Consider the following 41,414-nt stretch of genomic DNA (forward strand, 5'->3'; position numbering starts at 1 on the left):
CGGTGCCAGCGCCTGTCGACGTCTCGACCAGCATGGTCGCGATGCCTTCGGTCATGTATGGCTGGGACAATCTCGACATTCGCGCGGCGCTGGGGCGCAGGATCGGGCTGCCGGTCCGTGTCGACAACGACGTGAACCTGCTTTGTCTGGCCGAGCATCGCTCGAACTGGCCGGACTGCCGGAATTTCGCCTTCATCAAGATCGGCACCGGGATCGGCTGCGGGATCATGGTCGAAGGCAGGCTTGTGCGCGGCGGATCGGGAACCGCGGGTGATTTGGGGCATGTGCAACATGGGATCCAGCCGGCGCCCCTGTGTCGCTGTGGCAAGGAGGGCTGCACCGAGGCCCATGCCGCCGGCTGGGCGCTTGCGCGCGACCTGCGCGCCTCGGGTTTCGACTGCCAGGATGCCCGCGATGTCATGGAGCTGTGGCTGCGGGGCGAGCCAGAGGCGTTGAACCTGCTGAACCGCGGCAGCCGCGTCCTGGGCAAGGTCAGCGCCGATCTGGTCGCCATCCTGAACCCCGAAGTCTTGGTCATCGGCGGCCAACTGGCCCGCGCCGGCGAAGCGATGCTGGCCGGGGTGAGAGAGTTGATCTACAAGCGCTGCCTGCCGCTTGCGACGCGGCAACTGGTCATCGCGCTGGCCCCGGAGCCAGAGGATCTGGGCGTGCGCGGGGCGGCGCTTCTGGCCATGGAAGAGATTGCGGCATGAACTGCCGCGCAGGGGGGGGCATCGGATGGTGGTGCGCGGATGACCGGGCAACTTGAAACCAGCATGGAAGATCTCCTGCCGCGGCTTGTCGCGCTGGCCGGTCAAGGGAGACGGCTCGTCGCCATCGCGGGACCGCCGGGCAGCGGAAAATCGACGCTGGGCGAGGCGCTTTGCCTTGCGCTGAATGCGGATCAACCCGGCCTTGCCGCCGTCGTGCCGATGGACGGGTTCCATTTTGATGATGCAGTCCTGCAGGCGCGGGGCACGCTGTCCCGCAAGGGTGCGCCCTTTACCTTTGACGTGGGTGGCCTGCACGCCCTGCTGGCACGGCTGCGCGCAAATGCCGAACCCGAGATCGCCGTCCCCGTCTTCGACCGCGAGCTTGAACTGGCCCGTGCCGGGGCAAGACTGATCCCCGCAACGACTCCTCTGCTGCTGGTCGAGGGGAACTACCTGCTTCTGGACGACCCACCCTGGGCGGGGCTAAGGCCGATGTTCGACCTGACCATCCGGCTTGAGGTTCCGCGTCCCGAACTGATCCGACGGTTGCTGTCCCGCTGGCTTGACCTTGGCATGAGCCGGGACGACGCAGAGGCGAAGGTCTTTGGCAACGACGCCCTGAATGCCGATCTGGTCCGGGAGCGTAGCGCCACTGCCGATATCACGCTGGACCAGTCCACCCGCTGATGAGCGGGCCGACGAAAGTCTGCACTGCCAAGCCGCTGTCCATGTGCTAGCCTCGCCCGCGGGGAGGACGGCCGGCATGACGGATCGTCAGCACGTCGAGGAAATCGAACAGGTGCTGGAGGGCACCCAGACGGGGCGCGACAGCTTCGTCTCGGCGTCATGGCGGCGCTGCGTCGAGGTTTACGGCATGGATCCGACGCGCAGGGATCCCGCCCATATCGTGACCGAGTCCGAGTTGCGCGACCATCGCAAGCAGGCGGAATGGATGATCGGCGCGGCCCGGTCCAGCCTGCTGAGCCTGTTCCGGCAGGTTGCGGGACAGAACTATGTCCTGCTTCTGACCGACGCAAAGGGGGTCTGCGTCGACTTCTTCGGCGACGACCTGTTCATGGACGGATTGCGCGGCGCCGGGCTTTACCTGGGGTCGAACTGGTCCGAGGATCTGGCCGGAACCTGCGGCGTCGGCGCCTGCATCGTCACGCAGGAACCGGTGACGGTCCATCAGGACGATCACTTCGGCAATGCGCATACGACGCTCAGTTGCACGGCCGCGCCCATATTCGACACGCTGGGCGGGCTGGCCGCTGTCCTCGACATCTCGCTTCTGCGCTCTCCGATGCCGAAACGCAGCCAGAACCTGGCCATGAGTCTGGTCACCAACGCGGCGCGCCGGGTCGAGATGGCGAACCTGATGGCCGAAAGCCGCCGCGACTGGGTTCTGCGCCTGTCCTCCAGCCCGGAATTCCTGGATGTCGATCCGGAAGCCGCGGTGCGGCTGGACGGCTCGGGGAGGGTGCTGGGCTATACGCGCGCGGCGCGGCGGCTGTTCCCGGATGGCGGCGCGATCATCGGGCAAAGAATAGACGAGGTGCTGGGATTGACGGTGGACGATCTTCCCGACCTGATGCGCGACCGCCCGACCGAGGATCGCATCATCGAAATGCGCGATGGCGGCGCGCTTTTCGGCCATGCCATCGCCCCACAGGCCCCCCGGAACATCACGCGCATGCCGCGCGGCGCTGGCCCGATGGGCGGGCTTGCAGGCGACGACCCGGCAATGTCGCTGGTTCTGGAGCAGGCGGCAAAGCTTGCGCGTATCCCTGTGCCCCTGCTCATCACTGGCGAGACGGGAACGGGCAAGGCCAAGCTGGCCCGCGCGATCCACATGGCCGGAGTTCCCCGCAGCTTTCTGGCGCTGGATTGCGCGGGCCTGTCGCCCGAGGCAATGCAGCGGGCCTGCCAGGGTGTCACTGGCCCCTCAACCCTGCTGCTGCGCCGTGTCGAGGATCTGCCCGCAACGACGGCCGTGGCCCTGTCGGCGCTTCTGGACCGGAACGACAGCCTCCGGCCCCTTGCGACCACATGCCTTGCGCCCGCCCAACTGGAGCTCCCGCGCCCGCTGTTCCACCGGCTGGCCGGCGCGACGCTGCGACTGCCCCCGCTGCGGCAAAGACAGGATCTGGGCTGGCTGGTGGACCGGCTGCTTGGCCGCCGCGCCCCCGATGACATGCGCCTGTCGCCCTCGGCGCGCGCGGTGCTGCTGGGGCGGCAATGGCCGGGGAACATCCGCGAACTGGAGCAGGTTCTGGATGTTGCGATCGCGCTTGCCGAAGGGCGGGTCATCGACCAGACCGATCTGCCCGCGCCGATTGACGCCACCGCATCCGCGCCCGCAGCCGAGGAGCCGCTGGAGGAGGTGATGGAGGCCTGCGGCTGGAACATGTCCCGTGCCGCGCGCCGGCTTGGGGTCAACCGCTCGACCATCCTGCGCCGCTTGCGCCGGGCGGGGTTGCAGCCCTCGGCCTGACATGTTGCGCGCCGTTGCGCCTGCAACATGCCGCAATGCAGCGGTCGATTTTGACCACCAGGATCGCATGTCCCGATGGATCGCGCGGCCCCACGCCAGCGATACTGCACCCAGCACAACGTTGAGGAGGAGGAGACGCGATGCTCGATTCAACCGTGACGGCCCGCGCGCAGGCCGTGCTCGATACGCTGAATGCCTCGCTTGAGGCGGGGGATGTCGAGGGCGCCAAGGCGCTTTTCGCCACCGACAGCTATTGGCGCGACCTGGTGGCCGTGACCTGGAACCTGAAGACCGTCGAGGGGGTCCAGGGCGTCGGCGACATGCTGGCGCAGCAGCTTGCGCAGACCCGCCCACATGATTTCCGCATCCAGGATGGCGAGATCCCGACCGGGGACGGGGGCGTGATCACGGCATGGATCACCTTCGAGACCAAGGTCGGCCGCGGCTGGGGCCTGATGCGGCTGAAGGACGACCGCATCTGGACCTTGCTGACGGCCCTGCAGGAGCTGAAGGGCTTCGAGGAAAGCCGTGGCAAGCGCCGCCCCATGGGGGCCGAGCATGGCTCGCAAAAGAACCGGTCCAGCTGGAAAGAGAGACGTGAGGCCGACGAGGCGTCGTTGGGTCATGATACCCAACCCTATACGGTGATCGTCGGCGGCGGTCAGGGCGGCATCGCGCTTGGTGCCCGGCTGCGACAGCTTGGCGTGCCGACGATCGTTCTGGACAAGCATGACCGGCCGGGCGACCAGTGGCGCGGCCGGTACAAGTCGCTCTGCCTGCATGATCCGATCTGGTACGACCACCTGCCTTATATCAAGTTTCCCGACAACTGGCCGGTCTTCACGCCCAAGGACAAGGTGGGCGACTGGCTGGAAATGTATACCAGGGTGATGGAGATCAATTACTGGACCCGTTCGCAGGTGGAAAAGGCCAGCTTCGACGAAGGCTCCGGCACCTGGACGGTCGAGGTCAACCGCGACGGACAAAAGATCACCCTGCACCCCACCCAGCTTGTGCTGGCGACCGGCATGTCCGGCAAACGCAACATGCCGTCCTTTCCGGGCATGGACAGCTTCAAGGGCAAGATCCAGCATTCGTCGCAACATGACGGCCCGGATGCCTGGGCGGGCAAGAAGGTGGTGGTCATCGGGTCGAACAACTCGGCGCATGACATCTGCGCCGCCCTGTGGGAGGCCGATGCGGATGTCACGATGGTCCAGCGGTCCTCGACCCATATCGTGCGCTCTGACACCCTGATGGATATCGGGCTGGGCGCGCTTTATTCGGAAGAGGCTGTGGCAAACGGGGTCACGACGGAAAAGGCGGACATGATCTTTGCCTCTCTGCCCTATCGCATCATGCACGAGTTCCAGATCCCGCTTTACGACCAGATGCGCGAGCGTGATGCCGAATTCTATGCCGGGCTGGAAAAGGCAGGGTTCGATCTCGACTGGGGCGACGACGGCTCGGGGTTGTTCATGAAATATCTGCGGCGCGGGTCAGGCTATTACATCGATGTCGGCGCCAGCCAGCTGATCATCGACGGAGAAATCAAGCTGGTGAAGGGCCAGGTCGATCATTTCGAGGAGGATGCGGTGGTCCTGTCCGACGGCACCCGGCTTCCGGCGGATCTGGTCGTGCTGGCGACCGGCTTCGGCTCGATGAACGGCTGGGCCGCCGACCTGATCAGCCAAGAGGTGGCCGACAAGGTCGGAAAGGTCTGGGGGCTTGGCTCTGCCACCACCAAGGATCCCGGTCCGTGGGAGGGTGAACAGCGCAACATGTGGAAGCCGACCCAGCAGGAAAACCTGTGGTTCCACGGCGGCAACCTGCACCAGTCGCGGCATTACTCGCTGTATCTCGCCCTGCAATTGAAAGCCCGGATGGAGGGGTTGGAGACACCCGTCTATGGCCTGCAGGAGGTGCATCACCGCGCGTGACACAACCCCGCGCCCGTCATCCCTGTGTCGGGCGCGGCTTTCGCCGGAACCGGAGCGTCGACCCGAGTGGTGGGGTCCGGTGATGTGCAAGTCCGAACAAGGCGCGCCGCCTTTGCCACATTGGAATCCTGCCGGCCACCCGTAGTGCTGGGACTGCAACCGGGCAGAGAAAAAGGGCGACGCTGCACAGGAAAGTTTTGCAGGTCAATGTCTTGACAGACAGTCACGGAATCTGGTGCATTTTGTCTAAACAACAGGCTCCGCTTTCTGGGACCGAGCACAGGGAAGAAAGTTTCTGTCATGACCTCTGCAATTGCCGCCGATCTCGTGCTTCGGCACGGGAAAATCTGGCCCGGTTACGGGTTGCCGCTGGCCGAATCCCTGGCGATCGCGGGCAACCGGATCCTGGCACTGGGAAGCGATGCAGAGATCCAGCCGCTGATCGGAGCGAACACGAAGGTGGTCGATCTGGACGGGCGCTTTGCGATGCCGGGGCTGAATGACGCGCATCTTCACCTGATTTCGACCGGGTTGCTGCGTGGGCAGGTCGACGCCACCGCCGATGCCGCGCCGACACGCGAAGATCTGTTCCGCGCCCTGCAGGCCCGTGCCGCCGAAACCCCAAAGGGGGACTGGATCCGGGCACGGGGCTTCGACCAGACGCGCTATGACGACGGGCTGATGCCGACCGTGCAGGAACTGGATGCGGCCCTCCCCGACCATCCGGTTTCGGTGACGCGCGCCTGCGGCCACGTCACGGTGGTGAACTCGCTGGCGCTGGCCCGGGCGGGCATCACGGCCCACACCCCCGACCCCGATGGCGGCGTCATCGGGCGCGAGGATGGCCAGCTGACCGGGATGCTGGCCGAGAACGCTCAGAACCTGGTCTACAACGTGCAGCCGACGCCTTCGCTTGACGAGATCGTCGATGCGATCGAGGCTGGGGGCCAGCATCTCGCACAATTCGGCATCACCTCGTGCATGGATGCCGCGACGGGGCAGATCGACGGCATGACCGAGATCCGGGCCTATCATCTTGCCCTGCGTGACGGGCGCCTGCCGGTCCGGGTCTGGGCGACGTTGCTGGGCGATCCCGGATCGTCCATTGTCGAGCCCTGCCACGAGGTCGGGCTTGTCACCGGCGTCGGCAACGACATGTTCCGCATCGGCGGCGTCAAGATCTTCACCGACGGCTCGGCGGGCGGGCGCACGGCGTGGATGCGCCAGCCCTATCACGGCCAGACCAACAATTACGGCGTGCAGATGCTGCCCGACGAACAGCTTTTCGAGCTGGTCGACCGCTATACCTCGATGGGCTACACGATGGTCTGCCACGGCATCGGCGACGCGGCCATCGACCAGCTTATCCGTGCCTATGAACGCGTGCGGGCGGCCGATCCCGATCACGGGCAGCGCCACCGGATCGAACATTGCGGCTATGCCGATGCCGAGATGAACCAGCGCATGCTGAAGGCCGGCATCCTGCCCGCGCCGCAGCAGGCCTTCATTTATGATTTCGGCGACGCCTATGTTTCGGTGTTGGGGCCGGAACGGGGCCTGCGCTCCTATCCGATCGCGACCTGGGACCGGCTGGGGCTGAAGCCCTCGACCGGCAGCGACTCGCCAGTCTGTTCGCCCAATCCCTTCCCTGACATCTATGCGATGCTGACGCGCAAGACCCACAAGGGGACGGTGATGGACGCGTCCGAGATCCTGACGCCCGAGGAAGCCCTGCGCGCCTATACCGAGAATGGCGCCTATTCGCAGGGTGCCGAACAGGTCAAGGGCCGGTTGCAGCCGGGAATGCTGGCGGATGTCGCGGTCTTCAACCAGGACCTGCTGACCGCCGATCCCGAAACGATCCTGCACCATACGCGCTGCGAGATGACGATTCTGGATGGACGCATCGTCCACGACAGAAGCTGAGGCCGGGCGCGGGGGGCGCCTGACGACGGAGACGGCCAACAAACGGGGGCGAAATTCGTCCCCACAGGGAGAGAGAACATGCTGACCAGACTTAGCCTGATGGCGGCACTTGCGCTTGGGACCGCGACAACCGCCCTTGCGCAGGATGCGACCCCGAAAGACGGCGGGACTTTCGTGTTCACCGCGCCTTATGGCAACTCGATCACCTCGCTCGACATCACGGCGACGCCCCATACCCAGGACGAAATCGTGGGCAAGGCGCTGAACCGCTCGCTTTACAAATGGAACCCGGACAGCGGCAAGCCAGAGCTTGATCTGGCGGAATCGGTCGAAAAATCGGCGGACGGCAAGACCTATACCTACAAGCTGCGGGACGCGACCTTCCACAATGGCGACAAGCTGGATGCCGATGACGTGGTCTGGTCCTACAACCGCCTCGCCGACCCGAAAAAGGCACTGCCCGGCGCCGAACAAATGCTGCAGATCGAAGGCGTGGCCGAATTCCAGGACGGCAAGGCGGACCACATCTCGGGCGTGAAGAAGATCGACGACAAGACGGTCGCGATCACGGTCATCAACCTGGCCGATCCCGGCTGGAACCTGATGTCGAACTATGCCCCGATCTATTCCAAGGACTATCCCGAGGATCAGCTTGCCTCGAAGCCGAACGGCCTTGGCCCGTTCAAGCTGGCGAATTACGTTCCGGGTTCCAAGGTCGAGCTGGTCAAGTTCGACGACTACTATGAGCAGGGCAAGCCGCACCTGGCAAAGCTCGACATCATGCTGATGGGCGAAGCCGCGGCCCGTGACGTCGCTTTCCGGAACGGAGAGATCGACGCGAACGTGCTGGGTCCGGTTCAGTATGAGGCCTATACGCAGGATGCCGCGCTCAAGGACCATATCCTCGAGGTGGCCGAGGTCTATACCCGCAATATCGGCTTCAACCCGAAGATCGAGGCGTTCAAGGACAAGCGCGTCCGGCAGGCCATCAACTATGCGATCAACAGTGACCTCATCATTCAGAAGCTTCTGAAGAACAAGGCCTATCCGGCGGTGTCATGGCTGCCGACCTCCTCCCCCGCCTTCGACAAGGACGCCAAGCCCTATGCCTATGACCCGGACAAGGCCAAGGCGCTGCTGAAGGAAGCGGGCTATGAGACCGGGCTGAAATTCTCGGTCACGGCGACCGACAACGAAAGCTGGGGCCTGCCCATCGTCGAGGCGATCATCCCGATGCTGGCCAAGGTGGGGGTCGAGGTGACGACCGATCCGGTCGATGGCTCGGTCCTGTCCGACAAGATCCTGTCGGACAATTTCGACAGCTATATCTGGTCGAACTCCTCGGGGCCGGATCCGCTTAAATATCTGAACTGCTTCCACTCGGGCACGTCGCAGACAGCCTGCAACTACGTCAAGTTCGCGAATGCGGATTTCGACAAACTGTTGGATGCCGCCGGGAACGAAACCGACCCTGCCAAGCAGAACGACCTGCTCCGCCAGGCCAACAACCTGCTGCAGGAAGAAGCGCCCGTCTGGTTCTTCAACTACAACAAGGCCGTCATGGCCTATCAGCCCTGGGTTCACGGGCTGAAGCCGAACGCGATGGAGCTGGCGATCCAGGATTACGAAGACATCTGGATCGACGACACCGCCCCTGCGGGCCGCAAGTAACGCCAAAGGCATCGGAGCGAGGGGCCCGGATTTCCGGGCCCTTCCAGCCTTCCGCGCAATTCCAACGAAAGGCAGAACGCGCAGATGATGCGATTCATCCTTCGCCGGACGTTGCAGATGATCCCCACCATGCTGGCGGTCATCCTGATCATTTTCGTGATCTTCAGCGTCGTGCCCGGCAGTTTCATCACCTCGCTGATGGCCGAGGGCCGCAACGCCACCAATGCCCAGGTGCTGTCGCACCTGAACGAGCAGTTCGGGCTGGATCAGCCCCTGCTGGTCCGGCTGTGGAACTATCTTTGGGGACTCGCGCATTTCGACCTGGGCATTTCCTATCGCACGCGCGAACCGGTCTGGAACGTGATCGAGCCGCGGCTGTGGCCCTCGATCAAGCTGGCGCTGTCGGCGATGGGCTTTGCCGCCGTCGTCGGGATACCGCTTGGCTTTCTGGCCGCGCTGAAACCCGGCAGCATCTTTGACAGCGGCACCATGGTCGTCGCCGTTTCGGGGCTTTCGCTGCCGGAGTTCTGGTTCGGCCTGCTGCTGATGTATGTCTTTGCGCTGACGCTGGGGTGGCTTCCAAGCTTCGGCTACCAGCCGGGCAGCATCCGGCACATCATCCTGCCCGCCATTGCGCTGGGGGTGTCGCCGATGGCGCTTCTGGCACGAACGACGCGGGCTGGCGTGCTGGACGTGATGAACGCCGATTTCGTCCGCACCGCCCGCGCCAAGGGCCTGGCCGAGCCGCGTCTGGTGCGCAGCCATGTCGCGCGCAACGTGCTGGTACTGATCCTGACGACGATGGGGCTGCAGATCGGCGCCCTGATGGGGCAGGCCATCGTGGTCGAGAAGCTGTTCTCATGGCCCGGCATCGGGTCGCTTCTGGTGGACAGCGTTTCGGTCCGCGACATCCCCGTGGTGCAGGGGGCGGTCCTGGTGATCGTGCTGTGGTTCCTGGTCATCAACATGCTGGTCGATGTCGCCTATGCGCTGATCGACCCGCGCATCAAGGTGGGCTGAACCATGGGGCTGCGTTTCAACTTCGTGCTGGGCCTGGTGCTGGTGGTTCTGGTCCTGCTTGGTGCACTGCTGGCGGGGCATCTTGCCCCCTTTGATCCGATCATGGACGCCGACCTGATGAGTTCCGAACTGCCCCCGGACTGGGAGCACTGGATGGGCACGGACGGACAGGGTCGGGACGTGTTCTCGCGCGTGCTCTACGGGGCCAGGGTCTCGCTGACGGTGGGGCTGGTCTCGCAGCTCATCAACTCGGTGATCGGGACGGCGCTTGGCGTCTCGGCCGGGTATTTCGGGGGCTGGTGGGATGATTTGGTCAACGGCCTGACCAATGTCATGCTGGCCATTCCTTCGCTGGTCTTCGCATTGGCCATCATGGCGGTTCTGGGACCGGGGCTGCCCAGCCTGCTGATCGCGCTTGGCCTGACCAACTGGTCCTGGACCTGCCGCATCGCACGATCGTCGACCCTGTCGCTGAAGAGCCAGGGTTTCGTTCAGGCGGCCAAGACCGCTGGCTTTGGTGATCTGAACATCATGCGCACCCAGATCCTGCCGAACATCCTTGGGCCGGTGCTGGTCATCGCGACACTGGGCATCGGCGGCGCCGTCCTGTCCGAGGCGGCGCTGTCCTTCCTGGGCGTCGGCATCCGCCCGCCGCAACCAAGCTGGGGCAACATGCTGTCCGACGCGCGCGAATTGATCCGCACCGCGCCCTGGGCCGCGATCTTCCCGGGACTTGCGATCTTCGCGACGGTGCTGGGCTTCAACCTGCTGGGCGACGGTCTGCGCGACATGCTCGACCCTCACATGAGGACGCAACGGGCATGAGCGATCTTCTTCCAGACCCGATCCTGTCCGTCCGCAACCTGCGCCTTGGGATCGGGAAGCGGCACGAGATCCTGCATGGCGTCTCGTTCGACATCCTGCCGGGCGAAACCTACGGGTTGGTCGGCGAATCCGGCTCGGGCAAAAGCGTGACCGGGCTGGCGATCATGGGGCTGCTGAAGCGTCCGCTGGAAGTGACGGGCGGTACGGTCCACTATCTGGGGCGCGATCTGCTGGGGATGCGCGCGCGGGAACGTCGCAAGCTGCGCGGCGACCGCATCGCGATGGTGTTCCAGGAGCCGATGACTGCGCTGAACCCGCTGGTCACGATCGGTCGCCAGATCGCCGAGATGTATGTGATCCATCGTGGGATGCCCTGGCCCGAGGCGCGGCGGAAGGCTGTCGAGGCGCTGGACAGCGTCCGCGTTCCCGCACCCGAAGAACGCGCCCGCGCCTATCCCCATCAATTGTCGGGGGGCATGCGGCAGCGCGTGATGATCGCGATTGCCCTGGCCTGCCGCCCGGACCTGCTGATCGCCGACGAACCGACGACGGCGCTGGACGTGACGGTCCAGGCCGGCGTGCTGGAGCTGATGGCCGACCTGTGCCGCGCCGAGGGCACCGCGGTCCTTCTGGTCAGCCACGATCTGGGCGTCATCGCCAACATGTGCCAGCGCGTCGGCGTCATGGATCAAGGCCGGCTGGTCGAGGAACAGGACACCCGCAACATCTTCACCAACCCGCTGCACCCCTATACGCGCGGCCTGCTGGCGGCTCGGCCGCGGCTTGGATCGCGCGAGCCGGGCCAGCGCGGTCGCCTGACCGAGCTGGAGGAAGTCGTCAGGCCCAAGGACCGTGGTCGCGATATGCCGACGCTGATCACCCCGCGTGGGCTGCGCACGGCGGAGGCCAGTGCATGACCGCGCCCCTGCTGGAAATCCGTGACCTCAAGGTCCATTTCACCCTGCCCCGCCAGACGCCGCTTGGTCCCCGCCGCACCCTGCGCGCGGTCGAAGGCGTGAACCTGACCCTGAATGAGGGCGAATGCCTGTCGATCGTGGGCGAATCCGGCTGCGGCAAGTCCACGACCGCGCTGACCGTCATGGGCTTGCAGGACCCGACCGAGGGGCAAGTTCTTTATCAGGGCAAGCCGCTGAACGGTCCCGGCGCGCCGGGACGAAAGCAGCGCGCCCGGATCGCGCAGATGGTCTTCCAGGATCCCTATGCCTCGCTCAACCCGCGCCAGACCATCGGCTCGACCCTGATGTCGCAGTTGAAGCTGCACGGTCTCGCTTCGGGTTCCGAGGCGCAGGACCGCGTCGCGGCCATGCTGGCACGCGTCGGATTGCAGCCCGACCATGCCGGGCGTTACCCGCACGAATTCTCGGGGGGCCAGCGCCAGCGGATCGGCATCGCCCGCGCGCTGATGCTGGATCCGAAGATCCTTGTGCTGGACGAGCCGGTCTCGGCCCTTGATGTCTCGATCCAGGCGCAGATCATCAACCTTCTGATGGACCTGCAGGAATCCCTGAAGCTCAGCTATATCATGATCTCGCATGACCTGTCGGTGGTCGAACATGTCAGTGACCGGGTCGCGGTGATGTATTTCGGCCGTGTGGTCGAGGAAGGCGACTGGCATTCGGTCTTCACCCGGCCGACCCATCCCTATACCCGCCGCCTGATCGGATCGGTCCCCGATGCCGAGGCGATCATGACCGGCGCGCGCGGTGTCCCCGATGGCGTGGCGATTCCCACGGGGCGGCGTTTCGCGCCCGATATATCCACCCGCCCTGATCCCGGCCTACCCCCCGATCCCAGCAGCCTTGTGTCGATCGGGCCGGATCACCGCGTTCGCCTTGCCGACTGAGCACTAGACCAGAGACCCAGATGACCTTCACCGTCCTCACCGCGGAATTCCAGCACGAGAGCAATACCTTCTCGCGCTATCGCACCGACCTGCCGCAATTCGCCGCGGATGCCCTGCATTACGGCGACGACGCGATCGCCGCGCGGGGGAACGCCAATACCGAACTGGCCGGTTTCCTTGACGTGGCACGACCCGCAGGCTGGAAGGTCATCCACGCGATCACCGCCCACGCCGTCCCGGGCGGGCAGGTCACGAAAGCGGCCTTCGATCATATCGCGGGCGTCATCCTGAAAACCGCGCGCGACAACCGGGATCGGCTCGACGGTGTCCTGTTGTCGCTGCACGGCTCGATGGTTCCCGATTTCTGCGAGGATGGCGAGGGGCTTTTGCTGCGCCTGCTGCGCGCGGAACTGGGCGATGAAATCCCGATCGCGGTGACGCTGGACCTGCATGCGATGGTGTCGGCCGAGATGGTCGAGCGGGCGCAGATCTTCGTCTCGTACAAGACCTATCCCCATGTCGACATGCGGGTGACCGGCGCCCATGCCGCCCGGATCCTGGACCGCGCAATGAAGGGCGAGATCGCGCCCCGGACCATCCGCGCCCATGTCCCGATGCTGGACGAGGCGAATTCGGGCCGCACCGACATCCCCGAGACGCTGGCCCTGTATCAGCGCGCCACCGTGGCAGAGCAGGCCGGGCTGGAAGCGGTGTCCGTCAATGCCGCCTTTACGGGCGCAGATGTCTTCTGCGTCGGGCCCACGGTCCTTGCCACCTATGACAGCCGCGATCCCGCGGCCGAGGCAGCGGCCAGGGCCGTGACCGAGGAACTGGCGGCGAAAATCTGGGACGGACGCACGAAAAAGCGCAATGTCTTCATCGAGGTCGAGGAAGCCGCCGCCGAGGCGCTGGCCTGGCAGGGCGACAGGCCGCTGGTGATCTCGGATTACGCCGACAATCCGGGCGCGGGATCCTATGGTGACTCGACCGCACTTCTGGCGGGGCTGATGCAGGCCGGGGTGACGGGTGCCGTCTTCACCCCGATGATCGATCCCGAGGCGGCGGCCGAACTTCATCGCCATGCCGAGGGCGCGACCGTCACCGTGACGCTGGGCGGCAAGGGCGACCCCAGCTTCGGGGGCGGACCACTGACCGTAACCGGCATCATCCGCAAGCTGTCCGACGGGGCCTATATCGGCGACGGCCCGATCCAGGGCGGGCTGTCCCACAGCTTTGGCCCGACGGCGGTCATCGACCTGGGCGGAATCGAGGTGCTGGTCGTGACCGAGGCGCAGCAGATGGTGGACCTGCAGCAACTGCGCGCCTTCGGGATCGAGCCGACCCGGCGGCGGGTGCTGGCGCTGAAGTCGATGCAGCATTTCCGCGCCGCCTTCGAACCCATCGCGGGCAAAGTCATCGTCTGCGATGCAGGCGCGCTTGCAACCCCCCGCGCCGAGCGACGACCCTATATCCGCGCGCCCCGCCCGCTTTGGCCACTGGACCGCGACTTCCAGCGCTGACCTGAGATCCCGACCGGCCGATGGCCGGTCAGGGTGCCCGCCTTACCTGCAAGCGGTAAGTTGCAACTGGTAAAGCTCGGACCGTCTCTCGACCCGAGAGGCGGTACTTTTCAGCCAGGATTTACTGCGATAGCTGCCACGCGAATAGCCGCCCCGGCCCTCGTGATAGGCGAGGTACTGGTTATAGGCGTCATCGGGCGATACTCCCAGCGAACGCGAGGTGCCCGCCATGTACCAGCCGATGAAGTCGGCGGCATCGTGGATATTGTCGCGACGCGCCACGCCGCGGCCCGGTCCCGCGCGATACTCGTCCCACGTCCCGTCCAGCGCCTGCGAATAGCCATAGGCCGAACTGATCCGTCCCCGCGGGATGATGAACAGGAAGGGTTTCTTCCGCGGAGGCTTTGCATTCCCGCGAAAGCTCGACTCGTGATAGATCGTCGCCAGCTGAACACCGGCCGGGATGCCCCATTTCTGCTCGGAGGCCATGACCGCCCGCCCAAAGTCGCGCCGCTCGGCGAACAGGCGGCACGCATTTTCGGTATTGTCCGGCTGCCTGACGTTGCTCGCACAGGCCCCAAGAGACAGGAGCACGGCAGCGGCAAGAATAGCCCTCTTCATTTTATCCCTCGTTTTTCCAATCAGATGGCACGATCACGTGCCCAAAGCAAAGGCGGCGCGGCGACTCTGCTGGTCCTGCCGTTTTTCCGCCCATGCGACCGGAGGTGCGTGCAAATCGTTGCCCAATCCTCGTTGGACCGGGGTGGTCGGGGGCGAATTGCACGCGCACCACGCCTGACAAATGCACAACGACCTGATGCCGTTTTCCTACGGCATCGCTTTCCGCTCCGACTGGGGCGCAAAGGCAACAGCCGGATGCATCCGCCCGCGTGTCAGGGGGGCGGGTGCACAGGCGGGCTACGGGTCCAGGGCTTGTGCGAATGGCCGAGCCGTGCGCGGGAAAGTGACCGGCACCGGAAAACCTGCATGCCCAGTTACCGATCCCATTTATCAAGGCAGTTTAACCGCTTGTTGGCCGTGATCTGCATCCGCGGTAGACCTGTCCGACTCTCGGACCCAGCCCGCGCGCTCTGCACGTTTCCGGCGAAAGCGCACGCGATTTTTCCCATGAAACGGTTGTCCCGGCCACGAACAGCCAAAAACCTGCCCATTAATATAACTGCCCCGGACTCACCGGCGGTTTACCGCCGACAACTTGGTTTGCTAGGCTTTTCATATGGAGGGGTCGCATCGCTGACGAGTCGAGCATTGCGGCCAGAACATTTCGAACAATGTGCCGAAATTCGGCCCATCGGTGACCTTGGTTGCTGATGGAAGGTATGGCCGTGTCTCGGCACCCGAAAGGCAATGCGGGTGGAACGTCTGAGTCGGTTCTGGGGTCTTTTGTTCGCGTATTGGCTGTCCAATCGCTGGCGAGAGGCTTGGCTGCTGACCATCATCATCTTTGCCATGACCACCCTGCTCAGCAAGGCCGGTGTCTGGGTTGCGCTGGCCAGTGCCGACTTCCTGTCCTCGCTGGCAAGCTTTCATTCTCCGGACGAAGGGACGGACCCGGGACAGGCGATCCTTTTGGCGGGCGCGGCCTATCTGGCGATCTTTCTTGGCCGCACTGCGGGGCTGGCGGCACGGCATTTCACCTCGGCCACTCTGCATCGGCGGGCGCGAGGATGGCTGGTTGCCCAGTTCAACGATGCGATCCTGTCCGACGGGCGCATCGCGCTTGACCTGATGAGCGACCGATCCCTGTCCGAAGGGACGCCGCGGATGCCCGACGCCATCGACCAGCGGGTCGATGAATGCTCGGCCAACCTTTATGGTGGCGTCATCGGACTGGCGATGGGGCTTTGGGGGGCGGTCGCGGCGATCTGGTTCGTGTCCTCGGCCCTGATCGAACGCAGCAGGGCGGTTCCTTTCCTGGACCGTTGGGGAGAGATGGCGAACGGCCTGCTGGCGGATCGGTTCGGTCCGGGCGTGGCAGCGCATGTCAATTTCGTGCCGGGGGATTATGGCTCGGCCCTGCTGTGCCTGCTGCTGGTCGCCATCTATGTTCCCGCCATCACCTTCATCGCCTGGAAACTTGGGCATGTTCTGGAACGGCTCAGCATCCAGCGCCAGCGCCGCGATGGAGCCTGGCGCGGAGAGCTGGGCGTGATGTTGAGCCGCGTGGACCAGATGGCCGCCGGTCGTGGCGAGCGTCTGCAAAACCGGATCAACGGCCAGCTTTACACTGATCTGGACCGGACCTGGGGCAAGCAGAACTGGCTGGAAGCAGCGATGCTGCTGTTCAACACGCTCTACAGCTTCCTGTCGTCCCGCCTGCTGGCCTATCTGCCGGCGCTGCCCTCGTTCATGGCGGGTCGGCTGGGCTTTCGCGATTTCGTCGCCAGCAGCGAGTTGACGGCCGAACTGATCGGCGACCTGTCCTGGTTCATCAACGTGATGCCGGCCATTGCCACGCTCAAGGCCAATGCGACGCGACTGAACGAGCTGGCCGCGGCGATCGAACGCGTGCGGAACCGTCAGGACTTCTATGCCGAAACCGGCGTCAGCCGCTTTGAGCATACCCGCATCCAGAACGGCGCCGTGCTTGGACTGCGGAACCTGCATCTGCACCATCGCGGCCATGACACCGCGCCATTCCTGGCGGTTCCGGGGCTTCACCTTTATCCTGGCGACCGGGTCTATCTGACGGGTCGGAACGGCTGCGGGAAAAGCAGCCTGCTGAAGGCGGTGGCGGGAATCTGGCCCTATGGCGAGGGGCGGGTGGCACGGCGGGATGGCGCGCGCCTGTTCTTTGCCGGTCAGGACGCCGACCTCCCCGACCGCCTGTCGCTGAAGGCGCTGGTGACCTATCCCGAGGGGCCTGAGCGGCAGTCCGACATCGCCGTCGCCGCGACGCTGTCACGGGTCGGGCTTGGCGATTTCGTGCACTGCCTTGGCGACAGCCTGCACCGGGGCAGGAACTGGCGCAACGTTCTGTCCGGCGGGCAGAAACAGCGGCTGGTCCTGGCGCGGATCCTGCTGGCGCGGCCCGACATCCTGCTTCTGGACGAGGCGACCGCGGCCCTTGATGTCGATGGGGTCGTCGATTTCCACCTGACGCTGTGTGAATGCCTGCCCGATACCGCTGTGCTTGCGGTGCTGCATGGCGAAACCGCCCCGCACGCGCCTGATGGCGAACCCTTCTATACCGCCATGCTCGAGATCCGCGACGGCATCGGAACGCTTCGCCCGGCCCTGGCCGACACCTATCACGCCGCCCGTCATGCGGCGGAATAAGGACGCCGTCGCATGAGAGACGAAATGATGCCCCGCACTGCCGTCGAGGACCTGATCGCGGGGATGAGCCTTGACGAAAAGATCGGACAGTTGAATCTGCTGCCGGCGGGCGAGGGGCTTGTGACCGGTGCAAGCCAGCCGACCTCGCTGTCGAAACGCCTTGACGCGGGACAGGTCGGCGCCATCTTCGGCACCAAGTCCCTGGCTTCGGCCCGCGCCATGCAGGAACGCGCGCTGGCCGGGTCACGGCTGGGCATTCCCCTGTTCTTTGCCGAGGATGTGATCCACGGCCACCGGACCGTCTTTCCGCTGAACATCGCGCTGGCCTGCAGCTGGGACATGCGCCTGATCGAACGGACCGCGGCCTTTGCCGCAGCCGAGGCCGCGGCCGAAGGCCTGCATCAGGTCTATGGTCCGATGATCGACATCAGCCGCGACCCCCGCTGGGGCCGCGTGGCCGAGGGACCGGGCGAGGATGCCTTGCTTGCCTCTCGCATCGCGGCGGCGGCGACGCGGGGATTTCAGGGGGCGGGGCATGGCGCGGCGGGCCGCGTGGCCGCCTGCCTCAAGCATTTCGTGGCCTATGGCGCGCCACAAAGCGGACGGGATTACGACAATGTCAGCATGTCCGCGGAAGACCTGCTGGAGACCTATCTTCCCCCCTTTGCCGCCGGGATCGCCGCCGGGGCGGCAAGCGTCATGGTGGCCTTCAATGCGGTGAACAAGCTGCCCATGCACGCGAATGGCCCCTTGATCGAAGGCTGGCTGCGCGGACAGCAGGGCTTCGACGGACTTGTCGTCTCGGACTATACCGGCGTGAAGGAGCTGGTGGCCCATGGGATGGGCCCTGCGCCGGTCGCCGTCGCGCGCGCCCTTCATGCCGGTGTCGACATGGACATGGTGGGCGAGGATTACCTGCGCGAATTGCCCGCCCTTGTCCGCGACGGGCTGGACGCGCCCGATGCGGGGTTTTCTCTGTCGGCCCAGCGTCTCTCCGCCCTTGTCGACCGTGCCTGCCGCCGCGTCCTGACCTTCAAGCAGCGGCTGGGCTTGCTGGACGATCCCTTCCGCGGGCTTGGCGGCACGCCAAGGGCACCGTCACGATCCAGCGGGCGCAAGCTTGCCCGCAAGGCAGCCGCCCAATCGGCGGTGCTGCTGAAGAATGACGGTCTGCTGCCACTGGCACCGGGCACGAAGGTGGCCCTGATCGGCCCCTTCGCGACCGACCGGGCGAACATGCTGGGCACCTGGGCGGTGTCCGGCCGGGCCGAGGATGTCGTTCCGCTGGACAAGGCGATTGCGGCGTTGACCAGCCACGCGCCTGCGACGGCCTGGGGCGCGAATGTGGTGGACGAACCCTGGCTGGAACAACGCCTGAACGTGCACGGGACGACCGTGACGCGGGACAGGCGCAGCAAGGCCCGGCAACTTGCCGAAGCCGTGGCGTTGGCCCATTCGGCCGATGTGATCGTGGCGGCGGTGGGAGAGGCCAAGGAACATGCGGGCGAATCCTCGTCTCGCCTGACACCGGACCTGCCCGCCTCGCAACGGCGCCTGATCGCGGCCCTGGCCCGGACGGGAAAACCCCTGGTGGTGGTAGTCTTTGCCGGGCGGCCCCTTGCGATTGGCGAGGTTGCGGCGCAGGCGGATGCCCTGCTTTACGCCTGGCATGGCGGCGTGGGTGGACCGGAAGGCGTCGCGGACCTGATTTTCGGGGCGGCAGAACCCTCGGGGCGCCTCGCGGTTTCACTGCCGCGGCATCCGGGCGAGGCACCCTTGACCTATGCCTGCGACACGACGGGGCGACCGGGCAATGACCGCTTCACCAAGTTCCTTACCGGCTGGCTGGACCTGCCCGATGACCTGCCGACCTTTCCCTTTGGCTTTGGGCTTGGTTACTCTGACATCAGCTATGCCGCGCCGCGCCTGTCCCGTGATGCGGTCCGGGCCGATGAGACGGTCGAGCTGCGCATCACAATCCAGAATGCGGGAACCCGCCCGGCTGTCGAGACCGTCCAGCTTTACGCCAGCGATCCTATCGCACGCGTGACGCGCCCCGGGAGGAAGCTGATCGACTTCAAGCAATGCTCGCTTGCGCCCGGCCAGCGCAGGACAGTCACCTTCCAGATCAGTTCGGACCAGTTCCGCTATCCGGTCGCGCCCACGCTGGAGACCGCTGAATGGGTCCGCGATCCCGGACTGATCCGGTTACATGTGGGCCCGAACTGCCGCGACACCCAGATGAAGGAGCTGACATGGCTGACGTGATCCGGGGCCTTGACGATGCCGCCCTGCGCGACCGCGTTGCGCAGGCCAGCGCAGCCTATTTCCTTGACTGGAGCCATCCCGTCAGCGGCATGGCCCGCGAACGCAGCGCCGGCGACTTCGGTTACGATGTCGCGGAAACCGTCTGCACGGGCGGCACCGGCTTCGGTCTTCTGGCCCAGATCGTGGCCGTCGAACGCGGATGGCGGCCCCGGCGCGAGATCCTTGACCGGCTCGAACGGGTGCTGGATTTTCTGGAACGGGCAGACCGCTTCGAAGGGGTCTTTCCGCATTTCCTGAACGGCACAACCGGGCGCGTGTTGCCCTTCATGGTCGGCGATGATGGCGGCGATCTGGTCGAGACGGCCTTCCTGATGTTGGGCCTGCTGGGCGCGGGCGCCTATTTCGACGAAGAACCGTGGCTTGTCGCGCGTATCCAGTCGCTCTTTGACGCGGTGAACTGGGCCGCGCATCTGCGCGAGGATGGCGCTGTCATGTGGCATCGCCATCCTGATCGGCCATGGACGGAAAAATCGCTGCCGATCCGCGGCTGGAACGAGGCTTTTCCGGTCTTCGTCCTGGGTGCCGGATCGCGCACCCACGCGCTGCCCGCCACCTCCTATCACAAGAGCTGGGCCAGGGCCCCGGCCTTCCGCAATGGACAAGTCTATGGCCGCACGAAGTTGCCTTTGGGGCTGGACTGGGGCGGTCCGCTGTTTCTGTCGCAATATCCGTTTCTTGGCATCGACCCGCGCGGCTTGCGCGACGCATATGCCGATTATGGCGTGCAGGCCCGCGCCCATGCGCTGGTCAACCGAACCCATTGCCTGTCCAATCCGCACGGCTGGAAGGGCTATGGCCCCAAGCTTTGGGGCTTGACCGCCAGCGACGATCCGACGGGCTATGTCGCTCATTCCCCGACCGAGGATACCGGCGTCATCACCCCCACCGCGGCGCTTTCTTCGCTTCCCTTCGCCCCGCGCGAGGTGATGCCGGTTCTGCGCCATCTGCATGACGACCTGGGCGAACGGATCTGGGGCGAGGCCGGGTTTGTCGATGCCTTCAGCGTGGCGCAGGACTGGACCGCTGAAAGCCGGCTTGCGGTCGATCAGGCCCCCATCGTCATCGGGCTTGAGAACCATCGTTCGGGGCTGCTGTGGCGGCTGGTCTCGGGTCGGCCCGAGGTACGACGCGGCCTGAGGTCGCTTGGCTTCACCGCCCCCTGGCTTCAGCGCCAGCCATCGCCCGAACTGCCGTTTCCCGTGCCGCGGCAGCTTCCAGGAATGCCGCTGCCGACCATGTCAGGTCCAGGCATGAAGCCGGAGATCCGGTGACGCGATCGAACTGTTCCGGCAGGGGGCCCGCAGGACGTGGCGCAACCCGCTGGATCAGGTGCAGCCATGCCTCGGCTTTGGCGAAAGCCGCGTGGTCGCCTGTCTCGGCCGCGATGCGGTAATGCAATTCGGCAAAGCCCAACGTCGTCGGATACCAGGGGTTTCCGTCGAAATAGGCGTCCCCGCCCCAGCGGCCAATGGCAGGCACGTCGCGTCCGCGATTGATGGGGTAAAGCCGCGCGAATTCCCGTTCCAGCGCCGCGGCGGTCGCAAGGGCGCGCTGCCCCGTCATGGCAAAGGGACCATCCACACGACGGGCATTGAGAAGCGCAAGGCAGGTGGCACTGTCCAGAACGCCATTGGGCGCCTCGATGCTTTCCCGCCAGCCACCGGTCTCCGGATCCTCGGCCTGAACCATCAGCGCCTCGATCCGCCGGGCTGCCGCCAGCATCAGGCCGCCGGGATCACCAAGCCGGACGATCCCCCGGTCCAGCGCATCCCACGCAACCAGCAGCGTGAAGGCCGAGCGCCGCGGCGGTGCTTCCTCCCACGGACCGATGCAGGCGCGGCCCGCGATCCGAAGAACATGCGCGAGGTCACGCGCGATCAGGGCCTCGGCGCTGGGAAGCGCAAGATCGGGCAAATCTGCCAAGACCGACATCAGGGCCGAGGCGCGCAATGCCGGGCCGTCATCTTGCGGTCTGCTCCAATTTTCGGGGTCGGGCGATCCGTCCGGCGCCACGCGTGGCTCGCCCTGCCACGCATCGCCATGCAGCGCCGCCAGTTCCGCATCCGGACGCAGGAAACGGCTATGGCTGGGCAGGGTTGATCCACGCAGCGGATTCACTGCCGGTCCGTTGCGTCCTGGGTCCGAGATCGACAGGGAAAACCCGATGAAATCCCCGATGAAACGCAGCCAGAACGAACGCGCCGCCGGATCGGCCGCGATGGCCAGCGGCACCGCCCGCAGGACGATGGCGGAATCCCGTATCCAGTGGTGGAAGTAATCGGGCTCGGGATCCCAGTTCGCGACGCGCGCAGAGGCAAGGACCGAACCCGCGACCGGCCGCACGGTCCAGCCGAACCCTGCGCGATGCCGGCTTAGATGCGTCGCCGAGCAGGCATTGCGCATCCCTTGGGCCGAGGCAACGCATTGCGCCGCGATCCAGCCGGGGTCGGGTGTGCCCACCCTAGACACCCAGCGCGGACAGGGCGACCGACAGGACGCGGGCGCAGGCTTCACCCGCCGGGCAGTGATGCTCATCGGGCAAGGCGGCAAAAAAGCGGGCATTCGGGGCCGCCGCGAAATAGGCGCGGGCATCCTTCAGCGGGATCAGCCCGTCTGCCGCCCCCGTGACCACGGCCAAGGGCGCCGACACCCGGTTCAGGGCCGCTTCGGCATCGGCGGTCTGCATCTCGGCGAAATAGGCAGGGGCCTCGCGGCGGACCTCTTCGATCGCGGCCGGTCCCATCGCCTCGCGCGCGGCAAGCAGGACACGCCCCGACATTGGCGGAGACATGGCCAGAACATGATGCGTCTGGGCCGAACCCGCCGCAAGATGTGCGACGGCGAAACCACCAAGGCTGTGCCCCGCCAGACCCCGAGCACCTTTGGGCCATTCCTGAGCGACCCAGGCCCAGGCAATTGCTGCGGCGCTGGTGTGACCAGAGAAGGTCAGCTGTTCCGGCGGACCGGAATTCGGCAGGGCCACCGAATGGGGCAGCTCGGGCGCTACGACGCGCCATCCGCGCGCCAGATAGGCATTCGCAATCTCGGCAATCTGGATTTGTCCGGGGGCACCATTGCGGCCGTGGACCAGCAGCACGGTGCCACCGGGCGGCGGACCGGGTTCAGCCACCACCAAAGGCATGAGGCCAAAGGACGTCTCGAGATCGACGCGACGTGCCCCGTCGGTCCATGTGGTTTGCAGCTCCTCCACGGTATCGATCCTTCTGTAGGGCCCCGCGCCGGGGCGTCGGTCAGGCCGGCAGGTTGTCCCTGAGGAAGATGGTCGGATTCACCTCGGGATGCACCACCGGCAATTGGTCGGCAATGGTCTTCATGGCCTGGATGGCAAGGGCGATTTCCTGGTCCGGCTTCTGATCGATAACCGCATCGATCAGATCCGCTTCCAGCGCCGCGCGGGAATGTGCGGTCAGCTCGTGCAGGACCACAAAGGGACGCGGGCCGGTGATCTGCCGCAGGATCTGGATCAGCGCGCGGTTGCCCGCGCCGATGGAATATATGCCAGTGATCTGCGGGTCCGACGCCAGCGCGGCAGCCAGCTTTTCCCGCATCGCCTCGGGACGGTCCAGAACTTCCAGTGGGGACAGCAGATGCAGGTCCCCCCCTGGTTCGGCGAGCACCTCGCGCGCGCCGGAAAGCCGGTCGCGGTGATCGCGCGAGTCAAGCTTGCCCAGGATCGGCAGCACCCTTCCCGATCCGCGACCATGGGCGAAGCGCAGCAACCGGCCCGCGGTGCGGCCCGCTGCGACATTGTCGATCCCGACATACAGTGAACGCGCGTCGATGGCCGCATCCGACACCAGCGTCACCACCGGGATGCCGATCCCCTCCAACCGCTCGACGGCCAGGGTCAGGGCGGCGGAATCGCTGCCGATGATGCCGACACAATCACACTCGCCCGCCCCAATCCGGGACAGTTCCGCGGCAAGTGCATCGGCGTCCAGCGGCGGAACGTCATGGACCGTGATCTGCACCCGTTCGGCCAAACGTTGCTGGATCTGGCCCTCCACCGCCCGCCGCAGGACCGAGAAAAACCCATGATCGCCAAAGGGCAGATAGAAGCGAAAATCGTAACTGCGCCGCCGCGACAGGTTCGCGGCATGAATGTCGCGCTGATAGCCAAGTTCCTCGATGGCGCGCTGGACGCGCAGGATCGACTTCTCGGCCACCCCGCCACGCCGGTTCAGGACGCGGTCGGCGGTCGAATAGCTGACACCTGCCGCCCGTGCCACATCATGCAGCGTCGGGTTTGGCATGCGGGATTCTCCTCCGAGGGCAAGGGTTCCAAACGCGATGGCAGACGTCAATCATGATTTTGACATACGTCTTTCTTTTGTTTTTGACAGGTGGTCACGCCGGGCGCAGTGTTGATGCAGATCCGGCGACTCGACCGGATGGTCGCATCTATTGGGAGGTAACGATGCGCACTGTCATTCTGGCCGCCGTCCTTGCGACGGTGGGCTTTTCAACGGCATCCCTTGCACAAAACATGACCGTCGGCGTGTCCTGGTCGAACTTCCAGGAAGAGCGCTGGAAGACCGATGAAAAGGCGATCAAGGACGCGCTTGAGGCTGCGGGGGCGAAGTATGTCTCGGCCGACGCGCAATCGTCCTCGGCCAAGCAGCTTTCCGATATCGAGGCGCTGATCGCGCAGGGTGTGAACGCGCTGATCGTGCTGGGCCAGGATACCGAGGCCGTGGTGCCCGCTGTCCAGGCCGCCGCCGACGAAGGCATTCCGGTCGTCGCCTATGACCGCCTGATCGAGGATCCGCGCGCCTTCTATCTGACCTTCGACAACGTCGAGGTCGGACGCATGCAGGCCGCCGAGGTCTTCAAGGCCGCGCCCAAGGGCAACTACGTCATGATCAAGGGCTCGCCCACCGATCCCAACGCCGATTTCCTGCGCGGCGGACAACAAGAGGTCATCCAGAAGGCGGTCGACGCGGGCGATATCAAGATTGTGGGCGAGGCTTATACCGATGGCTGGCTGCCCGCCAACGCGCAGAAGAACATGGAACAGATCCTGACCCAGAACGACAACAAGGTCGATGCGGTCGTGGCCTCGAATGACGGCACGGCGGGCGGTGTCGTGGCCGCGCTGACCGCGCAGGGCATGCAGGGCATCCCGGTATCCGGGCAGGATGCCGACCATGCCGCGCTGAACCGCGTCGCGCTTGGCACTCAGACGGTGTCGGTCTGGAAGGACTCGCGCGAGCTGGGCAAGAATGCCGCCGAAATAGCCCTGGCGCTGGCGGGCGGCAAGGCACCCGCCGAGGTGCCGAATGCGATCAAGTTCACCACGCCCGGCGGAAAAGAGATGAATGCGATCCTTTTGACCCCGGTCGCGATCACCAAGGACAATCTGTCCACCGTGGTCGATGCCGGCTGGATCACCAAGGACGCGCTGTGCCAGGGCGTCCAGAACGGCCCTGCGCCCTGTAACTGACGGGACAGGTGGCGGCGTTCGCGCCGCCACCGCACCACGAGGATGAGTGATCTTTCCCCCGCCGCCCCGCCCGGTCGCCGCAATGTGCTGGATCAGCTTGAAATCGACCTGAGATTGCTGGGCATGATCGGGGCCTTTGCGCTGGTCTGCCTGTGCTTCTGGATCGTGACCGATGGCCGTTTCCTGTCGGCGCGCAATATCTTCAACCTGACCATCCAGACGGTTTCGGTCGCGATCATGGCCACGGGCATGGTCTTCATCATCGTCTGCCGTCATATCGACCTGTCCGTCGGCGCGATCCTGGCGCTGGCCTCGGCAGTGATGGGGATGATGCAGGCGCGGTGGCTGCCGAATGTCTTCGGGCTGGGGCTGGGCCATCCGCTGATCGCCCCACTGACCATGCTGTCGGGCCTGCTGGTCGGAACGGCGATCGGCGCGCTGAACGGCTGGCTGGTCGGCTATCAGCGCATCCCGGCCTTTATCGTCACGCTGGGAGGGCTGCTGATCTGGCGCTATGTGGGCTGGTACCTGACCGCGGGCCAGACCATCGCACCGCTGGACCAGACCTTCCTGCTGTTCGGCGGGGCCGAGGGGACACTGGGCGTCACCGCAAGCTGGGTTGTCGGCGCCCTTGCCTCGGCCGCGGCGCTTTGGGTGATCTATGGCGGTCGTCGCCGCAAGCAGGCGCATGGCTTTCCCACGCGGCCCATCTGGGCCGAGGGCGCGGTCATGGTGCTGGTCACTGCCACCATCATGGGTTTCGTCGCAATTCTGAACGCTTATGAGGTGCCGCAGGCCAAGCTGAAGCGCATCTTCGAGGCGCGGGGAGAGGTCATGCCTGATGGTTTCACGGCGGGCTACGGGTTGCCGATCTCGGTCCTGATCCTGATCATCGTGGCTGTGGCGATGACCGTCATCGCGCGGCGCACCCGTTTTGGCCGCTACATCTTTGCCACCGGCGGCAACCCCGATGCGGCCGAGCTTTCGGGCATCAACACCCGGCTGCTGACGGTCAAGATCTTTGCATTGATGGGCTTCCTGTGCGGGCTGTCCGCCATCATCGCGCAAGCCCGGCTGCAATCGCATCCAAATGACATCGGCACTCTGGACGAATTGCGCGTGATCGCCGCGGCGGTCATCGGGGGGACCGCGCTGTCGGGCGGGATCGGCACGATCTATGGCGCGATCCTTGGCGCGCTGATCATGCAAAGCCTGCAATCGGGCATGGCCATGGTCGGGGCCGACGCGCCGCTGCAGAACATCGTGGTCGGCGTGGTGCTGGTTCTGGCCGTCTGGATCGACATCCAATACCGCAGAAGGCTGGGCATGAGATGATACCGCTGGTGGAAATGCGCGACATCTCGATCGCCTTCGGGGGGATCAAGGCGGTGGATCACGTCTCGGTCGATCTTTACCCGGGAGAGGTCGTGGGCCTGCTGGGTCATAACGGGGCCGGGAAATCGACGCTGATCAAATGCCTGTCCGGCGCCTATCGCCCCGACGCGGGCGAAATCTTCGTCGACGGGCAAAAGGTCGATATCCGCAATACCCGTGACGCCCGTGCCCTGAATATCGAGACAATCTACCAGACACTTGCGCTGGCCGACAATCTGGACGCGGCCTCGAACCTGTTTCTGGGTCGCGAATTGGTCACCCCTTCGGGCCTGCTGGACGAGTCCCGGATGGAGGCCGAGACGCGCCGCATCATGACGCGTCTGAATCCCAACTTCCGCAAGTTCGCGGATCCCGTCATGGCCCTGTCAGGCGGTCAGCGCCAGTCCGTGGCGATCGCGCGCGCGGTTTATTTCAATGCCCGCATCCTGATCATGGACGAACCGACCGCAGCGCTTGGCCCGCAAGAAACCCAGATGGTCGCCGAATTGATTCAAGAGTTGAAGCGCCAAGGCCTGGGCATCTTTCTGATCGAGCATGACATCCATGCCGTGATGAAGCTTTGCGACCGCGCCGTCGTGATGAAGAACGGCAAGCGGGTCGGCACGGTCAGGGTGGACGAAGTCACAGATGACGACATCCTTGGTATGATCATCATGGGTAAGAAACCCGCGCAGGCGGCCTGAAACCATCGACCGAGGGGCCGGCGATCCGCACCGGCCCCTGCGCGTCAGTTACAGGTCAAAGACGAAATCGCCGATATCCAGCTGATTCAGCCGAAAATCATGCAGCGTCACGCTGGTATTCGCATCCAGTGTGATCACGACATTCGACCCGCTTTGCACGGCCGAATTGATCGCGCCGCGCACCTGCGCAACGCTGAAATCGTCAAAGAACAACCGATCCGTGCCATTCTGGAAGTCGCTGACGATATCGCGCCCGTCTCCATGTTCGAACTTGAAGAAGTCGACGCCGGATCCGCCCACCATGCGGTCAACCCCTTTTCCGCCGTCCAGCGTATCCCGACCTGCGCCACCATTCAGGAGATCCGCACCATCATCCCCTTCCAGCTCGTCGTTGCCTTCGCCCCCGTAAAGCGAGTCATTGCCGGAATCGCCTTCAAGCTCGTCATTGCCCACGCCGCCGGACAGAAAGTCATGACCCGCGCCGCCTTCAAGGTCGTCGTCGCCGACATCGCCCAGCAGGCGGTCATTGCCGTCTCCGCCTTCAAGCGTGTCTGCCCCGGTGCCCCCATACAGCGAATCCGCGCCCGCGCCGCCGAAAAGCCGGTCATTGCCCGCACCGCCAGAAAGGAAATCGTTCCCGGCCTCGCCGAACAGGCGGTCATGGCCGTTTCCGCCCTGGACGGTATCGTTGCCGCCGCGGCCATATAGGGTGTCATTACCGTCAAGGCCGAACAAAGTGTCGGCCAGCAGCGTGCCGATGCGGATGTCGTTGCCTGAGGTTCCAAGAATTCTTGCCATGATCGTGGTCCTGTGATTGTGGCCCTTCCCTGGCCGGGCTGTCCGCAATCCGGATCGCCACGGCTTGAGAAGGAACCTAGCACCACCCTCCTGACACCACGCTGACGCGGCTTGTCAGCGTCCTGCAAGTTTGTGCCGCAGTTGGTCTAGGTCTGGACTTCACCACTGCGCCCCTGCATCGTCCACGCGCCAATCTGCACGAGGAACGCGTCATGACCACGATTCTGGGCCTGTCCGGCAGCCTGCGCCGGGGTTCCTTCAATGCGGGCCTTTTGCGCGCCGCGGCCGAGCTTGCCCCGCAAGGCACGACCATCGAGATCGGCAGCATTCGCGACGTGCCCCTGTATGATGGCGATCTTGAGGCGCGGGACGGGATCCCGCCCGCCGTCGCGTCGCTTCAGGCCCGGCTGAAGGCGGCGGATGGTCTGCTGCTGGTCACGCCCGAATACAACAACGGCATCCCCGGTGTCTTCAAGAACGCCATCGACTGGATGTCGCGCGGCGAGGGGCTGGGACATTTCGTCGCCAAGCCCGTGGCCGTCATCGGAGCATCGCCCGGCGGCTTCGGCACGATCATGGCCCAGAACCACTGGCTGCCGGTATTGCGCACGCTGCGCTGCGCGGTCTGGGCCGAAGGTCGGCTTCTGGTGTCGCGCGCAAGCGGATTGTTCGATGCCAATGCCGATCTGACGGACGAGAAATCCCGCGCCGCCCTGTCCGATTTCATCGCTGGGTTTGCATCCAGCCTGTCCGCCCGGCAAGTCTGACAGCCTGCGAAGGCCCCCGCCCTGCCGCGGCGTCGCCCGACCCGCGCTTGAAGATTTGACCCACCGATGCGATATGAAGGCTCGTGAGGACGACCTCTCGAGATGGTTTCTTGCCGGGACGACCCGGCACCAGTTTGAGGTTGCCATGCGCTCCCCGCTTGATCGCCTTCGCCACGCTCTCAGTTTCGAGATCATCGCCCTGTTGCTGGTGACGCCGCTGGGGGCTGCGGTCTTTCACATGCCGATGCACGAAATCGGCGTCGTCGGCGTGGTGGGGGCCAGCCTCGCGACGCTGTGGAACATGATCTACAACTACATCTTCGACCTGGGCCTGCGTCGCCTTACCGGCACGACCCGGAAAACGGCCCGCATCCGGGTCTTTCACACGGTCCTGTTCGAAGCCGGCCTTCTGGTCATCCTGATGCCCTTCATCGCCTGGTACCTGGGCATCTCGCTGTGGCAGGCCTTCGTGATGGACGTGTCCTTCGCGCTCTTCTACATGGTCTATGCATTTGGCTTCAACTGGGCCTATGACCGCCTGTTCCCCTTGCCGGAGTGGAAAAATTCCCCTTCGGCCCAATGACGGGCGCCAAGGATCCGGCCATTCCGCCCAGTGACCGGTCATGAAAAAACCCCCGCGGCAGCGCCTGTCGGGGGTTCGTTCATTGAAGGCTGGGGGCGTCAGGCGCCGCGCGCCACGCGTTCGATATCGCCACGGCTCAGGCCGATATCGTCAAGCTCGCGGTCGGTCAGGCGGTTCAGCTCGCGGCGGGTTGCGCGCGCTTCGTTCCAGCCGCCGATCATCGCGGAAAGACGCGAAACGGCGTGGCCAAGGCCACCAGCGACTTCATTGCGGTTCATTTCAACGACGGACATTTCACACCTTTTTCATCTTGCCCAATCCCTGGGCTTTGCTTCGGACAAGGCGGATATAATCGGCGCAATCCGGGAAACCAGCCGCCGGTTTGGCAAGGCCGCTATGCAACTGGCGCAAGCTTGATTTAGCGACCTTCGCGGGGATCATTCGTGGCAAGTCCGCGCAATATGAGGTGCACCATGCGCGTTGTTATGGATGCGCAAAGACGATCATTTACAGAACCCGGGTCCGGGCCTAGCATTCACCTGCAATAGTTTTGCATTGTGAAAGGGTAATCGACCAATGAGTTCACCTATCCTCTCGAAACTGAATCTCTCGAAAATCCTGATGCTCAAGGGTGGCGTGGCGGCTTCGGCGCCCAAGATCGGCGAACCCGGCGTTCCGACCTGACAGCCTGTTCCATAGGGCGCGAAACCGTTCCCGCCAGCCCTTGTGGTTGGCGGGTTCCGTTTGTGTGGGCGTGACGGCAGGCAGTTCAAGCACTTGCGCCCCCGGCGGCCAATTGAGCGGTCCGATACCTTCCGCGCAGAGCACCGGCGCGATCTGCCACGGGCCGGGCTCGGCCAAGGCGGTCAGTCGAACCTGCCAGTAACGACCACGGCGCTCGGGCAGCGATGCCACGTCGAAAAGGTCGGGCCGCGCCAGCGGCAGGGCGCCTTGCCGCCCCAACAGGGGCGCCAGAACGACCGCGCTTGTCCCCGGCGGTACCTGTCGCACGGGCAAGGTCAGCGTCCAGCCGCCATTTCCCGTCCGCACCCCCCAGCGCTGCTGCGCGCTCGCCCGTAGCCGCCAGCCTGTCTTGGGAAGGGGGGCAAGGATCGCGGTCGCGAGCGCGCTGATATGCTCGGGCCGGAAATACTCGCCATGATTTCCCGCGATGATGCGCAACTCATATGCGGGAAACAGCGCCCGCCAATTCGCGTGTCGTCGCTCCATTGCCGCGGCATCGCCCCGGATCAACGGATTGAATCGGCTCGTCCGTCCGAAGATCATGCGGACAGGAACCGGCAGCGGAAGCTGCCAGCTCGCATCCAGGGTAATGAACCCCCGCAGATCGGCGCCAGCGGCAATCAGGTGCAGCGCGATATGCCAGGCCACCTCGGCGGATTGGCAATTGCCACCGACGATGCAGGGACCATTGCCGAAGCGTTCCAGCAGGTGCCGGGCATAGATCTGGGCCACATCGGCAACAAGTCGGCTGGATTCGCGCGTGGGCTTGTCGACGATCTCGTTCAGCGAGCGTGATCCGATGATGGGCTGGCCCGCAGGCATGTGCGCCGCCAGCGCAGGCAGTTCCGCCGCCGTGTTGAAGGTCCAGAAGATCGGGGGCTGCGTGCCCTCCAGCCGGACGCCGCGCAGACATCCCGCGGGGTCGATCCTTTCACCCGGCCAGCTGCGGCTGACCAGTTCGATCCGGCGCATCACGGTGGCAAGATCGACCGGAGCGGGATCGGCCACCGGGCGGGTCATGCGCGGCGTAGTTTCTGAAGCACCCGTCCCGACATCTCGGCCGAACTGGGGCAGTCGAGCAGCAAGGCAAACTCCAGGTTGATTCCGACATGGGCCGAGATTGCGTCGATCAGGTCGGCAGCCTTCAGCGAGTCCCCGCCAAGATCGAAGAAATTCTCGAAATCCCCCACCTCGCAGCCCAGTGTCTGCGAGAAAAGACGGTTGATGTCGCGTCGCAGGGTCGGTTCATCCATAAGCATGCTCTCAGATAAAGGTCAGGTCTTGGGGTGCAAGGCGCAGACGCTCGACCAGCGCGGCGCGAGGGATCTTGCCCCCTGCGGTCAGGTCGGCAGGCGCAAGGCGGATCAGATGCTCGGGCTGCTCATGGCTGACCAGATGGCGGCGCAGCGCCGGACCGATGCCCTTGGCGGCCAAGTCGAGCGGCAGTACAGCAATGGCCAGCCCGTCTTCCCTGGCGGCGTCCCGCAAGGGCAGGACCGCCACGGCGCGCAGCAGCCCGCTGGACATCAACTTCGCCTCCAGCACATCGGCCGAGAAATTCACGCCATAGCGGCAAATGATCCCTTCGCCGCGCCCGGCGACGAACAGGAAGCCTTCACTGTCAAGCCAACCATGATCACCGGGAAAAGCCTGCCGGGAAACGCCATCGCCCAAGGGCGGACGCGTGACCCGGATGCGCCCCGTCCGACCCGGCGGCAGGACGGTGCCGTCTGGGTCCACAATATCCAGCCCGCCGCCGGAGGGCAGGCTGATCCGGCCGCAGGAGGCCGGTTTCCGCTGCAGATCGGCGCCCGAAATATGGCTGATCACACCTGTTTCGGTCGAGCTGTAGGTCATCAGGTAACCGGGGCAAAGCCGCGCCTGCGCCGCCAGCTTGTCCGCTACCGGGGCGGGGCCGCCGATGCTTTGCAGCTTCAGAAGATGGGGATAGCGGGGCACGGGACCGGGATCGCGCGCGGCATGGTCCAGCAATGCCCGGATCAGGTGGGGCGGCAGGCTGCATTCCTCGACTTCGGGCCTGCGCAGCGCGCGATCAAGCTCGGGGATCGAGAACAGCAACTCCATCGCGTGGATGCGCTTGCCCGCCAGCAGGTTGCGCCACCAGATATGCCGCGATCCGCCAAAGGCCACGCTCAGCGGCGACAGCGCCTGCCCCCAGGGTCCGCGTCGGCCGTCCCGGGCGGCCTCTCGCGCCATGTCCAGCAACCTGCGCTGATCAAGGGGGATCAGCTTTGGCTCTCCGCTGACGCCGGAACTGGTGATGAACTCTGCAATCTGGTTCGCCAACGGGTGGCAAGGCGTGAAACCAGCCAGGGGCAGATCATCGGGGTCCGGCAGGAGCAGGACCGCCGCATCGACATCCCGCAGCCGCGCTTGCGAGGCCAGGATCACCACCGGACCTGCCCGACGCAACCAGCCCTTGGCGTCGGCCGGCGACAGGCGAGGGTCAAGGAACAAGGCGGTCTTGCCCAGCCGCCAGCAGGCCAGCGCCGCGGCGATCATCCAGCTGTTGCGGTGCAAGGCAAGGCCCAGCGTCGGAATATCGACGCATCCCGGCTGGCGGACCAGCCACGCCGCGATGGCATCTGCGCGGCGCAGCAGGTCACCTCCGGTCAGGCTGCGCCCCGGTTCCCGGATCACCTCGCGCGCCGTATCCCGGACCAACCTGTGCCGCAGGGCCTGGGCGAACCCCGCCTCGCCCATCATCCGGCGCGGACCCGTTCCAGGGCCGCATCTTCGACCGCATCGCTGGCATCGGCGACCAGACGCGCGCCCTGCGCGGTCAGCCTGCCATGCTCGCGGACGATGCCCAGTCCGTCCCGAAAGGTGGCCAGCGCCTGGTCGACGTCCTTGCCGAGCCGCAGAGCCTCATCATCCGACAGCGCGTTCCCCGCCGTTGAGAGCACCGCCCGGCCACAGACCGCCATTCGCGCCGAGACCCAGGTCGCGTGAAACACCCCCTCCATCGGGCGGGGTTGTTTCCGCAGGGGCGAGCGGAAGGTTTCCTCGGGGCCATTCAGCACGACCTCATCATCCAAATGCCAGCAGAACAGCCGCAGATGCGAGGATTCATGGATCAGCGTCATCAGGACATGGGCCAGATCGTTGCGGTGCAGCGGGTTCATCAGGATCGCGCCGAACAGGTCGAAGCTTGAGCCGCCGGCGAAGCCTTGCCGCCCATCCGCGCCGCCATTCACCGCAAGGATCACCTCCGAGACGAGCAGCCGCAATTCGGCCCGCCAATCCGGAGCCGCCAGCGCAAGAAGCGCATCGGCCCGCGCAATGGTCGCGGCCATGGCTTCCGTGGCCTCGGGGGGTGGTGCGGTCAGGGACGTGGTCAGGCCCACATCATCGGCCAGGGCACGCGCGATCAGTTCCGCCCGGGCGCTGCCAAGCCGATCCGCCGAAAGCGGGCTGACGACCGGACCTGGCGAGGGGTGGTCGCGGAAATCCCATGCCGCGAACCGGCGACGCGCCAACGCGAATGCCTCGGCGTTTTCGGCCAGCAGGCTGTCGCGCAAGGCCATGTGCAACGCGAACAGGGCCGGTTCGGGAAACTGCGCGCGCAGGCGACCCAATCCTTCGGTGATCGCCGCGACCTCGTCAGGTTCGGGCGGGATCACTTCGGTCAGCAGATGGGTCAGGGACAGGTGCAGGCGGTCGTGCAGGTCGGCTTGCAAACGCAGCATCCCCGCGGGATCGGGAAGAAACAAACTTGCCATTCAAATGCTCCGGCAGGAACGGAAGGCGTCACAATGATTACCCGTCGATCTTCTCCGAGGCAGGGCATCTTGTCACGGCCTTTCGCAGCCGCGGCGCGCCAGCTCCGGCACCGGGCCGGCCATCCTCACCGTTGGATTCTGGATTGGTCCGCTAACAGAAAGAAATCACTGTCATAATTCCGCCAAAGATGCTTGCTGGTCCCCCGAAAGAATCGATCCTTGGGACGGAGGCCGACATGATCGAAACCACATCAACCCCCGCAATCGCCGCACTGACTCTTGGCCTTGGGCTGGCGCTTGGATTTGGCCCGGCTGCGGCCGACGAAGCCAAGCCCCCTTGCGCAGAAGACAGCTTTGCGATGGGCCTGCGCTACCAGCAGCAGTCGGCCGAGGTCGCAGCCCTTCAGCGCCAGGCCTATGCCCTGGCCCGCATCCGGTTGGATGAGGCGCTTGCCAAGGCCGCTCCCGGCGAGAAGCTGGCGATCGTCACCGATCTCGACGAAACGGTGATCGACAACAGCGCCTTGCTGGTGCGCGACATGCAGGCTTGCCACGACTACACGACCTGGGACACCTGGAAGCATTGGGAACGCGAAGGCAACCCGACCCTAATCCCCGGTGCGCTGGATTTCTTTACCTATGCGGACCAGAAAGGCGTCGCCGTCTATTACCTTTCGGACCGCTATGACGAGAACAAGGCCCAGACCAAGGCGACGCTTGAAACGCTGGGCCTGCCCAAGGTCACCGACGAAACCGTGCTGCTGCTGGGCCCGCCCAAGCAAGAGCGGCGCGAGCTGGTCGAAAAGGACCACAAGGTCGTGATGCTGCTGGGCGATACGCTGCATGACTTCTCGGAGGATTTCACCAGCAAGGTTCCCGTCGACAAGCAGCGCGACCTGGTGGCCGAGCAGGCCGAGCATGTCGGCCGCGACTGGATCGTGCTTCCGAACGCCGGTTACGGCACCTGGAGCAAGACCGAGCTGAAAGCCTGGGACGCCCCCATCAAGGCTGAGTGACCGATGGGCGGCCCCGCCTCGACCGGGGCCGCTTGACAGCTTCTCGCGCGGGGGCCACGCTTGTGCCATGCCCTACAAGCCTGACGGATATACCGACCTTGCCCCGTATCTGCTGGTGCCGGATGCGGAAACGGTCCTGCGCTTTTGCGAGACCGTTTTCGGGGCGCAGCGGCTTCGGGTCATCCGTGGCGAGGGGACAAGGATCGTCCATGCGGAATGCCGGATCGGCGATACCGTCCTGATGATGGGCGAGGCTGAGGGGCCGCCCGCCATGCTGCATCTTTACCTGCCCGATCCCGATGCGGCTTTCGACCGCGCGATCCTGGCCGGGGCCGAGGCCATCCAGCCGATGATGGAGAAAGGCGACGGCGACCGGCGCGGGGGGCTGCGCACGCCGGACGGCACGCAATGGTATCTTGCCCGGCAGGTCGCGGGCGATTAGCGCGCCACGCCGACACGACCGCGCGCATCGTCAGTCGCGGGATGCCTGCCTTTGGTCAAAGTCATCACGTGCAGACTGGATACGCCCAAGGTTCTGCTCTGCCCAGATCCAGACGCCGCAGAACGCCGCGCCAAGGCTTTCGCCCAGATCCGTCAGCCGGTAATCCACCCGTGGCGGAACGACCGCGTGGACGGTGCGGATGATCATGCCGTCCCGTTCCATCTGCCGAAGCGTCTGGGTCAGCATCTTCTGGCTGATGCCGGGGATCCGGCGGGCGACCTGGGTGAATCGCAGTTCTCCATGCTCGGCCAGCACCTCCAGCACGATCATGGTCCACTTGTCCGCGACGCGTCCGATCAGGTCATTCACCAATGCCTCGACATCCTGTCCCCGCGCGCTGGGGAAATCTGCCGTGGTGGTGGGGCTTACGTGCGGGTGTTCCGAGCCGTTCGCAGGGGGTCCGCTCATCGCCACTCTCCTTTCGGTAAGTATGGATATTCCAGGTGCCTTCTTACCACGGGCGCCCGAATGACGGATATAGGCGCGACACCCATCGGAGACAAAGTCATGCAACAGACGGGCAACACGATCCTCATCACCGGCGGCGGCTCGGGCATCGGCCAGGAACTGGCCCGCAGATTCCACGACCTCGGCAATACCGTCATCGTCGCGGGTCGCCGGATCGAGGCGCTGCAGGAAACCATTGCGGGGCGCGACGGGATGCATGCCCTGCCCCTCGATATCGACAGTGCTGAGGGGATCGCGGATTTCGCCGAACGGCTGCTTGCCGCCCATCCGGCAGTGAACGTGCTGGTCAACAATGCGGGCATCATGCGGTTCGAGGATGCCTCGGCGGGCCGTGATCTTGCCGATGCCGAGGCGACCGTGACCACCAACCTGCTGGGGCCGATCCGCCTGACAAATGCCTTGGTCGATCACCTGAAGTCGCAGGCCGGGTCCGCGATCATCAACGTCACTTCGGGCCTTGCCTTCGTGCCGCTGCTGACCACGCCGACCTATAACGCGACCAAGGCCGCGATCCACTCGTATACCGTCGCGCTGCGCGAAGTGCTGAAGGGACGCGTCGAAGTGATCGAACTGGCCCCGCCCGCCGTCCAGACCGGTCTGACTCCGGGACAGGAAAGCCGGCCGGGCTATCAACCGCTTGGCGAATTCGCGGACGAGGTCATGGCCTTGCTGGCGCTGGAGCCGACGCCTGCCGAGGTCATGGTGCCCCGCGTCGCCTTCCTGCGCCGCGCCGAGGTCGAGGACCGTTTCGACGAGACGCTGGTCCAGCTTAACGCCTTTGCCACGGCTGCGCGGAATGGTTGAAAGGGCCTAGATCCGGATTCGATTATCCTTGCATATCATCCATGTCATGGAGTAATTGCAAGGTATGTATTCTCGCCAGATCAACAGAACCGTGATTTCCGCGCTTGAGGAACAGGCAGCCGTCGTGCTGCTGGGGCCGCGGCAGGTCGGCAAGACAACCCTTGCCCTTGAGATCGCGGATGCGCGCCCCTCGGTCTATCTTGATCTTGAACGCGAGGCGGATCGGCAGGTTCTGATCGAACCGGATCTTTACCTGGACGAGCAGGCAGGCAAGCTGGTGATCCTTGACGAGGTTCAGCAGATGCCCGGCCTGTTCGCCAGCCTGCGTGGACAGATCGACATGCGCCGCCGCAAGGGCTTTCGGACCGGACAGTTCCTGCTGCTCGGCTCGGCTTCGAACGTGCTGTTGCACCAGTCGGCGGAATCCCTTGCCGGACGTGTCCGCTATGTCGAGATGCCGCCCCTGCAACTGGACGAGGTGGGCCGGGATCGCCTGAACGAGCTTTGGCTGCGCGGCGGTTTTCCCGACAGCTTCCAGGCGGCCAGCAACCGGGCCAGCCTGAGCTGGCGCGAGGATTTCCTGCGCACCTATCTTGAACGGGATATTCCCGCCCTTGGCCCGCGCATTCCGGCCACCACCCTGCGCCGCTTCTGGACCATGCTGGCCCATGCGCAGGGCGGGCTTCTGAACGCCGCTGCGCTGGCCGAGGGGCTGGGCGTTTCCGGCCAGACGATCGGGCGCTATCTTGACCTTCTCGTGGACCTGATGCTGGTCCGCCGCCTTGCCCCTTGGCACGAGAATGTCGGCAAGCGGCTGGTCAAATCCCCAAAGATCTATGTCCGCGACAGTGGCCTGGTCCATGCCTTGCTTGGCCTTGGATCGCTGGAAAGTCTGCTGGGTCATCCCGTGGTCGGCGGAAGCTGGGAAGGGTTCTGCATCGAGACGATCATCGCGGCCGCCCCTGCCGGGACCGAGCCATTCTTCTATCGCACCTCGGCCGGGGCAGAGCTTGATCTTGTCCTGCGCCTGCCCGGCGACGAGATCTGGGCGATCGAGATCAAGCGCACGACAGCGCCCAAAGTCTCACGCGGGTTCCACCTTGCGGTCGAGGACATCCGCGCCGACCGCAAGCTGCTGGTCTATGCCGGCGACCGCGACATTCCCGTCGCGAACGACCTGCGCGCCATGCCGCTGGACATGGTCGTCGCGCAGCTTCGCAAAGGATAAGGCGGAACGCCTAGGCCGCGCCAAGGGCCGCACGGGTGGCCTGTGCCAGACGGCGCGCCCCTTCTTCCAGCTTGTCCGGTGCGTTCAGGGTAAAGTTGATCCGGATCGAGCGGCGGTCGCGCCCCTCGGGGTCGAAGACACTGGACGGCGTCACGCAGACCTTATGCGCCAGCGCCTCGCGCAGCAGGACATCGGTATCAAGTGCCGGGTTCAGTGCCGTCGCCCAGACGAACATGCCACCGGTCGGGATTTCCCATGAAAACAACCCGTCCAGATGGCGGTTCATGGCGGCGCAAAGCGCATCGCGGCGCGACCGGTAAAGCCCAAGGACTTGTGGCAGGATCCGCTCGGTCAATCCCGCCGCAAAGGCATCCTGCGCGATGCGCTGACACAGGCCCGAGGTGCACATGTCCGACCCCTGCTTGGCACTGACCAGCGCCCGGATCATGTCCGGCGCGGCGATGACCCAGCCGATGCGGAACCCCGGCGCCAACTCCTTGGACAGCGTCCCGAGGTAGATGATCGGACCGTCATAGACCGGCTCGTCCCGTCCCGACAGCGTCAGCATTCGCGGAAGTGGTGCGCCATCATAATACAGCGTGCCATAGGGGTCATCCTCGACCAGCCAGGTGCCCGTGGCCTCGGCCGCGGCAACGAAGGCACGGCGATCCTCAACCCCGACAAGCCGCCCGGTCGGGTTCGAGAAATTCGGCACGACATAGCCGAATTGCGCGTCTCTCAGCGCCGCGGTCGGATCGAAATCCGCCGCCTCAACCCGCATCGGGCGATAGGTCGGAGAGCGAGGCTTCCAGGCATCCAGCGCCCCCAGATAGGCCGGGCTTTGCGCCGCGATCAGCCCGCCCTGGTCGATCAGCACCTTTCCGATCAGGTCTAGCGCCTGCATCCCGCCGGTCGTGATCAGGACGTTCTCGCGCCCAAGGCGCAGGCCCGGTGCCGAAAAGCGTGTGGCGATGGCGTCCCGCAGCCCGGCCAGCCCCTCGATCGGGCCATAGGCCAAGGCCTCGCCGGAATGCTCTGTGATCGCGCGGGTGGCCAGTCGGGACAGATCGGATACCGGCCATGTCTCGGGATCGGGCAGCCCACCTGCCATGTTGATCAGGTCGGGGATCTGGCCCGCCGCCAAGAACATCTGCGTGACGTCGTTGGAATCGGCCAGCCACTTGGCAAGGCCCGGACGCCGCAAGGGACGCGTCATGATCGCTCCTCGGAATCGAGAATTCATCGGTCCGCCACTGATGCAGGAACCCGCCGTCGTGGCAAGTGTCAGATCTTCGGGTCGGGACTGCCGGTATCGTCGCGGGAAGCAGAATCCGCCCGGTCGAGGCCAGTCGCCGCAGTTCCGCCGCGCTTTGATAATCGGCGTCGTGATACCAGGCCAGCGCCCTGTCGCGGTCGGGAAACTCGAGCAGGACCATGCGTTCGGCAAAAGTGGGCTCGCCCTCGATCGTTTCGACCGCATCGCCACGAGTCAGGAACCGGCCACCGAAGCGCGCCAGCGTCGCGGGGGTCAGCGCGGTATACTTGCGATAGGTTTCGGGGTCGTGGATCGTCATGGTGCAGATGAAATAGGCAGGCATCTTCGCATCTCCTCGGGTCGCGGCCCCGTTTCTGACACACTTGCGCGCGCACTGTCACGTCAAGGGCGCCCCGCAGGCTTAGCGGGTCGTGCCGCTGCGGTCGGGTCGCGCGAACTGGATCAGATCCCAGCGATTGCCCCAAGGATCGACCCATACGGCGACACGGCCATAAGGCTCATCCCGAGGCGGCCCCTCGAAGGTGACGCCCGCCGCCTGCATCAGGTGGTAATCGCCGTCGAAATCCTCGGTCTGCAGGAAAAGCCATACCCGGCCGCCCCCCTGCTCGCCAATGGCTGAGGTCTGGCGTTCATTGACGGCGCGCGCCAGCAGGATTTCTGTCTCTCCGCCTCGGGGGGCAATTCTGACCCAGCGTTTGCCGTTTCCCAGATCGGTATCCTCGCGGCATTCGAACCCGATGCGCCCGAAAAACGCCAGCGCCTCGTCATAATCCGGCACAAGCAGTGAAAAAAGTGCGAGACGGCTTGGCATGGTTGACCCTTCTTCCGGCGACGGCGAACTTATGATCGAAGGCGGGCCGCCGCGCAATGTCAGGGGCCTTGGGAAGGCTATCCCCGATAGGCGATCAGCACGGCCCCCAGCGCGATCATGACGACGCCAAGCCAGTTCAGCAACGACAGGCGTTCTCCCAGAAACAGCACGGCAAAGACCGCGACAAAGACGACCGACAACTTGTCGATCGGGGCCACGCGCGCCGCATCACCCAGCTTCAGGGCGCGGAAATAGCAGATCCACGACGCGCCCGTGGCCAGCCCCGACAGCACAAGGAAAACCCAGCTTCGGGCCGATACCGAAGCCGGCTCCTGCCAGTTGCCGGTGACATGCACCATCAAGCCAGCGGCCAGAAGAATGACGATCGTCCTGACGAAGGTCGCAAAGTCGGAGTTGACGTTCTCGACCCCGACCTTGGCAAAGATCGCCGTCAGCGCGGCAAAGCCCGCAGACAGCAAGGCCCAGACAGGCCAGCTTAAAAACATCTTCAAGGTATGCCCCTTCTCGCATGCGGCCCCCTGCCGGAATCTAGCAGTTTGCCGGGGGGACATTGCAAGAACCCATGCAACCCGCCACGCCCTTTGGACGTAGACATCAAGGCAATCCAGAGGAACCGTGATGAAAACCGAGGTGCAGGGCCTTTTCGAACGATATGAAGGCTTTTTTCTTCGCGCACTTGCGGGCGAAGCCGACATGGCCGAACTCGAGGAGCTTTACACCCCGGATTATATCGCCGCCTCTCCTGCGGGGGTCATGTCGGGCAAGATCGATGCCCGCTTCCGCCAGACCCTGCTTGAGGGTTACGAGCATTACCGCGCCATTGGCACAAGACAAATGCAGGTCCGGCATATCGACATTTCCCCGATGGGCGACAGCCATTGCGTGGCGCATGTCGCGTGGATCGCGACTTATGCCCGCCCGAACCGGACCGATGCGAAGATCGATTTCGAAGTGCATTACCTTGTCCGGGTCGAAGGCGGAATGGCCCGTGTCTTTGGCTGGGTCACGGGCGATGAACAGGCTGTGCTAAGACGGCACGGCATCATCTAGGGTCAGGGCATGGGCTGCCGGCTGGTCACGCCGGAAACCATCTGCAAGCGAGCCATCAGCACGGGCAGCAAATGCGCGGCATATCTTCAGAGACCAGGTCACGGGGGGCAATCCGGACTGGACCGGCAGGGTCATTTTAACCAAAGACAGCCGCCGACCTCCGCACGCCAGCCTGCATGGAATAAGGTCACCTGCCTAAAAATGTGAAGGATTTGCGAAGTCTTGCGCATGTTCCCAAAATCGATTGACTGGTTGTGTTGGCTCCATTAATTGCCCTTAAAGGTTGGTAAATCTCATGTTCCAACCATCCAGAAGCGTTTTCCTGAACTACAGCTAAAGTATTGAATATATGACTTCTGCTCGCCACCTTGCCGCCTCTCAGAACGCAGAAACGCGCCGCAAAGTGACGAAGGCCATTTTCCCGGTAGCGGGACTTGGGACCCGCTTTCTGCCGGCCACG

Annotated in this window: 39 protein-coding genes and 2 pseudogenes (1 of these 41 running past the window's edge); 24 read left to right on the forward strand and 17 right to left on the reverse strand. The window is 64.9% G+C overall.

The genetic code is table 11. The features are described 5' to 3' along the window. The 11 genes from RM190_RS19500 to RM190_RS19550 all read left to right on the forward strand — a co-directional run. A protein-coding gene (locus RM190_RS19500; RefSeq protein WP_311761143.1) for an ROK family transcriptional regulator crosses the window boundary here: on the forward strand, nt 1–713 show its 3' portion. It extends 415 nt beyond the left edge of the window; the window shows 713 of its 1,128 coding nt (coding positions 416–1,128); its start codon lies off the left edge, out of view; its stop codon occupies nt 711–713. A 63-nt stretch (nt 714–776) separates the two neighbouring features. Next, nucleotides 777–1,400: a nucleoside triphosphate hydrolase gene (locus RM190_RS19505; protein ID WP_311761144.1), complete on the forward strand. Its 624-nt coding sequence runs from the start codon at nt 777–779 to the stop codon at nt 1,398–1,400. 76 nt (nt 1,401–1,476) lie between these two features. Beyond that, the gene (locus RM190_RS19510; protein ID WP_311761145.1) at nt 1,477–3,207 is read left to right on the forward strand and encodes a sigma-54-dependent Fis family transcriptional regulator; all 1,731 of its coding nucleotides are present in this window, start codon (nt 1,477–1,479) and stop codon (nt 3,205–3,207) included. A 140-nt stretch (nt 3,208–3,347) separates the two neighbouring features. After that, on the forward strand, nt 3,348–5,147 hold the full coding sequence (locus RM190_RS19515; protein ID WP_311761146.1) for an NAD(P)/FAD-dependent oxidoreductase: 1,800 nt from the start codon (nt 3,348–3,350) through the stop codon (nt 5,145–5,147). 300 nt (nt 5,148–5,447) lie between these two features. Then, the gene (locus tag RM190_RS19520; RefSeq protein WP_311761147.1) at nt 5,448–7,073 is read left to right on the forward strand and encodes an amidohydrolase; all 1,626 of its coding nucleotides are present in this window, start codon (nt 5,448–5,450) and stop codon (nt 7,071–7,073) included. 78 nt (nt 7,074–7,151) lie between these two features. Beyond that, a complete protein-coding gene (locus RM190_RS19525; RefSeq protein ID WP_311761148.1) occupies nt 7,152–8,744 on the forward strand; it encodes an ABC transporter substrate-binding protein in 1,593 nt (530 codons plus the stop codon). An 84-nt stretch (nt 8,745–8,828) separates the two neighbouring features. Further along, a complete protein-coding gene (locus RM190_RS19530) occupies nt 8,829–9,764 on the forward strand; it encodes an ABC transporter permease (protein ID WP_311761149.1) in 936 nt (311 codons plus the stop codon). 3 nt (nt 9,765–9,767) lie between these two features. After that, a complete protein-coding gene (locus RM190_RS19535; RefSeq protein WP_311761150.1) occupies nt 9,768–10,589 on the forward strand; it encodes an ABC transporter permease in 822 nt (273 codons plus the stop codon). Further along, a complete protein-coding gene (locus tag RM190_RS19540) occupies nt 10,586–11,506 on the forward strand; it encodes an ABC transporter ATP-binding protein (protein ID WP_311761151.1) in 921 nt (306 codons plus the stop codon). The genes RM190_RS19535 and RM190_RS19540 overlap by 4 nt, the downstream gene beginning before the upstream one ends. After that, nucleotides 11,503–12,453 carry an ABC transporter ATP-binding protein gene (locus tag RM190_RS19545; protein WP_311761152.1) on the forward strand — a complete coding sequence of 317 codons (951 nt, stop codon included), beginning with the start codon at nt 11,503–11,505 and terminating at the stop codon, nt 12,451–12,453. Before RM190_RS19540 ends, RM190_RS19545 begins: the two co-directional genes overlap by 4 nt. Before the next feature lie 20 nt (nt 12,454–12,473). Then, nucleotides 12,474–13,973 (forward strand): M81 family metallopeptidase, encoded by a 1,500-nt coding sequence (locus RM190_RS19550; protein WP_311761153.1) that lies wholly within the window; start codon nt 12,474–12,476, stop codon nt 13,971–13,973. A 42-nt stretch (nt 13,974–14,015) separates the two neighbouring features. Here the strand turns inward: RM190_RS19550 and RM190_RS19555 are convergent, their stop codons facing one another. After that, nucleotides 14,016–14,594 (reverse strand): transglycosylase SLT domain-containing protein, encoded by a 579-nt coding sequence (locus RM190_RS19555; protein WP_311761154.1) that lies wholly within the window; start codon nt 14,592–14,594, stop codon nt 14,016–14,018. Between the two features lie 753 nt (nt 14,595–15,347). Here RM190_RS19555 and RM190_RS19560 point away from each other — a divergent pair. The 3 genes and pseudogenes from RM190_RS19560 to RM190_RS23420 form a co-directional block, all read left to right on the forward strand. Beyond that, nucleotides 15,348–17,273 (forward strand): ATP-binding cassette domain-containing protein, encoded by a 1,926-nt coding sequence (locus tag RM190_RS19560; RefSeq protein WP_311761155.1) that lies wholly within the window; start codon nt 15,348–15,350, stop codon nt 17,271–17,273. A gap of 12 nt (nt 17,274–17,285) precedes the next feature. Beyond that, on the forward strand, nt 17,286–19,541 hold the full coding sequence (locus tag RM190_RS19565) for a glycoside hydrolase family 3 N-terminal domain-containing protein (protein ID WP_311761156.1): 2,256 nt from the start codon (nt 17,286–17,288) through the stop codon (nt 19,539–19,541). A 491-nt stretch (nt 19,542–20,032) separates the two neighbouring features. Next, nucleotides 20,033–20,695, forward strand: a pseudogene (locus RM190_RS23420) (glucoamylase family protein); the annotation flags it as partial. 55 nt (nt 20,696–20,750) lie between these two features. On the opposite strand, the gene RM190_RS23425 reads toward RM190_RS23420, so the two are convergent. From RM190_RS23425 to RM190_RS19580, 3 genes are read right to left on the reverse strand one after another with little or no spacing between them, the layout of a single operon-like run. After that, nucleotides 20,751–22,061, reverse strand: coding sequence for a glycoside hydrolase family 15 protein (locus RM190_RS23425; protein WP_390908718.1), 1,311 nt, complete (start codon nt 22,059–22,061; stop codon nt 20,751–20,753). Nucleotide 22,062: 1 nt separating this feature from the next. Further along, nucleotides 22,063–22,812: an alpha/beta hydrolase gene (locus RM190_RS19575; protein WP_311761158.1), complete on the reverse strand. Its 750-nt coding sequence runs from the start codon at nt 22,810–22,812 to the stop codon at nt 22,063–22,065. Nucleotides 22,813–22,852: 40 nt separating this feature from the next. After that, on the reverse strand, nt 22,853–23,875 hold the full coding sequence (locus RM190_RS19580) for a LacI family DNA-binding transcriptional regulator (RefSeq protein ID WP_311761159.1): 1,023 nt from the start codon (nt 23,873–23,875) through the stop codon (nt 22,853–22,855). Between the two features lie 164 nt (nt 23,876–24,039). On the opposite strand from RM190_RS19580, the gene xylF reads away from it, so the two are divergent. Genes xylF through RM190_RS19595 form a run of 3 tightly spaced genes read left to right on the forward strand, consistent with a single transcriptional unit; the run spans nt 24,040 to nt 27,143 of the window. Next, nucleotides 24,040–25,065: a D-xylose ABC transporter substrate-binding protein gene (gene xylF / locus RM190_RS19585; RefSeq protein WP_311761160.1), complete on the forward strand. Its 1,026-nt coding sequence runs from the start codon at nt 24,040–24,042 to the stop codon at nt 25,063–25,065. A 42-nt stretch (nt 25,066–25,107) separates the two neighbouring features. Beyond that, nucleotides 25,108–26,400 carry a sugar ABC transporter permease gene (locus RM190_RS19590; RefSeq protein WP_311761161.1) on the forward strand — a complete coding sequence of 431 codons (1,293 nt, stop codon included), beginning with the start codon at nt 25,108–25,110 and terminating at the stop codon, nt 26,398–26,400. Continuing rightward, nucleotides 26,397–27,143: an ATP-binding cassette domain-containing protein gene (locus RM190_RS19595; RefSeq protein WP_311761162.1), complete on the forward strand. Its 747-nt coding sequence runs from the start codon at nt 26,397–26,399 to the stop codon at nt 27,141–27,143. Before RM190_RS19590 ends, RM190_RS19595 begins: the two co-directional genes overlap by 4 nt. A gap of 48 nt (nt 27,144–27,191) precedes the next feature. Here the strand turns inward: RM190_RS19595 and RM190_RS19600 are convergent, their stop codons facing one another. Continuing rightward, nucleotides 27,192–27,941 carry a calcium-binding protein gene (locus RM190_RS19600; RefSeq protein WP_311761163.1) on the reverse strand — a complete coding sequence of 250 codons (750 nt, stop codon included), beginning with the start codon at nt 27,939–27,941 and terminating at the stop codon, nt 27,192–27,194. 212 nt (nt 27,942–28,153) lie between these two features. On the opposite strand from RM190_RS19600, the gene RM190_RS19605 reads away from it, so the two are divergent. Both RM190_RS19605 and RM190_RS19610 read left to right on the forward strand, forming a co-directional pair. Beyond that, complete coding sequence (locus tag RM190_RS19605; protein WP_311761164.1) at nt 28,154–28,708, forward strand: NADPH-dependent FMN reductase; 555 nt, start codon at nt 28,154–28,156, stop codon at nt 28,706–28,708. 145 nt (nt 28,709–28,853) lie between these two features. Next, entirely contained in the window at nt 28,854–29,291 is a 438-nt protein-coding gene (locus tag RM190_RS19610; protein WP_311761165.1) for a PACE efflux transporter, read from the forward strand. Nucleotides 29,292–29,389: 98 nt separating this feature from the next. Here the strand turns inward: RM190_RS19610 and RM190_RS19615 are convergent, their stop codons facing one another. The 6 genes from RM190_RS19615 to RM190_RS19640 form a co-directional block, all read right to left on the reverse strand. Then, complete coding sequence (locus tag RM190_RS19615; protein ID WP_311761166.1) at nt 29,390–29,584, reverse strand: DUF1127 domain-containing protein; 195 nt, start codon at nt 29,582–29,584, stop codon at nt 29,390–29,392. Nucleotide 29,585: 1 nt separating this feature from the next. Continuing rightward, complete coding sequence (locus RM190_RS19620) at nt 29,586–29,732, reverse strand: hypothetical protein (protein ID WP_311761167.1); 147 nt, start codon at nt 29,730–29,732, stop codon at nt 29,586–29,588. Between the two features lie 141 nt (nt 29,733–29,873). Further along, nucleotides 29,874–31,055 (reverse strand): hypothetical protein, encoded by a 1,182-nt coding sequence (locus tag RM190_RS19625; protein ID WP_311761168.1) that lies wholly within the window; start codon nt 31,053–31,055, stop codon nt 29,874–29,876. Continuing rightward, nucleotides 31,052–31,288: an acyl carrier protein gene (locus RM190_RS19630; protein ID WP_311761169.1), complete on the reverse strand. Its 237-nt coding sequence runs from the start codon at nt 31,286–31,288 to the stop codon at nt 31,052–31,054. The genes RM190_RS19625 and RM190_RS19630 overlap by 4 nt, the downstream gene beginning before the upstream one ends. Nucleotides 31,289–31,298: 10 nt before the next feature. Next, complete coding sequence (locus RM190_RS19635; RefSeq protein WP_311761170.1) at nt 31,299–32,762, reverse strand: class I adenylate-forming enzyme family protein; 1,464 nt, start codon at nt 32,760–32,762, stop codon at nt 31,299–31,301. Continuing rightward, complete coding sequence (locus RM190_RS19640) at nt 32,759–33,778, reverse strand: aKG-HExxH-type peptide beta-hydroxylase (RefSeq protein WP_311761171.1); 1,020 nt, start codon at nt 33,776–33,778, stop codon at nt 32,759–32,761. The genes RM190_RS19635 and RM190_RS19640 overlap by 4 nt, the downstream gene beginning before the upstream one ends. Before the next feature lie 236 nt (nt 33,779–34,014). On the opposite strand from RM190_RS19640, the gene RM190_RS19645 reads away from it, so the two are divergent. Both RM190_RS19645 and RM190_RS19650 read left to right on the forward strand, forming a co-directional pair. Continuing rightward, the gene (locus RM190_RS19645) at nt 34,015–34,794 is read left to right on the forward strand and encodes a 5'-nucleotidase, lipoprotein e(P4) family (RefSeq protein WP_311761172.1); all 780 of its coding nucleotides are present in this window, start codon (nt 34,015–34,017) and stop codon (nt 34,792–34,794) included. Nucleotides 34,795–34,861: 67 nt separating this feature from the next. Next, a complete protein-coding gene (locus RM190_RS19650; protein ID WP_311761173.1) occupies nt 34,862–35,236 on the forward strand; it encodes a VOC family protein in 375 nt (124 codons plus the stop codon). 30 nt (nt 35,237–35,266) lie between these two features. On the opposite strand, the gene RM190_RS19655 is transcribed toward RM190_RS19650, so the two are convergent. Beyond that, nucleotides 35,267–35,704 (reverse strand): winged helix-turn-helix transcriptional regulator, encoded by a 438-nt coding sequence (locus RM190_RS19655; RefSeq protein WP_311761174.1) that lies wholly within the window; start codon nt 35,702–35,704, stop codon nt 35,267–35,269. Nucleotides 35,705–35,803: 99 nt separating this feature from the next. On the opposite strand from RM190_RS19655, the gene RM190_RS19660 reads away from it, so the two are divergent. Then, the gene (locus RM190_RS19660) at nt 35,804–36,568 is read left to right on the forward strand and encodes an SDR family oxidoreductase (RefSeq protein ID WP_311761175.1); all 765 of its coding nucleotides are present in this window, start codon (nt 35,804–35,806) and stop codon (nt 36,566–36,568) included. A gap of 64 nt (nt 36,569–36,632) precedes the next feature. Beyond that, nucleotides 36,633–37,796: an ATP-binding protein gene (locus RM190_RS19665; protein WP_311761176.1), complete on the forward strand. Its 1,164-nt coding sequence runs from the start codon at nt 36,633–36,635 to the stop codon at nt 37,794–37,796. 10 nt (nt 37,797–37,806) lie between these two features. Here the strand turns inward: RM190_RS19665 and RM190_RS19670 are convergent, their stop codons facing one another. The 4 genes and pseudogenes from RM190_RS19670 to RM190_RS19680 all read right to left on the reverse strand — a co-directional run bounded on the left by RM190_RS19670 (nt 37,807) and on the right by RM190_RS19680 (nt 40,389). Then, a complete protein-coding gene (locus tag RM190_RS19670) occupies nt 37,807–39,012 on the reverse strand; it encodes an aminotransferase-like domain-containing protein (protein WP_311761177.1) in 1,206 nt (401 codons plus the stop codon). Between the two features lie 121 nt (nt 39,013–39,133). Then, a pseudogene (locus RM190_RS23430) lies at nt 39,134–39,394 on the reverse strand (DUF1330 domain-containing protein); the annotation flags it as partial. Between the two features lie 78 nt (nt 39,395–39,472). After that, nucleotides 39,473–39,883: a VOC family protein gene (locus tag RM190_RS19675; protein WP_311761178.1), complete on the reverse strand. Its 411-nt coding sequence runs from the start codon at nt 39,881–39,883 to the stop codon at nt 39,473–39,475. A gap of 77 nt (nt 39,884–39,960) precedes the next feature. After that, nucleotides 39,961–40,389, reverse strand: a complete 429-nt coding sequence (locus RM190_RS19680) for an EamA family transporter (RefSeq protein WP_311761181.1) — start codon at nt 40,387–40,389, stop codon at nt 39,961–39,963. A 133-nt stretch (nt 40,390–40,522) separates the two neighbouring features. Here RM190_RS19680 and RM190_RS19685 point away from each other — a divergent pair, with 133 nt between their 5' ends. Beyond that, a complete protein-coding gene (locus RM190_RS19685) occupies nt 40,523–40,954 on the forward strand; it encodes a nuclear transport factor 2 family protein (protein WP_311761179.1) in 432 nt (143 codons plus the stop codon). A 187-nt stretch (nt 40,955–41,141) separates the two neighbouring features. On the opposite strand, the gene RM190_RS19690 is transcribed toward RM190_RS19685, so the two are convergent. Then, nucleotides 41,142–41,414 (reverse strand): hypothetical protein (locus RM190_RS19690; protein WP_311761182.1); only part of this gene is annotated, 273 nt, incomplete at its 5' end.

This window comes from Paracoccus broussonetiae, assembly GCF_031854425.1.
Taxonomy (GTDB): Bacteria; Pseudomonadota; Alphaproteobacteria; order Rhodobacterales; family Rhodobacteraceae; genus Paracoccus; species Paracoccus broussonetiae.

Excerpts from the sequence above, each read along its gene's own strand:
- RM190_RS19505 (WP_311761144.1), top strand. The coding sequence starts at position 777 with ATGGAAGATCTCCTGCCGCGGCTTGTCGCGCTGGCCGGTCAAGGGAGA.
- RM190_RS19510 (WP_311761145.1), top strand. The coding sequence starts at position 1,477 with ATGACGGATCGTCAGCACGTCGAGGAAATCGAACAGGTGCTGGAGGGC.
- RM190_RS19515 (WP_311761146.1), top strand. The coding sequence starts at position 3,348 with ATGCTCGATTCAACCGTGACGGCCCGCGCGCAGGCCGTGCTCGATACG.
- RM190_RS19520 (WP_311761147.1), top strand. The coding sequence starts at position 5,448 with ATGACCTCTGCAATTGCCGCCGATCTCGTGCTTCGGCACGGGAAAATC.
- RM190_RS19525 (WP_311761148.1), top strand. The coding sequence starts at position 7,152 with ATGCTGACCAGACTTAGCCTGATGGCGGCACTTGCGCTTGGGACCGCG.
- RM190_RS19530 (WP_311761149.1), top strand. The coding sequence starts at position 8,829 with ATGATGCGATTCATCCTTCGCCGGACGTTGCAGATGATCCCCACCATG.
- RM190_RS19535 (WP_311761150.1), top strand. The coding sequence starts at position 9,768 with ATGGGGCTGCGTTTCAACTTCGTGCTGGGCCTGGTGCTGGTGGTTCTG.
- RM190_RS19540 (WP_311761151.1), top strand. The coding sequence starts at position 10,586 with ATGAGCGATCTTCTTCCAGACCCGATCCTGTCCGTCCGCAACCTGCGC.
- RM190_RS19545 (WP_311761152.1), top strand. The coding sequence starts at position 11,503 with ATGACCGCGCCCCTGCTGGAAATCCGTGACCTCAAGGTCCATTTCACC.
- RM190_RS19550 (WP_311761153.1), top strand. The coding sequence starts at position 12,474 with ATGACCTTCACCGTCCTCACCGCGGAATTCCAGCACGAGAGCAATACC.
- RM190_RS19555 (WP_311761154.1), bottom strand. The coding sequence starts at position 14,594 with ATGAAGAGGGCTATTCTTGCCGCTGCCGTGCTCCTGTCTCTTGGGGCC.
- RM190_RS19565 (WP_311761156.1), top strand. The coding sequence starts at position 17,286 with ATGAGAGACGAAATGATGCCCCGCACTGCCGTCGAGGACCTGATCGCG.
- RM190_RS19580 (WP_311761159.1), bottom strand. The coding sequence starts at position 23,875 with ATGCCAAACCCGACGCTGCATGATGTGGCACGGGCGGCAGGTGTCAGC.
- xylF (WP_311761160.1), top strand. The coding sequence starts at position 24,040 with ATGCGCACTGTCATTCTGGCCGCCGTCCTTGCGACGGTGGGCTTTTCA.
- RM190_RS19590 (WP_311761161.1), top strand. The coding sequence starts at position 25,108 with ATGAGTGATCTTTCCCCCGCCGCCCCGCCCGGTCGCCGCAATGTGCTG.
- RM190_RS19595 (WP_311761162.1), top strand. The coding sequence starts at position 26,397 with ATGATACCGCTGGTGGAAATGCGCGACATCTCGATCGCCTTCGGGGGG.
- RM190_RS19600 (WP_311761163.1), bottom strand. The coding sequence starts at position 27,941 with ATGGCAAGAATTCTTGGAACCTCAGGCAACGACATCCGCATCGGCACG.
- RM190_RS19605 (WP_311761164.1), top strand. The coding sequence starts at position 28,154 with ATGACCACGATTCTGGGCCTGTCCGGCAGCCTGCGCCGGGGTTCCTTC.
- RM190_RS19610 (WP_311761165.1), top strand. The coding sequence starts at position 28,854 with ATGCGCTCCCCGCTTGATCGCCTTCGCCACGCTCTCAGTTTCGAGATC.
- RM190_RS19615 (WP_311761166.1), bottom strand. The coding sequence starts at position 29,584 with ATGTCCGTCGTTGAAATGAACCGCAATGAAGTCGCTGGTGGCCTTGGC.
- RM190_RS19620 (WP_311761167.1), bottom strand. The coding sequence starts at position 29,732 with ATGATCCCCGCGAAGGTCGCTAAATCAAGCTTGCGCCAGTTGCATAGC.
- RM190_RS19625 (WP_311761168.1), bottom strand. The coding sequence starts at position 31,055 with ATGACCCGCCCGGTGGCCGATCCCGCTCCGGTCGATCTTGCCACCGTG.
- RM190_RS19630 (WP_311761169.1), bottom strand. The coding sequence starts at position 31,288 with ATGGATGAACCGACCCTGCGACGCGACATCAACCGTCTTTTCTCGCAG.
- RM190_RS19635 (WP_311761170.1), bottom strand. The coding sequence starts at position 32,762 with ATGATGGGCGAGGCGGGGTTCGCCCAGGCCCTGCGGCACAGGTTGGTC.
- RM190_RS19640 (WP_311761171.1), bottom strand. The coding sequence starts at position 33,778 with ATGGCAAGTTTGTTTCTTCCCGATCCCGCGGGGATGCTGCGTTTGCAA.
- RM190_RS19645 (WP_311761172.1), top strand. The coding sequence starts at position 34,015 with ATGATCGAAACCACATCAACCCCCGCAATCGCCGCACTGACTCTTGGC.
- RM190_RS19650 (WP_311761173.1), top strand. The coding sequence starts at position 34,862 with ATGCCCTACAAGCCTGACGGATATACCGACCTTGCCCCGTATCTGCTG.
- RM190_RS19655 (WP_311761174.1), bottom strand. The coding sequence starts at position 35,704 with ATGAGCGGACCCCCTGCGAACGGCTCGGAACACCCGCACGTAAGCCCC.
- RM190_RS19660 (WP_311761175.1), top strand. The coding sequence starts at position 35,804 with ATGCAACAGACGGGCAACACGATCCTCATCACCGGCGGCGGCTCGGGC.
- RM190_RS19665 (WP_311761176.1), top strand. The coding sequence starts at position 36,633 with ATGTATTCTCGCCAGATCAACAGAACCGTGATTTCCGCGCTTGAGGAA.
- RM190_RS19670 (WP_311761177.1), bottom strand. The coding sequence starts at position 39,012 with ATGACGCGTCCCTTGCGGCGTCCGGGCCTTGCCAAGTGGCTGGCCGAT.
- RM190_RS19675 (WP_311761178.1), bottom strand. The coding sequence starts at position 39,883 with ATGCCAAGCCGTCTCGCACTTTTTTCACTGCTTGTGCCGGATTATGAC.
- RM190_RS19680 (WP_311761181.1), bottom strand. The coding sequence starts at position 40,389 with ATGTTTTTAAGCTGGCCTGTCTGGGCCTTGCTGTCTGCGGGCTTTGCC.
- RM190_RS19685 (WP_311761179.1), top strand. The coding sequence starts at position 40,523 with ATGAAAACCGAGGTGCAGGGCCTTTTCGAACGATATGAAGGCTTTTTT.